Source organism: Paenibacillus lactis (assembly GCF_017873605.1).
Lineage (GTDB): Bacteria > Bacillota > Bacilli > Paenibacillales > Paenibacillaceae > Paenibacillus_AQ > Paenibacillus_AQ lactis.
In genome coordinates this window covers 115,053-172,723 of record NZ_JAGGKI010000003.1, presented here as the reverse complement: position 1 = coordinate 172,723, position 57,671 = coordinate 115,053, and the positions used below count along the sequence as shown (strand labels likewise).

The window sequence follows — 57,671 nt, the reverse complement described above, 5'->3', positions numbered from 1 at the left end:
GTCAAAATATTGATGGGGATCAGCAGCCATTTATTGCGCGAGCCGAACCAGTAGAATTCGAACAGGCCGGCTGCAACGGCGAGAATAAATCCCGGCCACATCGTGTCCCAGCTGTCGAATAAGGAAGCGATCTGGCTGACGACACCGGCTGTCAGCAGGATTCCTCCCGGGATGAGCAGGCCGATGCCTTGACGCCCGACCAGCGAGAAATACATCCAGTGGAAAAACAGCCCCAGCGGAATCACGAACAAGGTTGGCCAGAAGGTGGCAAAGATGGAGCCGGCGCCAACGGAGCCGCCTTGATTGAGCAGCAGGTAAGCACCGAGCAGAATGAGCAGGGGAGCGAGGATGGTACGTTTCAACATACGAGCTTACTTCCTTCCTATAAAGAAATAGTTAACTCAAGAATACCATGTTCTGGATGAGGATGTCCTCGGTCCCGAGTATCCCGCGGAACTGGACCAAAGTCTAGGATATTGCAATGAAGCAATTTGACATAAAGAAAACAGCTCTGCATGATGCTAACTGCACAGCAGAACTGTCTTTGAATAACCCACCATTTAAAGCCCTACTTAAAAAGTCGGGAACGACGAATTTTTAGAAAAACAGCCTCTTAAACGGCCGGTTTCTTGGTATACATCAGGCCGACGGTATGCGGTCCGCAATGGCTGCAGATGACGCATCCGGCCGTGGAGATGGCAACCTCCCGTGCACCGGTCTTCTCCTGCAGCTCCTTCTGCAGGAACCGGGCTTCCTCTTCCGCCATCGTATGTACAACAATGATCAAATCATTGTCCATGTCCTGGACCTGAGCGAGCGCATTTTGGATCATCTGGTCCAGTGCCTTTTCTTTCTTGCCGCGAACCTTGTAGGCAGGAATCATTCCGCCGTTGACGACTTTAATCACCGGACGGATCTTCAGCAAGCTGCCGATGATGTTCTGCATGCCGGAGCAGCGACCGCCTTTATGCAAATAATCCAGCGTATCGATAACGAATTCGCACTCCACTTCATTGACGGTTCGGCTGAGCAGCTCCACGATTTGAGGAATGGAGGCGCCTTGTTCGGCTGCACGCACGGCCTTCATCACGAGGAGTCCGATGCCGCAGGAGAGATTGCGGGAATCGAAGACGGTAACCCGGCCCTCAGGCAGCTCGCCGGCAGCGATCAGCGCGTTTTGATACGTCGAGGACAGCTCGGATGAAATGCTGAGAAACAGTATATCTTCGCCCTGCTCGATCGAAGGCGTGAAGGCGGCGATGAAGTCAGATGGGGAAGGAGCTGCTGTCTTTGGCAGATGGCCTACCTGGTCGACCTTGGCGTACAGCTGCTCAGGCGTAATATCCACGCCGTCACGCAGAGATTGCTCACCAAATACCACATAGAGAGGAATAATTCCGATATGATGCTTTTCTATCCATGCAGAGGGCAGATCGCAAGTACTATCAGCGAATATTTTAATTTTTCCAGACATGAACATCTCCCTTTATCAACTATTTTGCTCTGTACTACTAGCATACCTTGTTTGATAGTAAAAGTGAATGATATTGTCAGGCGGGCCGGGTGGCGGCAGGAAATATTAAGAAGAATTGGTAATCGGCCGCAACCTTCATCGGTCCTCCTTCGTCCGTAATGATAGGAGGTGGTTTTATGGGAAAGAGAGCAGCTCGGAACAAGCTGGTTGCACTCACAACTGCGGCTGTATTGCTTCTGGCCGTTACCGCGTGCAGCGGTGAACAACCGGCAGCAGAGCCCCCGGTCGATCCGAATCCGGTTGAAGAAGGAGTACAAGAACCGGTGCAGCCGGCGGAGCCCAATCCTGAAGAAGGCGAAACGCAAGAACCGGTAAAGCCGGGAGATCCGGAAGAGGGTCAGAGCACTGAAACGAAACAGGGGACCGGTACCTATGTGGGTCAAATTGATAATCATTCCGTAGAGATTGAAACCGAAGACGGACCGACCGCCTTCCGTCTCGGGGATCATATGAACGAAGCCATTGCCGGACTCCAGGGAAATGAAGAGGTTGCCTTCGAATATTTCGAGGAGCCGGTTGAAGGCGATGAAGGGCTGAAGCAATTGATTCTGACGAAAATAACGGTCAGGCAGTCCGGCAGCGGCTCGGATTCGGATACCTCGCAGCTTCCCGCCACGAAGGAAGTGGAGCTTGAGCTCGAAGGCATGAAGGAGACGAAGACCGCCAAGCTGGCTTCAGGAAACGGGTATTCCTTGTATATATTCGATATCTTCTCGTTTGACGCGAAGACCGGCAAGCTGACAATGAATGTGGATCCAGATTATTATGTAAAAATTACGAAGCTGCCCTCGGATTACAACGGGGACATGCTGAAGCAAGAGGCCGAGAAAGAATTGGCCGAAGTGGGTAAAGTCCTTGAGGCGAAGGAGAATGAAAGAAATCAGGCGCTGAAAAATGCCCCCGTGTACATGATTGCCCGAGGGGAGCAGCTGACCCGGGAATATATCGTAGCGGAAATCGATGGTCAAGGCTTTATCTTCCGTGTGAATATCCCGCATCGCGAGCCGACCGAGGGCTTTGTGCCACATGCGTTTGCATCGCTAGCTACGATCGTTAACCAATAACTCTCCACTTATTTAGATAAAAGAAACCGCCCGGCGTAAGGGGAATCGCGAGCCGACTCCTTGCCTCCCGGGCGGTTTTGTTATTCCCTCAATGCTGCGTGCTATTTAGAAGCTTCGAGATATCTCTGAATAAAGAGCTTTGCGTTGGCGTCCTTCTCCGTCCCCTCACGAATCCCTGCGTACATCTCGTTCTTGAGCACGGGAATTTCCTCGCCCAGCTTGCTTCCCATAATATCGACGGCATACACATGCTCGGTGCCGTCTTCCTCGTCGACCCCCTTCAGAAGCATCTCCGGTGTCACAAGCGCTTTCAGCTCGCCGTTCACTTCTGCTTCCAGCGGGCGTACCATGCCTTGATTGCCGACCCAGTCAAATGCATTCTTATCCATGATATAAAGGTCAGGCCTTTCGGTTGCCAGCACGAGCAGCGCTTTTTGCAGCATGGCGGCGTCCTGCGGATTGTTCGAGTCGAGCGCCGGCACATAATTAATGTTAACGGTTACGCGTTTCCACTCGGGAAACTGTGCCAAAATCGCGTCTTCAATCGGCTTGACATCCGTACCGCCGTCGGGGTTGAAATACGACCCCAGGAACATCACGGAGAGGTCTACCGGGGGCAGCTTTGCCAGCCGCTCTTTTTCCGCCTGATGGTTAAAGATGCTGATCGCGATATACACAAGAATGCCAAGAATGGCGATGCCCCCAAGCAGATGAAATTTATAATAACGGAAGAAATGGTCGGTTTTCTCGGCAGTTCCGGCCAGTTTTTTGTATTTTCCATACCGCTTCTGATTCAATTCCTCCAGAGACTTGCGGTTCTCTTCATCAAGAATGAATTTGTAGGCCTTGGTAATCTCGGCGAAGCGGGCTTCAATCTCTTCCGCCCGGTCCGGCTCACGCCTTTGCTGCGAACGGGTCTGACGCATGAGGAGGGTATACCTGTCATCAAGCTGTTCCCGGGTCGCATCCTCCGGCAAGCCCATTCGTTCGTAGGCTTCTTTCAATTGATCCATCCATGTCACCTCTTCTATACTGTGAGAGTTTCCTAGTTACCAGTATATAGTGAAGAGGCATACTTGCACAAACGTTTATAGACGGTGCAGGCGAGTCGGCATTAGGACGATAAAACCCAGCCGCAACGAAGAAGAGCCAGAAGCAAGCGGGGCGGATAAAGCTGGAGCGGTATGAAAAATATAGGGAATATGCCATTCAATAATTTGAAGGATTATGAATGTTTATGATTATTTTTGATTGTTTTTTGCGCGAAATATGATAGGATTAGATCTGGAGGGGATTCATTATGCTGACTGAAGAAAGATACCGCGTTATTTTAGAGCGCTTACAAGAGCGCGGGGTCGTCAAATTGCAGGAATTGGTCGAACTCCTGGAAGCATCGGAATCTACAGTGCGGCGTGATTTGATTGATCTTGAGGAACGCCGCTTATTAAAGCGTATTCACGGGGGAGCAGCGCTGCCGAGTCAAAAGGCCCCCGAGCCGGGAATGGAAGAGAAATCATTCAAAAACATTCAACAGAAAAATGCCGTTGCCAAGCTGGCTGCGCAGCAGGTACAGGATGGCGAGAGCATTTATCTGGATGCGGGAACGACCACATTGGCGATGATCCCGTTTATCGAAGCAAGCAACGTGACCGTTGTGACCAACGGCTTATCGCATATCGAAGCATTGGTAAGCAAACGCATCAACAGCTATCTTCTGGGCGGCATGATGAAGATTCGCACGAAAGCCGTAATCGGCAGCATAGCTCTTCAAAACATGGATAACTTCCGCTTTGACCGCTGCTTTCTCGGGACGAACGGCGTCGATATCGAGATGGGGTATACGACGCCGGATCCGGAAGAAGCCTTGATCAAACGGCGGGCCCATCAGCTGTCCGCTACCAGCTATGTTCTTGCGGACTCCAGCAAGATCGGAGAAGTCACGTTCGCTAAGCTGCTGGATTTAAGCGAAGCGACGTTGATTACCGAATCGCTGCCGGAAGCCTGGCGGAAGTCCATAGCACAGAAAACCAACATAATTGAGGGATCATGATGATATATACGGTAACTTTGAATCCTTCCATCGATTACATCGTGGAAGTGGAGCATATCGAGCTTGGAAGCTTGAACAGAATGGCCCGGGACTTGAAGTTCCCGGGGGGCAAAGGCATCAATGTCTCGCGGGTATTGAACCAGCTCGGCGCAGACAATACCGCGATCGGCTTTCTTGGTGGATTTACCGGGCGGTTTATCGACGAGACGCTGAGAAAGGAAGGGATCGTCACCGACTTCGTGAGGATTGAAGATGATACAAGAATCAACATCAAGCTTAAGCACGGGGACGAGACGGAGATTAACGGCCTCGGGCCGAGCATCCGGCAAGAGGAGGCCGATGAATTGGTCCATAAGCTGTCACGGCTTCAGCCGGGCGATATCGCGGTACTGTCCGGAAGCGTTCCGCCATCGCTTGGCTCAGGCTTCTACGACCTGTTAATTCAAGCGTGCAAGAAGAGCGGAGCCGAATTCGTGATCGATACGACGGGGAATGCGCTGATGAAGGCTTTGGCTCAGCAGCCGCTTGTCGTCAAGCCGAACCATCACGAGCTGGCCGAGTTATTCGGCGTCCCGATGGATTCGCGCGATAAGCTTGTCATGTACGGCCGCAAGCTGCTTGAGCAGGGTGCGCAGCATGCGATGATCTCCATGGCGGGAGAAGGAGCCCTGCTCATTACGGCTGATCAGGTTTATCACGCCAACGTTCCGGCGGGAACGGTCCGGAATTCGGTAGGCGCAGGCGATTCGATGATTGCCGGGTTTGTCGGCACGCTGTCTCTGGGGCACAGTCCGCTTGAGGCATTCCGGACCGGGGTTGCATCGGGAAGCGCAACGGCGTTCTCGGACGATCTGGCAGCCAGAGAAATGATCGATAAACTTCGTGAACAGGTCACGATCACGCCATTGTGAGGACATGCATGTTTGCAATGCGGCTGCGAAACGGCAGACATCTAAGGCAGAAATTAAGGGAGTGTTATCCATAATGAGAATAACGGAATTAATGATTCAGCAGACCATGATTATGGATCTGCAAGCGGTAACGAAGGAGGCGGCGATCGACGAGCTGATTGCCAGCCTGGCCGCAAGCGGACGAATCAATGATCCGGTCCTGTTCAAGGAAGCGATTCTGAAGCGGGAAGCGGAATCGAGCACGGGGATCGGCGGAGGCATTGCGATGCCCCATGCGAAGACCCGGGCGGTGAACGAGCCGACCGTCGTATTTGCCAAGAGCAGCAAGGGTGTGGATTTTGAGGCATTGGACGGCGAGCCGGCTTATGTGTTCTTCATGATTGCAGCGCCTGAGGGCGCGGGAAATACCCATTTGCGGACGCTTGCTGCACTTTCCAGGCTGCTGATTGATGCCGATTTCATCAGCCGGTTGATGGAGACGAAGACGCCTGAGGAAGTAACGGCGCTATTCGATGCCAAGCAGGCGGAAGAAGAAGCGGCAAAGGCCGAGAAGGAAGCTGCCAAGCAAAGGAAAGAAGCAGAGAAGCAATCGGACAAGCGTCCGGAGTCTGACAGCGCTATCGAAGCCGCACCCGTTCAGGACGGAGCAGCCTCCGGTGAGCAAGGCGCCTTCGTCGTTGCCGTAACGGCCTGTCCGACCGGGATCGCCCATACGTTTATGGCGGAGGACGCGCTCAAGAAGAAAGCCCAAGAGATGGGCGTCGAGATTCGGGTGGAAACGAACGGCTCGGAAGGGGCGCAGAACATTTTGACCGAGGAGGAAATTCGGCGCGCCGCCGGCGTCATCATTGCTGCCGATAAGCAGGTCGAGATGGCCCGCTTTAACGGCAAGCCGGTGCTGCAGCGCCCAGTCAGCGACGGCATCCGCAAATCGGAGGAGCTGATTCGAAAGGCAGCGAGCGGTGATGCGCCGATCTACCGCAGCGAAGGCGGCGGGACATCCGGAGAACAGCAGGGCGGACACAGCGGCATCGGCAGCAAAATTTACAAGGATCTGATGAACGGGATTTCGCATATGCTGCCATTCGTTGTCGGCGGAGGCATTCTGCTGGCCGTATCCTTCCTGATCGAGCAGCTTGCCGGTGAGAATCATCCGCTCTTTCAGCTGCTGCAGACGATTGGCGGAGGAGAAGGCGCTTTCCACTTCCTGATTCCGGTCCTTGCCGGATTCATTGCCTTAAGCATCGGTGATCGTCCGGCATTGATGCCCGGCATGGTCGGCGGCCTGATGGCGCTGAATTCGAATTCCGGGTTCCTCGGCGGTTTGGCTGCCGGCTTCCTTGCCGGATATGTCGTCATTCTGCTTCGCAAATGGTTTGCCGGCTTGCCGAAGGCACTGGACGGCTTGAAGCCGATATTGCTGTATCCAGTCGTTGGTTTGCTGATCACCGGTACCATCATGTTTTATCTGTTCGATCCGTTCTTCAGCTGGATCAATCTTGGCCTGACCGATATTCTGAACAATCTCGGAACGGGCAATGCCGTCATTCTTGGTCTGATTCTCGGCGGAATGATGTCGATTGACATGGGCGGCCCTTTCAATAAAGCGGCTTATGCATTCGCTATCGGCGTATTTACGTCGAGCGGCAATACGAACGGCGCGATGATGGCGGCGGTGATGGCCGGCGGCATGGTTCCTCCTCTGGCAATCGCCCTGGCTACGACGTTCTTCAAGCGCAAATTTACGGAACAGGAGCGCAAGTCCGGGGTTACGAACTATGTTATGGGTCTTTCCTTTATCACGGAAGGCGCGATCCCATTTGCCGCTGCCGACCCGCTGCGCGTACTGACATCGTGCATTCTCGGTTCGGCGGTTGCCGGCGGATTGACACAGCTGTGGAGCGTTAACGTTCCGGCCCCGCATGGAGGGATTTTCGTAGCGGCTTTGGCCAACCACGCGCTGCTGTTCCTGCTGGCCGTTATCATTGGCGCGGCGCTGTCAGGTGTACTGCTGGGTCTGTGGAAGCGGCCGGTTGAAAGCAAATAGAGCAGTGGATTTTAGCCCGATCTTACCGGCATTATCTCTTGAATGTTGCTGGTTTTAAAGCAAAAATATCTCCAAATACTTGATGCGAGTTGGAATAAGAGGCGGCAAGCCCCTTTCCAGCTCTTTTTTTACGTTGTCCCGTTTAACATAACACAATTCCTACGATGAAAAGCTCCCAGAAGATGCTGATTTAGGGTACAGTATGTACAGAGGCTGGTGAGTCGATGAATAAGCAGAAGCATCTGTGCTCACCGTTTATTGCAACATCAACCGAAGGGAGAGGGGACAAGTGAATGGACGTCATAACGGCCATGGACGAACACCGGAGCAGCTGATCGGGGAGATGAATCGAACATCCGCTCCGCACGGAATGGCTGCGGTTTGGTTTTTGGGACAGGAGAGCGTTGTAATTAAAGGCGGGGAGACCGTTATTTATATCGATCCTTATCTGTCCGACGAGCTGGAGCGGAAGAGCGACCTCCAGCGGGCTTTTCCAGCTCCGCTTAAGCCGCAGCATGTTACGAATGCCAATGTGGTGCTGATTACGCATGAGCACGATGATCATATGGACTTGGGGACGATCTCGGTTATCGCCAAGAATAACCCGGACACCCGCTTTGTCGCGCCGGCAATCTGTCATGAGGCGATGCGAGACGCAGGAGTTGCCGAAGACCGGCTGCTGGCTGCCGCGTGCGACCAATGGCAGGAGCTTGAGGGCTTCCGCTTGATGGCGGTGCCGGCGGCTCATGAAGTGCTTGAGGAGGATCGGATGCTGGGGCACCGGTATGTCGGGTATTTGATTGATATTTCGGGCGTGCTAATGTATCATGCTGGCGATACCGTCGTTTACCCGGGTCTTGTTGAGCGGCTGCGGAATCACGCGATTGACATCGGCATGGTGCCGATCAACGGGGGAGACGCCTTCCGTAGGCAGGATGGGATCGTGGGCAATATGGGCTTCCGTGAGGCGGCTGAGCTTGCTGCAGCAGCGGGCTTCGAGCTGACGATCCCACTCCACTATGACGTATTCCCGTGGAACGGGGAAAGACCGGGGCATTTTATCGATTACTGTTATGAGAACCATCCCTACATGAAGACCAAAGTGATGGCGCGAACGGAACGATTGATTTATGTCAAGGCGTAGCCCTTCGTACAGGTGGTTTTGCGCTTATAGAGTGGAATTTTTTTGAAATCAACAAGGATAAGGCCGCAATTTTTCGATTTGACGAGCATATAAATGAGACATGCCTTATAAATGGAGCTGTTGGATATGCTGTCATTTCGAAAACATGTCATCATCGTGATCGGAAGCTTCCTGATCGCGATGGGGACCAATTTCTTTCTTGTCCCGCAAAAAGTGCTGGATGGCGGCGTGATCGGTATTGCTCTCATTGCTAATTATGTGTTTGACCTACATATCGGCTTTGTCATCATCTTGTGCAGTGTCCCCATATTCATTGCGGCTTGGGTCCTTAATCGTGAAATATTTTACAACAGCTTATCAGGCATGCTGATCTCTTCGTTTGTCATCGATTTGCTGTCCCCGTATCAAGGGGATGTATTACGTGTGTTTGCCCCCGGCGCCATACCCAGCGCCATGATTGGCGGCGCTCTGATCGGGACAGGCCTTGGTCTGATGCTAAGAAATGACGCAAGTACGGGGGGAACGGACCTGCTGGCGCATTTTCTGTCCAAGTATGTGCCTCTGAATGTCGGAATCATCATTCTGCTGATGGATGCGGTGATCATCGGCATCGGAGGTGCTGTTCTCTCAGGCAATACGTTTGTTAACTCCATCTTCACGATCTTGTCTGGGGGCGTGGCAACCGGGCTTTGTACGCTAAAGCATGGTCATCGAAGAACGAGAAGGTTATGATCGGCGTGCTTCAACAAGCACTGCGGGAACGGCGCTTCTGAATGCACGCAGCAAGCCGTCGGCGGGGAAGAGAAGAGGGGACATCATCTAAAAAAGGACTGCCACAGCGAATGCGCGGCAGTCCTTTTGCATACGTACAAGTTAGGCCTTGGTCTTCTTGAATGCATCGATATATGCACGGGCCTTCTCCGAAATCAGATCAAGGTTGCCGCTCTTCATCGCATCCTTGGTTAAATCTGAACCGATTCCGACTGCAAATGCACCGGCCTTGATCCATTCATGGAGGTTATCGAGGTTCACCCCGCCGGTAGGCATAATGTTCGCCTGCGGGAGCGGGCCCTTAAGGGATGGGATCACGGATGGCGAGTACAGATTGCCCGGGAACAGCTTAATGACATCCACACCGAGCTCTAGGGAGGCGACAATGTCATGTACGGTGACGGCCCCCGGCATTACCGGAACGCGGTAGCGGTTGCAGAGCATGATGGTGTCCCGGTCAAAGCCAGGGGATACGACAAACTCCGCACCGGCCAGGATGGTCAGTCTTGCGGTTTCCGAGTCCAGCACGGTGCCGGCGCCAATGATGGCATAATTGTCGGCTTGCGGATCCTCCGAGGAATACATTTTTGCCAGCCGGGTGATTGCTTCGGTGGCGAACGGAACGGTCATCGTCACTTCGATCACTTTGATACCGCCTTCAATGGCACGCTGGGCGACCTCGACGACTTCTTCCGGCGAGTCCCCGCGAAGCACCGCCACGACGCCGGCATCATGAATTTGTTGGATCAGTCTGAGTTTCTTCATAGTAACACTCCTATCGGTTATTAAATGAATGGATCAAGGCCTAGCGTAAACACTGCTGGAGTGGAAAGACGTAAAACAGCCTATGCCTCTTAACGCTCGATGTGGGCGGCTTGTCCGCGGCGCTGCAGCACTTCGTCCCAAGTCGGAAGGGCTTCCCAGTCGCCTGGAGCCTGGATAACCATCGATCCGGTCAGACCGCCTAACGAGAGCGCTTCCTCCGGCGACCAGCCCTTAGCAACTCCGGCGAGGAAGCCGGCACAGAACCCGTCTCCAGCACCTACCGTATCGACGACCTGGCCCACTTTCTCAAACGGAAGGGAATACGTCTGTTCTCTGTGCACAATCACATTGCTTCCGTTGAAGCTTTTGATTATGCTCATCCCCGGCAGCTTCCGGAGCTGCTCGGTAATGACCTCTTCATCCTCGGTCTCAAACAACAGCTTGCATTCGTCATATCCAGGAAGGAAATAATCGCAGGAAGCCGCAAGCTCCAGCAAGACGGGACGAGCCTCCTCTATGCTCCACAGCTTGAGTCGCAGGTTCGGATCAAAGCTGATCCGGACGCCATGCTCCTTGCATAGGGATACCACATGCCGGATCGTTTCCAGGCAGCTGCCGCTTAGGGCAGCAGTGATGCCGGTGATATGAACGATCTTAGCTTGTGCTATGTATTCGGCATCCACATGCGCAGGGGTCATCCTGCTTGCCGCAGAGTCCTTGCGGTAGTAGTAAACGGAGGACTGTCCGCGAACGGTCTGCCGCAGCATAATTCCTGTCGGCGCTTCATCGGTCTGGGTAGCCCTTGAAACGTCGACCCCCTCTCCCCGAAGCGTTTTCAAAATGCCGGTGCCGACCGGATCGCGACCGAGTCTGCCGAACCAGCCTGCCGTGCACCCAAGCCGCGCAAGACCGATTGCAAGGTTGCTCTCCGCACCGCCGAAGGACTGGGCCATGCTTCCTCCTTGGCCGATGCCCCGGGGCCCTTCCGGATAAAATAATCCCATCGACTCGCCGAATGTGATGACATCCAGCTTTGGTGTGTCACTCGTCATACATGCTGCCCCCTTTATAAACAATACCATTATTTTAACACTTTACCTTGCCATGGGGGATAACTCAATATTAAAGTTCCCAACATAATAAACAACCCCCTGACCGTGAATGGTCCGGGGGTGAGCTTCGGCCAAGACGCCGAATCCTATTTAGATGTTTTGTTGATGCGGGAGATTTAGAAGCCTTTGTATTGAGGCTCCTCCTGTTCAAGCTGCTGCACGCGCTGAGCTACTTGGTCTACGATCTGCTGGGTTTGCTGAGCCGCTTGGGTGAACATGTTCTTAGCGTTCTCATCCTGTGTGGACAGAGCAAACTGCTCAAGGCTGGCTTGCGCGCTTTTCAAGGAAGAGAGGCAGGTTTTGACATCGGATGCTACGGTCATGGTTTGTTATCACTCCTTTCTTGAACTAATGTACACATTTCGGCCAGGAACATGCGTTTAAGACGGACAGGAAAATAGTGGCGTGATTTCATAGCGTACTTTTGTCCATAATTTATAAAGATGATATATCGCGACAACCCATCAAGGATTGGAGGGCACTCTTATGCCGCAATGGCTGGAAATTATCCTACGGACGCTGTGTGCTGTAATTGTTCTGTTTTTGCTGACCAAAGCCCTTGGTAAACGGCAGGTTACGCAGCTGTCCTTTTTCGAATACTTAACGGGAATTACGATCGGCAGCTTGGCTGCTTACATCTCGCTCGATTTGGAAGCCAATTGGTATCTTGGACTGATTGCCCTGGGAGTGTGGGTGCTCTGCTCTTTGCTGATTGAATACTCCCAAATGAAGAGCAAGAAGGTAAGGGATTTTATCGATTTTAAAGCTACGGTGCTCATCAAGGACGGCAAAGTTTTGGAAGACAATATGAAAAAAGAACGTTTGACATCCGATGATCTCATGCAGCAGCTGCGGAAGAAGGACATTTTCCAGATTGCTGACGTCGAATTTGCCATCATGGAGTCCAGCGGGGATATCACCGTGCTGCAGAAGCGTGATACGCTTCCGGTCACGCCGAAGGATTTGGGCGTTAAGATTGCCCCTGAAAAAATGCCGCAGGCGGTCATTATGGACGGTAAAATTTTGGATGAGCCGCTGCGCGTCATGGGGTTCAGCCAAAGCTGGCTTAAGGATGAACTGGACAAGCAGGGCGTCAAGCTCAAAGATGTGTACTTTGCACAAGTGGATACCTTTGGCGGATTGACCATTGATTTATATGACGACCAAATGCAGCAGCCCCAGAACCAGGAGAGAGCCTTACTGTTCGCGAATTTGAAGAAATGCCAGGCGGATCTGGAGCTGTTCAGCTTAAACACCAAGGACAAGGCGGCCAAGAAGATGTACGAGGAAAGCGCCAAAGAGATGGCCCGTATTCTGCAGGAGGTTAAGCCCATTCTGAATACTTGATAAAAAGATCTCCAGTCATAATGCCGCCGAAAACGGAATAGGATATTTTTGTGTATCACAAAACGGAGCCGGATGCCGCCGACTCCGGGGGTACAGCAGACACCGCTTACAGGGCGGCTGAATGCTTGCTCCTGCCCAGACACAAGAAATAGATTCATCTTCCTGAGGGATGGGTCTATTTCTTATTATGGAAAGCAAGGATCGAAACGACCAGAGTGGCGAACGAAATCATTAGAGCCAATGCTTCATTCACGCCCATGCCTATCACCTCCCGCTGCCACCCTTGTTTGCTGGTTCTACTGTACTATATAATATGCCAATTTCTTACAATAAAAGAACTATTTTCGGGAAGCGCTTTCATGAAAAATTCTAATTTTTGTTAAATTTTTCGGTACAACCAGCGGTAGATCAAGCGATTGATGGTAACATGCATTCATCCGCCGAGATTCATAGGGCTTGCCGTTTACAAAATGGAAGGGAGGTAGCATCCGCCTCCCACCTATCTATCTATTTTGTTTATCCGGGTGTTACTAACGACCAGCGGTCATAAGATCATGCTGCATTTCGCCGCTGTCGCCTTCCTCTGCGAAAAAGGGAGGCGATCCAATACAGGATCGGAATGCATTCGACGAGAAGGAAAAACGCAATCATCGAGGAAGAACTAAAATCCTGCTGGAACAGGACCGGGTTCTTGGAATATTGGAACGCCAGGATAGAGCCTGTTCCGCCGATCACCGCAATCAGCGTGGCGTCCATTTCCTTTAGCGCAAGCAGCTTGGCAAGGCACCGGACACTGATATGGATCAGGAATGCGCTATGCAGGAACATGGAACTGCTCCACAATCCGATCATGAACGGATCGGAATTGCCGAGGAACCCTTTTCCCGCCCGCAGCAATTCCACGAGCGGGTACTGCAGCTCCCGGCCGATATAGGGGCCGAAGCTTAGCAGGGAGGAGGCCCACTGGAGCAATACGCCAAGTGCAACCATTGCGCTTGCGGCCGCAAGGTTTCGGAATGCCTTCCGATCGATTTGAAGGTAAGGGGCGAGGAACAGAAACACGACCCATTCCGCGATATAGGCGAGGGTGGTCAGCGAATCCTTAAAGACGTCCCCGTAGTTATGATGTCTGTACATGGCGGGTACCATATTGAAGTCCGCATCTTGGAAAAAAAACATGTTCATGAGCAAAATCGTCAGCACAATGACAATGAACAGCCCGTCGGAGATATAAACTAGCGTCTCCATCCCCCAACGCGCGGTAAGGGTGACGACGAGGCCGACGATCAAGATGATGAACCATTGCGGCGTCTCCCGCATGTAATTGGTGTCGAAGAATAGGGTAAAGCCCTCGATATCGAGCCCGATATAATTGACGGACCAGAAGAGAATCAGCAAGATGATCGGATAGTGGATCCATTTTCCCAGCAGGTCCTGGCCGAAGTCGATCCAGGAGCGGTCGGGATCCCAGCGCCCAACCTTGACGGTGAACCATAGAAGGATCAAGTTGGCGCCCCATCCAATCAGGATGGCCATCCATCCCAAGTACGCCGAGCCCCACAGCAGAGGGGTAACTAAAAATCCTGTCGGGATCGCATTCAGGTATACGAAGGCGAATCGGAACAATTGCCAAGGGGTTTTATTCACCATCGCGAAAAGGGCTCCTTTCAAAGTTATTGGTCAAGCCAGCCAAAAGCAAAGCGAATCAGCTGGTTCGGGGTCGGCCATCCGTTCATCCAAAGCGCGAACGCGCTCCATATCGACATGACGACAATCAGAGCGAGCACCGTCCATTTCTCGCGGCCCGGCTTTTGCCTAGCAACGAACCATTCCAGTAGGGAATACGCTAAAAACACAAAGAATAACATCCCCTGATGCCTCCTTATTCAGGCTTGGATTTGAGCACGGAACCGAAATTACGGACCTTGACGTCCGCTACGATCTCGATTACAGCCTCGTTGGCATAAGCCTGGGACCAGTTACTTCGAACCTTCTCCCAATAATCGGGATAGTTCCAGTCAAGGAGCATGCCGAGCTGCAGGATGTCGGCGCGTTCCCTTTGAGAGGTGCGTATGGCCGTTGCCAGGTGCTCCTTGATCACCTCGTTCAATTCCCGTTCGATGGCATATTTGGCGGATAGCGAATCCGTCTGAATGCCGTTCCTCTTGAATATGACATCGCCGATTCCTTTTAGCTTGATCGTAAACACGGGACGGCCGTCCACCAACCTTACCGACTTCTTCGCCCGGTTTTGGATTAGATACACGCTCGCTTTTCCGGATTTATCCCAGCTCACCGTGTATAAAGAACCCCTTAGCTGATTTTCAGCCCAGCTGATCGTCAGCGAAGGCTCTAGCGGAAGGGTGGTACGAAGCCTGTGATCTTGAAATAGCGCGGTTCCATGAACGCCGACCCAAGGCTCCGGCTTGCCCTGATCGGCGATCATGGGCTTCATGCCGGCGCTCAAATAGGTCAGCGCATAGCCCTGGTTGGCCGATGCCGCGACGAGGCAATCCAGAAAAGTCGTGCCGATGACGTTATGCTGATCGCCTATCCGGGCCAGAACTTCGGAAGGCATTTGCTCGAAGACGGGGGTCAGGGAGGCTACTTGTGTCGCCTTTCCCGGTGCTACGAACAGGTAGGTATCGAGGTCCGTCGTCGGCTCCCGCTGAAACCAGTCCATCAGATCGTGCAAGCCGTCCTCTGCATAACGATGACCAACCACGACGGCTCGTGTATGGCTGAAGTCGAAGCGACGAGTCAAATCCCGCTGAATTAAACTCAGTGCATCCTGAACGGTAACGGAGCTTTTGGTAACCATCGCATACGGATCCCCGCTTGCTTGGCCCCCTGCCTGGGAACCTGAAGTCAGCCGGTTAGGCAGCGGGGCGCTGATCGTAACCTCGACGGTATTAGGCTGCTTCCCTTTGTCGATGTACATCGCAAACACGAAAGTCTGTTCGTTGATTTCGACTTTGGTCATCATGAATCCGCAGCCGGCAAGGGTGAAGAGCGGCGTTATGACCAGGAGAAGTAGGACTAACGCTCTCATGGCTTTTGTCTCCTTGTGTTGTTTCCAGAAGCATAGGTTTTCGGACGCTTCTTCATCATTTTGGAAGGAGCCCTGAAAAACGCGTCTTTCCAATCTGACCGGATCAGGGGAGCAATGGGCTGCAAATAGGGCGTTCCGAACGATTTCAGGGAAGCCAAATGGCCGTACACCAGAAATGCAGCTGCGAATACGCCGATGAGCCCGAGCGTTCCTCCCAGAATCAGGATCGGGAAGCGCAGAAGGCGGAAAGCCAGCCCGAGCTCAAAATTAGGAATGATGTAAGAAGCGATGCCCGTAATCGATACGACGATAACCATCGGGTTGGAGACGATGCCGGCCTCGACCGCCGCTTGTCCGATGACGATTGCTCCGATAATGGAGATCGTCTGGCCGACGGGTTTCGGAATGCGGGTGCCCGCCTCCCTAAGCGCTTCAAACGTCAGCTCCATAATGAGCGCTTCCGCCAGCGCCGTGAACGGAATATTCTCCCTTGACGCCGAGATCGTGATCAACAGATCGGTCGGAATGATGGAGGGCTGGAATGTCGTGATGGCCACATACAAGGAAGGCATCAGCAGGGACATGAGTCCGAACGCGAACCGGACAAGCCGAATCCAGCTTGAGGAGTAGAAGCTGTGGTAGTAATCCTCGGACGATTGCAGCAGCGACATCAAGGTTACCGGTACGATGAGAGCCGACGGCGTCCCGTCCTGCATGATGCCCACCCGGCCTTCGAGGAGCGATGCCGCTACCGAGTCGGGACGCTCCGTATATTGGAACTGGGGAAACGGAGACCGTACCCCTTCCTTCATCTGCTCAGATAAGGTGCTGATCCCGAATGTTCCGTCAATATCGATCGCAGCGAGATGCTGATTGACCTCCTGTACAACCTCCGGCTTGGCCAATCCTTCGATATAAACCATATACACGGCTTTTTTGGTATACCTTCCAATTTGGAATCGGATCGTCTTCAGGTCGGGGTGCCTGATTTTGTGGCGCAGCAGCGATAGATTGGTGCTGATATCCTCGATAAAGGCTTCCTGAGGGCCATTCACGACCAGCTCGTTCTGGGATTCGGATACGGCTCTTTTCTGATACAACACAATATCGAACAGGTAAGCTTCCGCGGTCTCCTCGATAAGAAGAACCGCGCTGCCCTCGACGATCGCGTTGGCAATATGCTCTGCTGAATCGGAGCGTTCGAATGGAATCGACAGCAAATCTCCCCGGTCCAGCCGGTCGATAAAATCATCGAAATGATGCTCAACCTTGGCCGATTCCTTAAGCAAAGGGGTGACGATATGCCCGTGCAAGGAGCTAAAGTCAATGATGGGCCCTATAAATATCAACGTGCAGTCAGACCCATGAAGCCTCAAGGACTGATAGCTTACATCCCCGCAGCCGGAAAGCCGGCTTTTGACATTCTCAAGCAGTTCGCTCTTTACATTGGCACTGGATCTCATCTATGCTCCCTCCCTTTCAGATTAGTAAGAGTAAAGAATGAGTGAATGATTGGGCATTGCCGCCGATTGAGGGCGATATCCGTGGATCATGGAGAGATTTGTTCTTAGGATGCCGTACTCTTAGCAACTTATACCTGAACTTCCAGAGAAGTTGACGCATGAAAAATGCACGTTTTGTTGATTGCGGTGTTAACCGGGCAGGCGGCTCTTGATGGAAGGGGCTTTTACCGCATTTTTCGTTTATAAGTAACTGCATCCGAAATTTGTGCAGGAAAACTTCAGCTTCCAGAGAACTTAGTTAGCGAGGTGGGCTGTGATGTCAAAATATGCGCTGGATGTACCCGCTCTTCAGGCCAAGCTGCATCAATACTGTCTGCATGTGACCGGGGAACGCTGGGAAGCTGAAGATCTTCTGCAGGAAACGATGATCAAAGTGATGCGGGCGGTTGAAATCAAGCCTGATCGGCCAATTACCAATGCCTATTTATATCGAATAGCAAGCAATGCATGGAAAGACCGATTGAGGAAAGAGAAATCCGTCAAGAGCGTTACGGATGAGGAGCTGAAGGACAGACCCGGCGAGGATGGCGGATTATCAACGAGGGAGCTTCTGGAGACATTAGCAGACCGGTTATCTCCACGCGCGATGGTCATTTTGCTGCTGATGGACGTGCTGGATTTCACAGCCGGGGAAACGGCTGATTTTCTCTCCATGTCGGAAGGGACGGTACAAGTGTCGCTCGGCCGTGCACGGGCCAGGCTGAGAAAGCTGCACCAGCTGCAGCAGGCAGGCATTGAAGCTAAGCCGGAAGTGAGGACCCATGCGGATGCAGCCGAAGGGCTGGATATGGACGCGCTCGTGGACGCTTTCCGGAGAAGGGATCCGAAAGCGATCTGTGCTTCATACCTCCAATTGACCAAGCTGCGCATCCGAATCAGCAGATTGAGACGGGTTCGCGGTTCTCTTGCATTTTATATGGAGGATCCGGACGGGAATGTGTGGATGATTACGGAGTAAGCAAGTTTTTTGGGGAGGATTGTTTGGTTCTAACGTGAAATATCGTTATTTAGGTGTTGGAACACAATCAAACTCGTAATGAGAGAGGAGACTGGAGATTGGCCAAACCCCAATTGTACGGCGTAGGTATCTTTGTGCCGGTGAGTAATTTGAGGCGTTCTGCGGCATGGTATGCCCAGATGCTGGGACTCGAGATCATTCATACGGATGAACCCGAAGCGATTGTCATGCGAATGAACGATGAGAAGGTGAGCTTTTGTCTGGTGCGTTCCGATGAGATAAAGCAGCCGGTGTTTCCTAAAAATAATTACGGTGTAGGACAGTATTTCAACATTCATGCCAAGGATGTTGAAGGAATGCATCGGCAGCTGAAGGCCAAGGGAGCGGATGTGGGCGATATTGAGGATTTTGAGGGGTTCAAAGGCTTCTCCCTGACGGACCCCGACGGCAACCGGTACGGCGTAACAGCTTAACCAAACGGAACGGCGGTGCATGCACAGACAGGAAAGCTGGCTCTGAATTTAAAAAGAAAAATACCGCTACAGCAACAAAACACCCGCTGCATTGCAAGGGACGGCTCCCCGTTTATAAGACAGGGATCCGAACACCTTCGCATGGACGGGTGTTTTTGTTATTGAATTATAAGGAATGCATGTTGGCGATATCCATCGCTAGTCCTGATCCCTGCAGTGCTCCTCGGCCGCCGAAGTAAACTCTTCCTCATTCTCGTTTGCCAGCTTATCGCCGTATTGGTCCAAACGTTCAGGACTGCTGGACGGACCGTCGTTCTTAGGTTTACTGTTTCTTCCTGTCATGCTGTACTCCTCCTTATGCGAAATATCCATCGAATTGCGGGCGCTTCGAATAAGCGAAACGATCGCAAACGTTTATGTTGTTCCAGTTTCGGTGCGGGATTATGCACGGGAAAGCTCCTTTTTCGTTCATGAAGTTTAAATGAATGCGTAAAGCTGCCTTGTCCCTTCCCGCCGAGTCATGATACCATTATAGAATTTAGTAGATTCATAGATTCAGCAAACGAAAAGATACGGATATCATGGAGGTTCCCAATATGAAGCTGGTGTCATGGAATGTGAACGGGCTGCGTGCCTGTGTGAATAAAGGCTTTCTCGATTATTTCAAGCAGACGGATGCGGATATATTTTGCGTGCAGGAAACGAAGCTTCAAGAAGGGCAGATCGGAGCTTGAGTTAGGCTCCGACTATCGCCAGTACTGGAACTACGCCCAGAAGAAGGGATACTCGGGAACGGCCGTGTTCACCCGATTGGAGCCTCTGTCCGTCCGTTACGGGATCGAGGAAGACGAGGAGCCGGAAGGAAGAATCATTACGCTGGAGTTTCAGCATTTCTACCTGGTGAACGTCTATACGCCGAACGCCAAGCGCGACCTGAGCCGGCTTTCGTACCGGCTGGAGTGGGAGGAACGGTTCCGCCGTTACTTGCAGCAGCTGGATGCGGTCAAGCCGGTCATCATTTGCGGCGATTTGAACGTCGCCCACCAGGAGATCGACCTGAAGAACGCGAAGTCCAATCTCGGCAATTCAGGCTTTACACTGGAGGAGCGCGGGAAGATGACCGATCTGCTCGCAGCAGGCTTTATCGATTCATTCCGATTCTTTTATCCGGACAGGACGGATGTATACAGCTGGTGGTCGTATATGGCCAAGGTCAGGGAACGGAACATCGGCTGGCGAATTGATTATTTCCTCGTATCGGCCCGATTGTCCGAGAAGCTGGTCGATGCCGAAATCGATTGTCATGTGCTGGGCAGCGATCATTGCCCGGTTCGGCTGACGGTCAGCAAGGAACTGAAGGCGTAAGCCCGGAAGAAGGAATAATAAGATTCGGCCAGGCTGCATAGCATGGTAGTAGTAATCAGCCAAGTACCTCTCTTTTAATGAATGGCGGGGGCAAATCCCCGATCGATTTTAGAAGGGGGGTATTTTATTTTTGCCGTCAAAAGGTTTCCTCTTTGAAAAAAACAGTTACAATAGAAAGGGACAATCGGGATACATACGTATCATTTGAAACGATAATGAGTGTAAAGAGAGGAACTAAATCATGATTATTAAACCTAGAACACGCGGATTTATTTGCACGACGTCGCACCCTGTCGGCTGCGCTGCGCAGGTTCAGGAGCAGATCGATTACGTGCTGAAACAGCCTGGCATACAAGGTCCCCGTAATGTACTTGTGATCGGGGCATCCACCGGATACGGATTGTCGGCGAGAATCGCCGCTGCGTTTGGTGCACGGGCAAACACGGTAGGAGTATATCGTCCGAGCCAGGGAACCGAGAAGCGCACCGCTTCGGCAGGCTGGTACAACTCGGCTGCTTTTGAGCAGGCAGCGGAGGCGGCGGGACTGAAGTCCTTCAGCGTAACCGGCGATGCATTCACGGAGGAGACCAAGGCGAAGACGGTCGAGCTGATCAAGAAGGAGCTTGGAGAGGTAGATCTGGTCGTTTACAGCGTGGCCTCCGCGCGCCGGACGCTGCCGCGGACCGGAGAGACGGTCAGCTCCGTCCTGAAGCCGATCGGCCAATCCTACACGAATAAAACGGTCAATTTCCATACGGGAGAAGTTACCGAAGTAACGATTGAGCCGGCTACCGAAGAGGAAGTTCGAAATACCGTCGAGGTCATGGGCGGCGAAGACTGGGAGCTGTGGATCCAGGCGCTGTCGGAAGGAGGCGTGCTGGCGGACAATGCCACCACGATTGCGTTCTCCTATATTGGCTCCGAGATTACGAAGGCGATCTACCGGGACGGGTCCATCGGTCAAGCGAAGGATCATCTGGAGGATACCGCACTGAAGCTAAACGAGGCGCTCGCGGGTCGCGGAGGCCGCGCTTACGTGACGGTCAGCAAAGCGCTGGTTACGCAGTCAAGCTCGGCGATTCCGATCGTGCCGTTGTATGTTTCCGCTTTGTACAAGGTGATGAAGGAGAAGGGGCTGCATGAAGGCTGCATCGAGCAGATTTATCGTCTCTTCACTGACCGTTTGTACGCTGGGAAGGATGTTCCGGTCGACGAGAAAGGCCGGATTCGCATTGACGACTGGGAGCTTCGCGAGGACGTCCAGCAGGAGGTTGCTGAGCTGTGGAGCAAGGTCGACAGCGATAACATTGAAGAGCTGACGGATTTGGCGGGGTACCGCCGCGAGTTTTTCCAGTTGTTCGGATTTGAGACCGACGGCGTCGATTACGATGCGGACGTGAATCCGATCGTGGAGAATCCCAAAGCGATCTAGGTTCGTCCATGAACAGGCAGGCAGGCTCCCCGGAAGGGGAACTGCCTGCTATCTTTTTATCGGGATAAACATCCGGATGACCGAAGCATCGGCGTCGTCCCGACGTTCCAAGGCATAGCATCCGGGATCCGGATTCATGTCGAGCTGCTTCATCCGCTGCAGGACATACGCATAAGATTGGTCGATATCCTCCCTGTCCGAGCGGCCTTCATGCGTATACATCGCGTATTCCTGAGCCGGTATCGCCAGACTCACCATCCCTTCGGGAAGACTCCCCAGCGCCGTCACTTCGATACCGGCGACGTAATGATAGATTTGCTGCCGATTCATAACCGCGGCGACATAGGAAGGCCGGGGCGTGGACCGGCGGTACGGGATTTCATGCAGGCGGCTGACGAGCTCCTGCCACAGCTTGGGTTTGAGGGTATGTGTCATATAGAAGGCGGTAAAGGGTGCTTTCATCTCCAAACCGACGATCAGGATTCCAGGCTTGACCACCCGCTTGACAGCTTCCGTGTCATGCTCTGCCAGCTCCCGCCGCTGGCGGGAAGTCAGGATGGAATAGCCGCCGTGCTTGCCCTCCGTTGCGTACAGCGGGACGCCCAGCTCGGACAGCTCATGGAGGTAGCGGAGCATGGTACGGTAGGAGACCGAAAACTCCTCGGCTATTTCGCCGACGGTGAAGCTCCGCTTCTCATAGACGCGCTGCATGACCTTGAGCATGCGTTCGGTTTTCGGCATGGAATCGATGCTCCTTTTTATTTCGTACTGTGACAAATTCTGTCATAGTTTCAGTATATAATGAATTTGTAAAAATGAAAGGAGGATATAGGATGAGCGCTCAGCAACGAAATGAGGCTGCGTTGACGACGAAGGAGGCATTTCAGGCGGTCGGCCTGAAATGGGAAGGAACCTTTGCGGATGCGGCCGCAGGAGGGATTCGCGCCGTTCATCGGCAGCTGCAGGAACGGCTTGAGGAAATTCCGCATGCCATACATAAGGACACGATGCTCGGTTTATCGTACCATGCGTTTCCTGGTGGAGAAGGCTTTATCCATTATGCGGCGGTTGAAGTGGAGAAGTTGGGCAAGGTTCCTGACGGCATGGTGAACGTGTCGGTTCCGACCCTGACCTATGCGGCTTGCCAGCACAGCAAGGAGCAGGCCATCGAGGCATCGTATACGAATATTTACAATTGGATTAAGGAACAAGGATATAAGGAATATAGTCCGGACCATTTAACCCATTTCGAGAAATATCCGATGAGCCAGGACCCGTACGACGATCATCCCGAATTTGTCATCATGATTCCGGTCGAGACGTAATCACCTCTGCCGTTCATCCTGATCCCGGTGTGCTGAGCATCTTGGTGCAGCAAAAACGAAAGGAGCAGCCGCAAGCGGGCTGCTCCTTTCGTGATATGCTCCTCACTTGCGGCCTTCCTTCGGCAAACGGATGGCCGCAATTATGCGTGCCGTGCTGCGGGCTGCAAGCTTAAGGATTACTGCTTACGGATGATCGGGACCCATAACTCGTTCTTGTCCTCATCTGGCGGGAGATAGCACTCGATGGCCGGCAGCGGGGCAAGCTCATAGGCTTGGGACGGAATCCATTCGGAATACAGGCGTTTCCACATCTCCGCGATTTGGCCAGGGTCGCCCCCCATTTCAAATACGGCCCATGCGGAATCGGGAAACGAACGCTGAATAAGAGGCTCCGGCGGCGTTTGCTCGGACACAACCGATAAAATATAGCAGAACGTATCCTGCCGTCCGTAATCGCCGTCGGCACAGACGCCGAGGAATCCGCGGATCGGATGATCATGCCTTTTAAATGGCCACAGCTTGTGGAAGACATCCTCCTCCGCCGCTTCCTGCCACAATCGGGGGACGACATCATACGCATTCTGAGTGCTTACCTCTTTGGAATAGCCGATAATCGAAAACGCCGGTATTTCTTCAATCCTGTAATTCATTTCTGCCGCTCCTTTCATGGAAACTTGAAAGAAGATGCGGGGATAGTCCTTCAGCTTCGTTCCGGCAAGCCGGGCTGCGGAGGGAGTGGTTCCGTGCATGTTCTGGAATGCTCGCGCAAATGCCTCCGGCGAGTCGTAGCCGTACTTCAGCGCGAGATCAACGATCTTGATGTCGCTGTTCTGAAGCTCATACGCCGCCAGCGTAAGTCTTCGCCTTCGTATGTATTCCGATAGCGTAACCTCCGCAATATACGGGAACATCCGCTGAAAATGATACACCGAGCAGCAGGCGATTCGTGCGGCTTCCGCGAAATTGATCTCTTCGGTGATATGCTCTTCCATATAACCGATCGCATCATTCATGCGCCGGACCCAATCCATCTGACCCATCTTCCTTTCATGATCCAATATAACGGAGTGTCGTCTCCGGCTGCCTAGCAGATGCTGCACCATATCGGCAAGCCTCGATGCGATCGATATCGTTGAACGCCTATTTCAACGGGACCTGCTTGGACAATGCTTCAAACTGTCCCAAGTGCGGAGCGATCTTCTTATAGATGCTCTGCAAATATTTGCGGTCAGCGTCGTTCTTCCGCTGCTCCGCTTCCGTGCCCAGCGGGAAGATCGTGTAGCTCTTGTTGACGGAACCATTCTTGTACTTGACGTCGAACAGGTTGCCTTTCTTCCAGGCTTGATGCAGGCCCTTATTCGTTCCCATGATCTCCAGCGTTTCCTTGCCATTCGTATAGGTGAAGCTGAAGTCAGGGTCAGCAACGGCTTGAATGACATCATATCCGTTTGTAAACACCCCATCCTTAAAGATCCCCTTTTGAATCTGGTGCCATCTTACGGTCCCGTCTGCTTGGGTCACCTTATGCGTAAGGACGCCTTTTCCATTCATCTGATCACCGGACCAGCTTCCCGTGTAAACGACTTTATGCTGCTCGCCGTCCTCGATGTATTGATTGATGTACTTCCCGCTTCCGGAGCGTTTGCCATTCACAAAATCGCCGGAATATTGCTTCTCCGTTCCCCATTTTATCGTTCCACGACCGTTAGGCTGCCCGTTTGAAACTTCGCCGTAGTAGGAGGTGCGCTCGGACATTTGTATCCGCTCTTTCGCCGCTGAAGCATCGGCAGAAGCCGCAGCCGGAATGAGCGAAGCGACGGTGAGTGAGGCCGCCAGCGCCGTTGTCAGGGTGATTGCCGTCATTTTTTTCATGTTAAAAAATTCTCCTTTTCTTAGATGATCCTCTATTACATTCGCGTAAAGCCGGCGATATTCCTTTTTAAGGGAATGAAAGCAGGGAGGAGCCTGCCGTTAACACGAGGATTGCGCCGTTAAGTTCAGGATGCCAGGCACCAAAATTGATTGCGTAATGCCAAAGGCGCTATACTAAAAATCATAGGTTTCTTTTTGGTTTAAGCAGGACGGCGGTTTTTTTGTGAATAAATCGTGAACATTATTGGTAAACACCATGGGCCTGCGAGCAAAAAAAGTTTAACATTCCTATGTAATGTCTTTATACTTTAAAGCAGTAGACTAACACATCAAGCCAACGAATAATAGGATTGGCAAAGGGAGGATCACGCTTGAACTCGAATATCAAAGTCGGAATCGTAGGTTATGGCAACTTAGGCAAAGGCGTCCAGAAGGCAATCGGACAAAACCCCGATCTGGAGCTGGTCGCAATCTTTACGCGCAGAGACCCGCAGCAGATGCCGGAGGTATCCGGTGTGCGCTTCGAGCATATCTCGGCAGCGGAACAGTATATCGGCAAAATTGACGTTATGATCCTGTGCGGAGGATCCGCAACGGATCTGCCTGAGCAGACTCCACAGATCGCTCGTCTGTTCAATACGGTAGACAGCTTCGACACCCATGCCAAAATCCCTGAGTTTTTCGAGCAGGTAAACGAGGCAGCACAGGCTGGCGGCCATGTCAGCGTCATCTCGACAGGCTGGGATCCGGGGCTGTTCTCCATGAATCGCTTGCTTGCCGAGTCGATTCTGCCGGAAGGCCATGATTACACATTCTGGGGCAAGGGCGTGAGCCAAGGTCACTCTGATGCGATCCGTCGTGTACCAGGCGTAAAGGCAGGCGTACAGTACACCATTCCGGTACAAGAGGTTATCGATGATATCCGTTCCGGCTCGACGCCTGAGCTGACGACCCGCGAGAAGCATATCAGAGCCTGCTACGTCGTTGCAGAGGAAGGGGCCGACCAGGAGCAAATCCGCCAGACCATCGTTTCGATGCCGAACTATTTCGCGGACTACGACACGACGGTTACCTTCATCACGCAAGAAGAGCTGGACGCCGAGCATTCGGGCATGCCGCATGGCGGCTTTGTCATCCGCAGCGGCGTTACCGGCAACGGCAGCAGACAGATCATCGAATTCGGTCTGAAGCTGGACAGCAATCCGGAGTTTACCGCCAGCGTGCTTGTAGCTTATGCGAGAGCAGCCTTCCGCTTGAGCGGGGAAGGGCAGAAAGGCGCCAAAACGGTGTTTGATATTCCGCTCGGATACTTGTCCCCTAAATCGGCCGAAGAGCTCCGTCGCGAGCTTCTATAAGCCGTAAGAGAAGGCCTTCCCGTAAGAACGTTCATCTTGCGGGGGGGCTTCTTTTTTTACATGTAGGGTTTGAAAAACATGAAAAGGCCGTCCCGCAGCAGAGAATTCCTGCTGGCGGGACGGCCCTGTTATTGGCGTATACCCTCTTTAGACGATGCCTTGGGCGATCATGGAATCGGCCACCTTCAGGAAGCCTGCAATGTTCGCGCCGGCCACCAAATTGCCGGGTACTCCGTATTGCTCTGCCGCATCTACGGCATTGTTATAAATGTTCTTCATGATTTGATGCAGCTTTGCATCGACTTCCTCAAAGGTCCAGGCCATGCGCATGCTGTTCTGGCTCATTTCCAGCGCGGATACGGCCACGCCGCCGGCATTTGCGGCTTTCGCCGGTCCAAACAGGACACCTGCCTCGAGGAACAGCTCGATTGCATCAAGCGTTGAAGGCATGTTAGCCCCTTCGGCAACCGCCTTGACGCCATTGTTGATCAGCGTCTTGGCAGATTCGGCATCCAGCTCGTTTTGCGTAGCGCATGGGAGTGCGATGTCACAAGGAACCGTCCAAATGCCGAAGCATCCTGGGTGATACTCCGCATGCGGATGGATGCGAACGTATTCGCTGATCCGGAGGCGGTCTCTCTCCTTGAGGAGCTTAACGGTTTCCAGCTGAATGCCCTCAGGATCATAAATATATCCGTCCGAATCACTGCAGGCTACGACGCGGGCGCCGAGCTGCTGGGCCTTCTCGATCGCATAGATAGAGACGTTACCGGAGCCGGATACGATCACGCGGCTGTCTTTGAAATCAAGCCCTTTGGAAGCAAGCATCTCTTGCGTGAAATAAACGCAGCCGTAACCTGTCGCCTCGGTCCGGACCAAGCTGCCTCCGTAGATGACGCCCTTCCCGGTCAGAACGCCGGATTCATGTCCACCGCGAATGCGCTTGTATTGACCGAACATGTAGCCGATCTCGCGAGCGCCTACCCCGATATCGCCTGCAGGCACGTCGGCATCAGGTCCGATATGGCGGTACAGCTCTGTCATAAAGCTTTGGGTGAAGCGCATGACTTCCTGGTCCGATTTGCCTTTCGGATCAAAGTCGGAACCACCCTTGCCTCCACCGATCGGCAGGCCGGTCAGGGAGTTTTTGAAGATTTGCTCAAAGCCGAGGAATTTCACGATGCCGGCATAGACCGAAGGATGGAACCGGATTCCGCCTTTGTATGGACCGAGGACGCTGTTGAATTGAACGCGGAAGCCGCGGTTCACTTGGATTTTACCCTGATCGTCCGTCCATGGGACACGGAAGGTAATCATTCGCTCCGGCTCGACAAGACGCTCGAGGATTCCATGCTCTTGATACTTCGGGTGTTCAGCCAGGACCGGCACGATGGAATCTACGAATTCCCGAACGGCTTGATGGAACTCGGTCTCATGCGGGTCTCGGGATACGACTTGGGAATAAATGGACTCAACATACGCTTGGGCAGCAGCAAGAGGTGAAGAAACAGAAATATTCGTAGTCACTTTTATGATGCACTCCTTCAAATCGTTAAAGTAGGTTGTCGTGAACGTCCGGCAGCAACAGGGTAGGACCATTGTCCAAATAATTTGCACTAAATCGATAAATCATTGTCACAACTGTATGTTAGGTTGATGAGAATTTTATAGAATTTCGGCGTCATTTTCCAATAAAATGTTTTTTATGGACCTATTAAATATTTCTATGCAGGTAACATTTTATGTGAGTTTAAGGCCGCGAAAGTGCCGAAAAATCAGGGGTTTTCCTGCTTTGGACGAACTTGAAACATCAGATGTTTCAAGCATCTGCACGGCTGTTTTCTCCGCTCCCGTCCGCATGTTTTCAACTTCAAAACGGATATGAAAAAAAAGATCGAAAAAAACCCCCTCGCAAGATTTTTCTCGATCTTTGTTTGATTTTAGTGTAAAATTAATAATTTAACTACTTGGATATATCTATGAAGCCTTCGCCGAATACGTCGCGAACGTCATGGATTGTAACAAATGCGTTTTTGTCCTCTGCGCGAACGATCTTCTTCAGCATCGATACCTCCTGCTTGCTGATCACGATGTACAATACATCCTTCGGCTGACCGGTATAATAGCCATATCCTCGCAAAACCGTTACTCCCCGGTCCATAACCTCCGTCACCCGTACCGCAATGCGGTCGTGGTGGGTGGAGATGATCGTGACGGCTTTTTTCGGATTCAGGCCTTCGATAATGAACTCCATAGCCTTGGTACCGATATAGAGAATAACTACCGTGAACATGACCTTCTCAATTCCGATGACGAAGATGGAGAGTCCCGCTACAATCAGGTCGAAGAACAGAAGGGCGTAGCTGATATTCCAGTCCCAATATTTGTTGGCGAGCCGTGCGAGTATGGCCGTACCCGCCGTCGTTCCGCCTACCCTGATGATGAGCCCGATGCCGACCCCGGCAAGGAGCCCGGCGAATATCGCATTAATGACCGGCTCGCTCGACGAAATTTCCCAATGCTCGGTCAGATGCAGGAACAGGGAATTGAAGCCGACAGCAATGATGGTGTAGACGGTCGTTTTCTTATCAAGCAGCTTATAGCCGATAATCAGCAAAATGCCGTTAATGACGATGCTGACGAGCGCGGGGGACCATTTAAGCAGGTAATATAAAATAATCGAAATCCCCGTTACGCCGCCTTCCCCGAAATCGTTCGGAATAATAAACAGGTTGACGGCAAGAGCGAACAGGAAAGCCCCTACCAGCAGCATAAGCATGTCGAAAAGTCTTTTTTTCATACGAATACCTCCACTGAATCTAAACTCACAAAAAAAGCGATTAAAGGAAAAATCATCCTTTAATCGCCTTATGCAAACGTAAGTTGCGCAGCTCTTTTGATACTTTTTATTATATAGGAACATGACATGACTTGTAAATCATTTTCGATCCGTGTCCTCTCTGAACGGACAGAATAGGAGCGCAACATTTCAAAACGGCCCCTATGGTACAACTGAAAGTGAAATCAGAGGAAAGGGATGATATACATGAGTAAGTTAAATGGAAAAGCAGCACTCGTCACGGGAGCCAGCCGGGGGATCGGAGGGGCGATAGCGAAACGCTTGGCTCAAGAAGGGGCCTTAACAGCCGTTCATTACGGCAAGAACCGGGAAGCTGCCGAGGAGGTTGTGCGCGAAATCGAGCGAAGCGGGGGAAGGGCATTCGCGATCGGGGCTGTGCTGGATACGGTCCAGAGCGTCGAATCGCTCTACGCTGCCCTGGATGAAGAATTACGGCAGCGGACAGGAGAGACGGGGCTCGACATTTTGGTCAACAACGCCGGGATCGGCCTGGCCGTGACCATTGATGAGACATCCGAGAAGGATTTCGACGAGGTGATGCGGGTCAACGTAAAAATGCCGTTTTTCCTGATACAGCAGGCGCTGCCGCGGCTGAGGGACGGAGGGCGCATCATTAATCTGTCGTCGGCAACGACTAGAATATCGCTGCCGGCCGTTCCGGCCTACAGCATGACCAAGGGAGCGATTAACACGCTTACGCTGTCGCTGGCTAATCAGCTTGGCGCGCGGGGGATTACGATCAACGCCATCCAGCCGGGGTTCATCGCAACCGAGATGAATGCCGCGATGCTGTAGGATCCGGCCTCCCGTCAATTCGGCGCGGAATACTCCATCTTTGGCAGGTGGGGGGAGCCGGCGGATATCGCCGATGTGGCCGCTTTCCTGGCATCCTCGGAAAGCCGCTGGATCACCGGACAGTGCATCGATGCAAGCGGCGGATCGCATCCATCTGTAACGGAATGCAATGTGCACAAGATTACACCCCGTACGCACAGGCTGTGCGCACGGGGTGTTTAGATTTTTTCCTTACTTTAACTTGGGAAGCTGGCAAACCTACGCCAATACCTCCACGGTGAAGCCCCCGGGAGCTTTCACATAGAAGGTCCAACCGTGGGCCCGCTTCGGAGACGACGCCTCGAAGCCGTCCTCCGTTAAACGCCGATACATCTCGTTCACCTTCTCCTCATTCTCCTGAATAAAGCCAATATGGAAGGTTTTCGGATAATGCGCTTCGGTTCCCTTCATCAGCGTCAGCACAAGCCCGTCATCGTCAAACAGCGCGGCAAAGGCTTCCCCGCGCTCTCCACCGATCTTCAACCCGAAGTAGGTTTGCAAGAAATTTTTCGCAGCGGATACATCCGTGACGGTCAGATTAACGTGATTCAATTTCATCTGCAACACTTCCTTTCAGAAATTGGAAATCTAAAACCAGCTTATCACATTCATGCAAATGCGAAGCTTACGGGTGAGAAGCATGGGTGTTGCGCAGGAAATCCGTCACTTGAGTTTAAGGTTATGGTGCAATGTCAAACGGAAATGCTGAAATAGTTAAACACCCTTAAAATTCCCATCGTTTGTCGAAAGAGAGTTTTGGATATCTATCTTAAGGGTTACTGCTTAACATAAGTGTATTATTTTGCTGCCAATATCAGCTGTTCCGCCATCGCATGCAGCTCCCATACATCACAGGTTTGATTGGCCAGAATGATGCTCGTCGTTTCAATTTTTGGATAGTACGCAAACATGACGGCTACTCCGGCATTAGAACCCTCTTTGTACATACGAACGAGATTTCCCTTAAGATCATAGGTGAAATGAAATCCGTACCCGTTTATGACCTTTCCCCATTCATACGCTCTTTCGATGTCGGTTTGCGGCTTCATGATTTCCCTGGTCATCTCAACGGACAGAAGCTTCCCGTCCGCCAAGGAACGCATGAATACATCAAGATCGCCGACTGTGGTATAGGCTCCTCCGTCAGCAGTACCGATTGGAGGGAAGGAGTAAATATTCTTTTTCCATATCATTTCATTGTCCTCGTTGAAGGCAGCGGCATATCCTTCAGCCACCGCCATATCGCCCTCATCCTTAGCGATAAAGGACGTGTGCTTCATTCCACAAGCTCGAAATATGTTCTGTGCCACATAATCACGGTAGTTTTGACCGGTTGCTTCTTCGATGGCAAGTCCAAGCAGCACAAAAGCACAGTTATTATAGCTGACATCCGTTCCCGCCTTGAACTTCGGCTCCTTATAGGCAAACTGCGGAATAAAATCAATGCAGTTTCTTATTGAATAGTTGGGCTTGCTGATAAACAACGCCTCGTAGCTCTCTCCCAATTCTTCGTCTGCGTCGTCTGCGATGCCCGAAGTATGCGTGAGTAGATGGGCAATTGTCACATCATCAGGAATTTTGGTGCCGGTCAGGTCAATAATGTCCGTTATACGGTCGTCAAGCCGAATCATTCCCCGATCAACAAGCTGCAAAATCGCCACTGCTGTAAACAGCTTCGTGACCGATGCGGTATCAAACCTTGTATGGATCGTATTCGGGACTTGGAAGCCGCGATGAGCCAGGCCGTATGCCCGTTCAAAAATCGTATCGCTGCCGTCTTTGATAAGAACCGCTCCTGCGAAATGATGCTCCTCGTAATATTTATTGAATAAGGAATCAAAATGATGACCCATTACGTTCCCCCCTTAAAATCGGCAACCTTATTTTACCAATCCACAATGGATATGTACCGATAAAAAACAACTATATCCATTCTTGCAGCTGCAATGAAAAGCACAGACAGGGCTGCAGCAGCCTGCCTCACGGCAAGCAGCCACAGCCCCTTCAACGTGTCCGGGCGCGGACCTTTATTATTCTTCTCCCGTGGAGATCGGGTTCCCCTCGTAGCTGATCCAATCGCTCCAGCTTCCGGCGTACAGCTTCACGTTCGTATATCCGGCCTCCTTCAAAGCGAGCACATTCGGGCATGCAGAGACGCCGGACCCGCAATAAACGATGACCTGGGCATCCTTTGAAATCCCTGAAAAATGCTCCTGGAGCGCTTGCGCATCCTTCCAATGCCCGGATGCATCCTGGACGCCTTTCCAGAAATAGTTGACCGCGCCCGGGATATGGCCGGCCTTCACGTCCAGCGGCTCCTCAATGCCGGCATAGCGGCGCGGATCGCGGGAATCGATAAGGATGTGCGAGCCGTCCTTGGAAGCGGCACGCACATCCTCCATTGAGGCGAGCATGGCCGGCTGAAGCGACGGCTCATACGTCGCCGGAATGACGACAGGCGTCTCGTCCGTGACCGGATAGGAAGCCTCCTTCCAGGCCGTAAAGCCTTCGTCCATCACGTAAGCCTGCTCATGTCCCGTGTATTTCAGCATCCACCACAGCCGGCTGGCCATCATGCCGCCTTGGTCATCATAGATAACGACACGCGCGTCCTGATGGATTCCGGCTTTGCCAAAGGCCGAGGCGAGCTGCTCCATGTCCGGAAGCGGATGACGGCCACCATGCTGGGCTGCAGGAGAGGAGAGGTCCTTCTCCAGGTCAAGATAAACGGCCCGCGGAATATGCGTCTCGTCATAAGCGGTACGGCCTTGATCCGGCTGGCCCAGGGTAAAACGACAATCCACGATGACGAGATCGGGCTCGTAGAGCCTTGCCAGCAGCCATTTCATCGATACGATATGGTTCATAGAGATTTTTAGCACCGCCTTTTCATTTTCATTCGAAATGATGAATTCGTAATCGAATTATATCATATTGCTTGCCGCGCTCACGTATATAAGTAAAAAGCCGGCCTGTCTCATAGAATAGGAGAGAGGGCCGGCGTATAGGCAAATCGCTTAGTAAATGAATGATAGCATATGCAGGATAAGTAAGATAAAACCTTATGTTACTTAAGAGCTTCCAGCAGCATGGAAGTATAAGCGGCTGCGCCTTCCGGCTCCAGATGAACGCCGTCCGAGCGGAAATATTCCGGATGGCCCTTGCTGGCCGAATACCAATCGATGAGCTTCACGTTCGGATACCGGTCTGCAGCGGCTGCCAGCATCTCATTGACGTTCTGCTCCCACTCCCGGGGTACCCGGGTATTGACGAGCAATATGCGCTGCGCGGGCTCGAGCGACTTTAACAGACTGTCCAGGTCCTTCTGCGCAAAGGCGCCGTTCGTCCCAAGCCCAATGATGACGGTGCCGCCTTGGATTCGGTTATTCGCCTGCAGCCCGGGCAGGAGATCCCTCGCCTGCCGCATTTGACGGCCGATAACCGCATCGACATGGATGCCGGGGATCGCCTTCTCCAGATAAGGGGAGACGCCTAGCATGACGGAATCGCCGATCGCTGATACGGCAGCGCCTGATATCGGCTCTTTAGTCTGAGTGCCCGGTTTCGGACTTGCCGGCTGCTTCGAGATGCCGCTGCTGCCGGAGTCGCTTTCCGACGGCTTTTCTTGGCCGGCCGGCTTCGAACCGGACGAATCCTTGGCGGTATTCCCGGATGGCGAAGGCGGCGCATCCGACTGCTTACCGCCTGTCTCAGAGCCTTCCTTCACAGCCGCATCCTTCCCTGCAGAGGGAGGCATGTCATCCCCTTGATCTTGAACTCCCCTATGGTCTTTCAAGCTGGAATTGGTATGGGACTGAGCTTCGTCTCCGGGATCGGCCGACTTGGCAGGCGTCGTTGGCTCCGGCGTCGGTTTCCCGTCAGTCTGGCCGGAACCTTCCAAGGGAGCTGGAGGATCGGCAGGGTCCTTCCCGGCTTTGTCCGGTTCGGTGATTGTTTCTTTCGCTGGCAGCTGCGTAATCGTTTCTTCCGGCGCTCCGGCGCGAGTTGGATCGGTTCCGTTCTGATCCAGGTCCGGTCCCGGAATATGAAGCATCGCTGCGATATCACCGGCCGTCTTCGCGTCCGAGACGCTGCTCATCATGCCGGTACAGAATATCCCGATCAGGATAAGCGAGCTGAACGAGACGATCCAGCCTTTCACGGAAATGGAGGCCGGGCGTTTCCGGAGCGAGCTCAAGCGCTCCCTCAGCTTCCGGAACCCGCCCCGGCGGATCGGCTGCTCGACATATTTCCAGGACAGGGCAGCCAGTACGATGCTCGCCGCCACCTGCAAGACGATCTGGGGCATGCTGAGCCCGCTGACGCCGGAAGATGGGGAAAACAATATCAACACAGGATAGTGCCACAGATAAATTCCATAAGACCGAACCCCGAGCCACAGCAGCGGCTTCCCGCTGAACAAGCGGGACAGTCCGGTTGCCGGGTGGGCCAATACGGCTACGAGCACGGCCGCTGCAATCGAGAAGAGAAACATCCCGCCCCGGTACAGGAACGGATCGTAACGGTCTACCTTCCACATCATGAGGAGCACAACGAGCAGGGCCAGCATGCCGATCAGGTTCAGCGTACGTCTGACGGCAGGCGACGCGGAAACGGGGAGCTTCCAGCTGGGCCAAACGATGGCGAGTCCGGCTCCGATGAGCAGGCCGAAGGCTCTTGTATCGGTCCCGTAATAGACACGGCTTGGATCCGTTCCAGGCTGATACAGCACACCCATGACCGCGGCCGACAGAAGGGCTCCCGCCGCGATGAACGCGAACAGCTGGCCTCTTCGCGGGAACAGCTTAAGGCCGGCCAGCATGATCAGCGGCCACAACAGATAGAACTGCTCCTCTACAGCCAGCGACCAGAAATGCCCAAGAGGCGAAGGGGGACCGAAGGATTCGAAATAGGATTGCTGCTCGAATATAAACTGCCAATTGCTTATGTACGTGATCGCCCCGAGCACGTCGCCCCTAAGGTTTGGCAGACGCTCGCGATCAAACAGGGTTACCCATGCAACGATGAGGAGGAGCATGATCATGATGGCCGGCAGCAGACGCCGAAACCTTCGGACCCAGAAGTCCTTCAAGTCGATTCGGCGGTGATGATGCCACTGCGATGTAAGGATGTCCGTGATTAGATATCCGGACAGCACGAAAAACAAGCTGACTCCGAGGAATCCGCCGCTTGCAAAGCCAAAGCCCCAGTGATACGCCATGACGCCGATGAGCGCCAGGGCGCGGAGCCCGTCAAGACCGGGCATATAACGCGAGTGCGACTTACCGGATCCGGGCACGGCCCACTCCCCCTTTCGAGCGGCATGGGCCTGCTCCGCCCTGCAACAGCTGCCGTGATAATATGTAGGACATATTCACAAACGTCTGGATGTCTAGATATGGATGTGTCATTTGGAACATGGTAAACCTTCCCTTTCATTTAGCAGAAGCTGCAGCTTATGTAATAATGGATCGAATTCTGCAAAATCCTGCAACAAGATGTCATAGCTAATACTATCATCTTCGGAGGAGTAGAAGGTGACAAAATAATGAACCTGAGGCTACAGCGAGATAACAATATGAAGACAGATTATTCATTTGATTTCGGTGCGGCTGTGCTTGCCGGCGTGCCGGCTCGCATTCGGCTTGTTAGCGGCAATGGGTAGAGGAATTGAGGCAAGGCGAGACGAGAGCAATCCCCATAAGAAAGAGGAGGCAGTACCTCCTCCGTTTGCGATGAATCCCATTTTCAAAAGGTTATTTTTCTCGCGGGGCGAACAGCTACACAGCAGCTCCTTCCCGCTTCCGGAAAAATGTCTTCAGCGCCTCGTACACCTCGCCCTTATCCTTAATGACATGATACATAAACTGGTCCAGCTTAATGTTCTTGTAAGCGGACATTAGCGTACTGCTTCGGTTGTATTGGTTGACCTCGCCGTATCCGAACATATTGCTTACCTTCAGCAGCTCGCCGATCAGCTTGACGCATCGTTCGTTATCGGAGGTGAGGTTGTCGCCGTCCGAGAAATGAAAAGGGTAGATGTTGTAGTTGGCAGGAGGATACCGGTTATGGATGATGTCGAGTGCCTTCTGGTAAGCCGATGAACAGATCGTGCCCCCGCTTTCGCCCCGGGTGAAGAACTCCTCCTCGGTCACTTCCTTCGCTTCGGTATGGTGGGCGATAAATACGATTTCCACCTTTTCGTACTGCCTGCGGAGAAAGCGGGTCATCCAGAAGAAGAAGCTTCGCGCGCAGTACTTCTCGAAGGAGCCCATACTGCCTGACGTATCCATCATGGCGATAATAACGGCATTTGATTCAGGGACAACCGTATCGTCCCATGTTTTGTAGCGGAGATCGTCGGGGCTGATGCCATGGATGCCGGGCTTGCCGTCTCTGGCGTTGCGCCGCAGATTTTCAAGAATGGTCCGCTTCTTGTCGATGTTGGACATGATGCCTTTCTTGCGGATATCGTTAAAGACGATGGATTGCGTCTCGATCTGCTCCTTGTCTTTGGGCTGAAGATGCGGGAGCTCGAGCTCCTCGAACAGCATGTTCTCCAATTCCTCCAAGCTGACCTCGGTTTCCACAATATCATAGCCCGCCTGATCGCCGGCCGATTCCCCTTTACCGGGCTGGGCAGAGGCAGGGTCGCGTCCGAGAACGTCACCGACCTTGCTGTCTCCGTCTCCTTGACCGACATGCTTCTGTTTCTGGTAATTATAGATGAACCGATATTCGTCAAGACTGCGGATCGGAACTTTAATGATCTGCTTGCCGTCGGACATAATAATATTTTCCTCGGTGATGAGGTCGGGCAGGTTGCGCTTGATCACTTCGCGGATTTTATGCTGGTGGCGCACCTGATCCTGGTAGCCTTTGCGGTGCAGCGACCAGTCTTCGCGGGATACGACGAACGAGTGTGCATCTTTGCTTTGCATGGACAGTCACCTCCCAAGTTGGCGTTGACACTGCTGCCTTCATTCGGCTGTAGTATTTCATTATATTCGGAAGAAAGAGCGATATGTGAGTGCGAATCGGTGCAAGCCATGAAAAAGACATCTTCCCGCCGATTCGGCGAACAAGATGTCTTCGCGATGGGTTAGGCATATGCGATTATCCGTTCAATACGAAGAGGAATAATGCTCCTATCGTTAGTACGACGACGCCGTTTACGATCGTAGCGATGACCGCAACGGTGCGCTTGCGGATTTTGGAGAAGCACCCAACGATCCCGAGAATGAGTCCGGCCAGATTGATGATCATGACGATGATGAATACTGCGGCCAGCGTAGTCATCGCCTCCACGGTTTCCTGGGTCGGCTGCAGCACGCCAGCCTCGGTGATATACGGCTCGACCATTGTCGTGCCGAGCGCGCCTAGAAAAATATAACCGAGCAGCGTTACGATCGACAGGATGAACGAAGCAATGCCGAAGCGGGAGTGCTTCCGATCCTCGGGAGGGATGAAGGTCGTTGTCGAATGGCTTGAAGCAGGCTTGTCTCCGGAAGGCGACGAGCTAGAACGTTGATCCATGAATACAAATCGCTCCTTACTTGGAATGACTTTCGATATACATGCCGTCCACAGGGAAGCTTGATTAGGCATCCTTATTAATTTTTCACAAAATGTACCTTAAATCAAGTCCAATCCTGCCGCCAACCGGTGGAAAAGCTTCGTATCATCCGGTAAACTTAAGGCATAGCGGGGCGGATAACGCCCGTATGAGAAGAAAGGATTGAAACCAATGCGTCGGACATTTATAGCTTGGGGCTCGGTCTTGATGGCGCTGTCCGTGGCGATCGGAGCTTTCGGAGCGCATATGCTGGAAGGAAAGATTTCGGCAGATGAGCTTGCCGTATATGAAACGGGTGTTCATTATCATATGATTCACGGGATTGCTGTCCTGATCGCGGGCATTCTGGCAGGTGCGCTTGGAGAGTCGCGCAAGCTGTACTGGGCGGGAACGCTGTTTATTGCAGGCGTGATCATTTTTTCAGGCAGCTTGTACGTGCTCAGCATCTCGGGTGCTAAGTGGCTTGGAGCCATTACGCCGATCGGCGGCGTATCGTTCATCGTCGGATGGATTATGCTGCTGTCGGCAGCGTTGTCCCGAAGCAAGGCATAAGAGCATGGCAGACAAGAAGAAACGGCTTCGTCCATCCCAAGGAAAGGGAGAGGGCGGGGCCGTTTCTTTATCTTTCTGCAACCCTATTACAGACGTTCAGCTGACGCTGAACTCGTCAATTTCATTGAGCTTGAACGTATATACCTGCTTCTCGTCGACATGATAGACGTTGACCAGGAAATTGCTCTCATCATAATTCAGAATACGGCACGGGAGGCTGGTTTGTTTGCCGTGGCGATTGGTCGTCAGGCGAACAAGGCGATTATCCTTGCTGTACATTTTAATCCACTCGAAAGGATCTGTTCCGGTTTCGGGAGCCGAAGCCGTGACGGGAGGTTTGCTGGCCGATCCGTTCTGCGCTGCAGGCGGGGATGCCGCTTGGGACGGTTTGGTCTTCTCGACAGGGAGAGAAGCGGGAGTCATCTTCTGTGAGGCTTTCGTGATGACGGAAGTTTTCTTGGCTTGGACCAATGTATTGATGATTTCACCAAGCTCCATGCCGGATTTGATCCGGAAATCGACGACTTCGGATTTGCCGTTCAGCATTTCAAGCAAATATTGTAAAGCCAGTGCGTTGGAGGGGCTTTTAACCAAAATATCAACGTTAAATAAAAAGCCGTGGTCCTCGATGTCAGGGTTTGTGTTCATAGCTTTTATCATTCACCAGCTTTCATATGTTTCTACTGAATCAAATATACCATAATTTTGAGATTTTCATAGTCCTAATGTCACACGCTCGTACATGATTATCTTCGCTTTAATAGACATTTGCACAAATGCCGCTGAGAGGAACGTCTCAGGCAGCGAAAGGGCCTTTCGCACCATGTCGGCAATAAAAGAATAAACATAATTCTAGACCTGATGTGAGAGGGGGTTAAGCCGATTGGTTACGCTGCTGCCGATTGACATTGAAGGACACACCGTCATGGGGGTCGAGGTTAAGCTGCCAAAGACGACGCTGCTGGCCGTCTATACTTCCCGCGGTTATATTATGTGCGGCGCGCTGGATGTCGGTCTGCTGAACGATAAGCTTGCGGACCGGAAGATCATTGCAGGGAGAGCCGTAGGCGTGCGAACATTGGAACAGCTTCTGGAGGCACCTCTGGAATCGGTGACGCTGGAGGCGGAGAAATGGGGCATCCATCCGGGACTGCAAGGCAAAGATGCAATTCTTCGGATGTTGTAATGGTGTTTTATGCAGCAAGGCGATTTCGTAAATGAAAGCTCTCCTTTCCCAGGGCATCGAGAGTGTCAGGATCGTAACATAAAAAACGGACACCGATCATCGTGGTGTCCGTTTTGTTAGTGATTAAGCTGCAGCTATTCGAACAGCTTCTTCAAATTTTCGTGATATGGCGCCTGTACAACGCCCTTCTCGGTAATGATCGCGGTGACGTATTCGTGCGGCGTTACGTCGAAGGCCGGGTTATACACCTTTACGCCTTGCGGAGCCGTGCGCTTGCCGAAGCCCTCGGTGATTTCCTCCGCCGGTCGCTCCTCGATCGGAATATCGGCGCCGGTAGGCGTCTCCAGATCAATCGTAGATAACGGGCAGGCTACATAGAACGGAATGCCGTGCGCCTTCGCCAGAACGGCTACGCCATAAGTGCCGATCTTGTTGGCGACATCGCCGTTCGCGGCGACGCGGTCCGTTCCGACGATAACCGCCTGCACCCAACCCTTGGACATGACCATGGCAGCCATGTTGTCCGCCAAGAGGGTTACGTCGATGCCGGCCTGCTGCAGCTCGAAGGCGGTCAGCCGCGCGCCTTGCAGCACGGGACGGGTCTCGTCCGCGAACACCTTGATCTTCATGCCCTGCTCATGGGCAAGGTACATCGGCGCCAGCGCGGTACCGTATTTGGCCGTTGCCAAGCCGCCTGCGTTGCAGTGCGTAAGGATGCCCATACCGTCTTTGAAGAACGGCAGCGCGTTCTCGCCGATTCGGCGGCAAACATCCTCGTCCTCCGCGCGAATGGCTTCTGCTTCTGCCAGGAATGCCGCATTCAGCCCGCTGATATCGAGGCCGTCCGCAGCGAGCTTGGCCGCGGCAAGCTTCATCCGGTCCAGCGCCCAGAATAGGTTGACGGCTGTCGGTCTGGAGGTGGCCAGGTATTCGCTCGTCTTGACAACCTGCTCGAGCCATCCGCCGGCATCGCTGCCTTCATAACGGAGTCCTCCAAGCACAGTTCCGAAGGCGGCCGCGATGCCGATCGCCGGCGCGCCCCGAACCTTCATGGAATGAATGCCTTCCCAGACTTCCTCGGGGGTATAGAGCTTCAGATAGACGATTTCTTCGGGCAGAAGCCGCTGGTCTAGCAATACCAGGTGGTCTCCGCCCCAATATACGGAGCTTAGCGGTTCATGGGTGGTGGAATTATCGGTGGTCATACCGCTCATATCGATACCTCATTTCCTTGGGATGCTTGTTCGACCAATGTTACGATATCATCAATGGATTGAATGGAGCGGTGGTGCCGCACCAGGCTCTTGCCGATTGCCAATGCTTTACGCTGAGCCGCTTCCCTGCCCTTGTCGCCCGGGATCGTGTCGATATCGGCCACGTGAGACAGGCCTACGATGCGCCGTATCATTTTGCAGCCGGCAAATCCGGCGGTATCCTTTAGAATCTGGGAAATGTAATAATCCTGATAGCCTGCCGTACGGGACATCTCGTCTTGCAGACCTTCATTCCAGAGCAGGCGGAAACCGCTCTCGAAATGCGTCCATACGCCCCGCGCCATCTCAATAAGTCTTGCTTCACGGGCAGCCCGTGTCTGCTCATCCGAGGACCATCCGATCTGCGACGCATAGTTGAGCAGCAGATTGCCGATGACCGCGCCGATATCGAATCCCATAGGCCCGAAGAAGGCGAATTCCGGGTCGATGACCTTGGTCGAATCCGGCTTGACGAAGATGCTTCCTGTATGAAGATCCCCGTGAAGCAGCGCCTGCGCCTGCGTCAAAAACTTATGGCGAAGCAGCGTGACTTCGAAGTGAAGCTCCGTATCGGAACGAAGCACCTCCGCCTCATCCTCGATCGCCTCGGAATAATTGTTGTTGTCCGATTTCCGGTAAGGATCCTCGAAGATCAGATCCTCGGTGATTTTGCATAAATCGGGATTCACGAACTGGCCGGCAAGCACCTTCTTCTCCTGCTGATTCATCCCGAGATCCGACGTGTAGAAGAGCGTTCTCGCCAAAAACTCCCCGATATGCTCGGCGAATTTCGGATAGGCTTGGCCTTCGATGAGCCCTCTGCGCATAATCGTATATTCGCTCAGATCCTCCATCACGGTATAGGCAAGCTCATCGGAATATCCGTAGACCTCAGGTACAAGTTCCGGGCAGATCTTATGCTCGGTTTCTAAGGCCAAACGCTCGATTCGCGCACGGTCCAGAGACAGCGGCCACGATTCGCCGACGACCTTTGCATAAGGAACGGCCTGCTTGATAATGATACTATCAGCCGTATTTTTGGCGGTGACGTGAAACACCAGATTCAGATTGCCGTCGCCGATTTCCCGGCACTCCAGCTCGGCATGCTCCGGGAACCGGCCCGGGATACTTCTTGCTAACTGTATAGCTTCCTCTGCGCTCAGCGGATGATATGCAGACATGGATGGTCACCCCCAAATATAATAGAAGAAAACTTAAAGCCAACTTTTTTGCTTGGTATTACCTAGTATAACGGTTTTTCGCGAATTTTGTATAATTTTTTGGACGGCTGCGGAATATGCGAAAGGAGTATGATTCGCATATCGGCTCAAGGGGTAAACTACAAATAGACGCCCAAGCGCAGATTTGTGCTCCTATATAATTGAAGGATTACGTGAAAGGCGGCATGCCTTGCAGCAGAAGGATGCCGACGGCTGACGGCCGTTCCTTTGCGTGTCACAGGGTGCATTATATATAGAAAAGGAAGGGATTAACCATGGCAAAAACATCGTCTAGCAAATCCGCAGGAAAAACGAAAAGCTCCTCGCTGGAGCAGCTGTTGAACCAGCAGGTTGCAAACTTTAACGTGCTCTATGTGAAGCTTCATAATTACCATTGGTACGTTACCGGGCAGCAGTTCTATTCCCTTCATGTGAAGTTTGAAGAACTGTATAATGAAATTACGCTGAAAATGGACGAGGTTGCAGAGCGGCTTCTTGCCCTCAAGGGCAAGCCGGCGGCAACCATGAAAGAATATCTGGACCTGGCAACCGTGCAGGAAGCATCCGGCAATGAGGATACGAAGGGCATGGTGCAGGCGCTGATCGAGGATTTTGCCACGGTTTCGGAAGAGCTTGCAGAAGGGATCGAAATGGCCGAGGAAGCAGGCGACGCCCCGACGGCGGATATGTTCACGGGCTTTAAGGCCGACCTTGAGAAGCATATGTGGATGCTGCGCTCTTTCTTGGGATAAAGAGGCTGTTTCATAGGATGAAGTTTAGTTCACCTGTTCTTCATGGCATAAAGAAGGATCGTATTCGATCGCCAATCGCATCACAAGCTTCATGCTGTTAGACTTGTACCGTCCGGCGACGAGCGTTTGTGAAAGCCGTCGCCGGGTGCTGTGGCGTTTAACGCATGCAGCATCTCGATGGCAGCTAGCCATGAACAGGGAACAACAAGCAGGTTTGACCGCCGATGGGTCAGGCCTGCTTTTTAATTGTTGATGGGAATTGCTGGTTATTGGTGCCCTTAGTTTCGGTTATGCTACAGGATAATCGGAGGTTATGACGATCAGGTGTTGTTTTGATGAAGGGGAAGTCTGCCGCTTAGCCGTAAAAGGCTTGTCCGGTTGAAATGCATCCTGTATTATTATAAAATGGCTTGAGAATCAGTGAGAATCAGTTTAGAATAATTATAAATAAATAATCACTTTTCTTTCTTGCTTCTTTTTATGAAATCAGGGCGTACAATCCTGTTATCATATAGGACCATAATACACTACCTATTCAACGGAGGGAATCTAATATGTCAACAAAGTTTGTCATTGAAGGATTGAAAGCACAAATCGAAGGGAAGGAAATTCTTAAGGGGATCAACCTTGAGATGAAAGGCGGCGAAGTTCACGCCATCATGGGACCTAACGGTACAGGTAAGAGTACCCTCGCTTCCGCTTTGATGGGTCACCCTAAATATGAAGTAACGGAAGGTACGGTTCTTCTGAACGATGAAGACCTGCTCGAGATGGAGGTTGACGAGCGTGCACGCGCCGGATTGTTCCTCGCCATGCAGTATCCAAGCGAAATTGCCGGAGTAACGAACTCCGACTTCCTGCGCAGCTCCATCAATGCACGCCGAGGCGAAGGCAATGAAATCTCGCTGATCAAGTTTATCCGTCAGATGGAAGGCAAGATGAAGGAGCTTGAGATGAACCCAGAGTTCGCTCACCGCTACTTGAACGAAGGCTTCTCCGGCGGCGAGAAGAAGCGTAATGAAATCCTGCAAATGATGATGCTCGAGCCGAAAATTGTCGTGCTTGACGAAATCGACTCCGGTCTCGATATCGATGCTTTGAGAATCGTGGCAAACGGCGTGAACGCCATGAAATCGGAAGAGCGCGGTTTCTTGATTATTACCCACTATCAGCGCTTGCTTAACTATATTACTCCTGATTACGTACACGTTATGATGCAAGGACGCATCGTGAAATCCGGCGGCCCTGAGCTGGCCGAGAAGCTGGAAGCCGAAGGTTACGACTGGATCAAGGAAGAGCTGGGAATTACCGATGAAACTGTAGGTCAAGACGCGTAAATTGACGGGAGGAGGAAACGATATGACTACACAAACCATTCTTCCGGTCAACGCTGAGGCTTTGAAGGCATTGTCCGAAAGTAAACAGGAACCGGCCTGGCTGACAGAGAGCCGTCTGGCTTCTCTGGAACTGGCCGGCCAGTTGGAATTGCCAAAGCTGGAGAAGCAGCGCATCGAGCGCTGGAACATCCAAAGCTATGGCGAATATAAAGAAAGCAGCAAGCTAGCTTCCTTTGAAGAATTGCCAGAGCATGTTGCGAAGCTTGTCGAAGGCTCCCGTGAGGGCGGCTTGATCATTCAGCGCAACTCCGGCACGGTCCATGTAAGCCTCGCTCCTGAGCTTGCAGCGAAAGGCGTGATTTTCACCGATCTGCAAACCGCGGTTAAAGAGCACGAGGATCTGGTGAAGCCTTACCTGCATCAAGCGGTTAAGCGGGATGAACACGCAATGGCGGCTTTGCATGCGGCGGTGTGGAACGGCGGGGTATTCCTGTATGTACCGAAAAATGTCGAAGTTGACGTTCCAATGCAGGCGGTGCTGCTGGCAGACGACGCCGGTGCAACCTTTGCTCCGCATATTCTCGTCGTTGCCGAAGCGAACAGCATGGTAACTTATGTCGATAACTACGTGTCCGATGCGTTGAACGCTTCTGTGACCCATAACGGAGCGGTGGAAGTGTTCGTTAAGAACGGCGCCAAGGTCCGCTATGCATCAGTGCATCAGCTGGCTGCTGAAGCAACGGACGTCACGTATCGCCGCGCGGTCGTCGAGAACGACGGCTCCATCGAATGGATTGTCGGAGAGATGAACGACGGGGATACGGCAAGCGATACGATGAGCGTTCTTAAGGGCAACGGTTCGACATCCGATGCGAAGGTCATCGCGGTCGGCTCCGGCTCCCAGAAGATCAATTACACCACCCAAGCGAAGCATTTCGGCAAGAGCTCGGCGTCCCAGATGATTACCCGCGCGGTCATGCGCGAAGAAGCGCAAGCGATCATTAACGGGATTACGAAGATCGAGAAGGGTGCAACGAAGGCTGACGGTCAGCAAACCGAACGGGTGCTGATGCTTAGCCCGAAAGCGCGCGGCGACGCCAACCCGATTCTGCTCATCGATGAGGATGACGTAACTGCAGGTCATGCTGCATCCGTCGGTCAAGTGAACCAGGAGCAGATTTACTACCTCATGTCCCGCGGAATTTCACGCACGGTGGCGGAATCGCTCATCATTTACGGTTTCCTCGCTCCGGTCGTCAGCGAAATCCCGCTGGAGGGACTTCGTGACCAGCTGCAGGGGCTCGTTGAAAGGAAGCTGGGACAATGATTGCCCGGATTCGAGAGCAATTTCCCATCCTCCATCAGGAGATCAACGGACATCCGCTGGTCTATCTCGACAATGCGGCGACTTCACAGAAGCCGCAGGTCGTAATAGACGCCGTCAAGCGGTATTATGAATGGGAGAACTCCAACGTCCACCGCGGGGTTCACACGCTCGGCAGCCGTGCGACGGACGCCTATGAAGGAGCACGGGAGAAGGTCGCCCGTTTCATTAATGCCGAAAGCTCCGAGCAAATTATTTTCACGCGCGGCACGACGACGGCGCTGAACCTGGTTGCCTCGTCTTATGCACGCTCCGTATGCGGTCCCGGCGATGAAATCGTCCTGACCGAAATGGAGCATCACAGCAATCTCATTCCGTGGCAGCAGGTGGCCATCGCCACCGGCGCTACGCTGAAATATATTCCGCTGCAGCCTGACGGCACGATTCGCGTCGAGGATGTCGAGGCGCTGGTCACAGACCGTACGAAGCTGGTAGCGATCGCTTATGTCTCCAATGTCATGGGCGTGATCCATCCTGTGAAGCAAATAGCCGAAATCGCTCACCGTCACGGTGCCGTCATCGTTGTAGACGGTGCGCAGAGCACTCCGCACATGAAGGTGGATGTTCAGGATATAGGCTGCGATTTCTATGCCTTGTCCGGACACAAGATGTGTGCTCCGACCGGCATCGGGGCGCTTTACGGCAAGAAGGCGCTGCTGGAGGCGATGGAGCCGATCGAGTTCGGCGGCGAAATGATCAACGATGTCGGCTTGTATGAGTCGACGTGGAAGGAGCTCCCTTGGAAGTTTGAAGGGGGAACGCCGATCATTGCCGGGGCTGTCGGTCTTGGTGCAGCCATCGATTTCCTTCAGGAGATCGGCATGGATGCCATCGAGCAGCATGAAGAGAAGCTCGCTGCTTATGCGATGAATCGTTTGTCCGAGCTTGAGGGCGTGACGATTTACGGCCCGCGCGAGCGCAAGGTCGGGATCGTTACCTTTAATCTCGGCGATATTCATCCGCATGATGTGGCAACCGTTCTTGATGCGCAGGGCATCGCGATCCGGGCAGGCCATCACTGCTGTCAACCGCTGATGCGCTGGCTGAAAGTATCTTCTACGGCACGCGCAAGCTTTTATCTGTATAATACAGAAGAGGACGTTGATCGGTTAGTTAGCGCCTTAATCCAGACAAAGGAGTATTTTGGCGATGCAACTTGATGATTTATACAGACGTGTCATCATGGATCATTATAAAAATCCCCGCAACCGCGGAAAGTTCGAGGACGACGCGGTAACGGTCGATTTGAACAACCCGACGTGCGGAGACCGAATCTCCTTGCAGCTGAAAGTTGAGAACGGGGTCGTGGCTGATGCCAAATATACGGGGGAAGGCTGCTCCATCAGCATGTCTTCCGCCTCGATGATGACGGACGCCGTAAAAGGCAAATCGCTCGAAGAGGCGCTGAGCCTGGCGGACCGGTTCTCCTCCCTCATGCAGGGCGAGGACGTTGAATTCGAAGAGTACGAGGATATTGAAGCCCTATCCGGTGTTAACAAGTTTCCTGCCCGCATTAAGTGTGCAACACTCGCGTGGAACGCACTCCGAAAAGGAATAGACGCGAAGTAAGCGAATGACAATAGATCGATAGGGAGGTAAGTCAAATGGCTAAAAAGGCACCCGAATTAGAAGAGTATAAATATGGTTTCCGTGACGAGCACAAAGCCGTTTTTCAAACTGGTAAAGGATTGACCCGCGAGGTCGTTACGGAAATTTCCAAAATCAAGAATGAGCCGGAGTGGATGCTGGAATTCCGCCTGAAGGCGCTGGAGCAGTTCGAGAAGATGCCGATGCCTCGTTGGGGCGGCGATCTCGATGAGCTGGATTTCAACGACATCCAGTACTATGTAAGACCGTCCGAGAAGCAAGGGAAGACTTGGGAGGAGGTTCCAGCCGAAATTAAGGAAACCTTCGACAAGCTCGGGATCCCGGAAGCGGAGCAGAAGTTCCTTGCAGGCGTATCGGCGCAGTACGAATCCGAAGTGGTATACCACAACATGCAGAAGGACCTTGAAGATCAAGGCGTTATCTTTATGGACACGGATACCGCTCTGAAAGAGCATCCGGAAATCTTTAGAGAATACTTCGCAACAGTCGTTCCGCCGGCAGATAATAAATTTGCCGCGCTGAACAGCGCGGTATGGTCCGGCGGAAGCTTCATCTATGTTCCGAAGGGCGTGCAATGTGAAATTCCGCTGCAGGCGTACTTCCGTATCAACTCCGAGAACATGGGTCAGTTCGAGCGTACGCTGATCATTGCCGACGAAGGCAGCTTCGTGCATTATGTCGAAGGCTGTACGGCTCCGATCTACAGCACGAACTCGCTTCATAGCGCAGTTGTCGAGATTATCTGCAAGAAGGATGCACGTGTTCGCTACACGACAATCCAGAACTGGGCGCCGAACATCTACAACCTGGTGACCAAGCGCGCGGTTGCGGAAGAGAATGCAACGATGGAATGGGTCGACGGCAACATCGGCTCCAAGCTGACCATGAAATACCCTGCCGTTGTCTTGAAAGGACGCGGCGCCAAAGGCATGGTGCTCTCCATCGCGGTTGCAGGCAAAGGCCAGCACCAGGATGCAGGTGCGAAGATGCTTCACTTGGCTCCGGACACCACTTCAACGATCGTATCGAAATCGATCAGTAAGCACGGCGGTAAAGTAACCTACCGCGGTCTGGCATCGTTCGGCCGCAACGCCGAAGGCGCGAAGGCGAATATCAAGTGCGATACGCTGATTCTCGATAATGAGTCGACATCCGATACGATTCCATACAACGAGATCAAGAACGACAACATTACGCTAGAGCATGAGGCGACGGTATCCAAGGTATCCGAGGATCAGCTGTTCTACCTTATGAGCCGTGGTCTTACCGAGGACGAAGCTACTCAGATGATCGTTATGGGCTTCATTGAGCCGTTCACGAAAGAACTGCCAATGGAGTATGCGGTCGAAATGAACCGCCTCATCAAGTTCGAAATGGAAGGCTCCATCGGTTAATAACTTCCAAGCAGGATTAGAATATAGGCTGACATCGAAGAATGGGCTGCCCGCGAGATCACAGATCTTGGGCAGCCCATCTTTCTGTTATTGCGAGGTATTCGCTGAGGCAAATATTTCTCATTTCGCGGTGGTTTCGAGTTTTTTCAGACATTGAATGTGCATCGTCGCTACTCGGACAATAAGCCTTACAAAAGAGCGGGGCTTCTCCAGGAATGCAAACCTACCAACATTCGAATAAACTGCGAGCTTGTTCCGTATATAACCGGGGAAGCCTGTGGGACGGCTTGCTTTACGATGTTTTGGCGGTAATCTGTTCTACAAATAAATTCCCCGGACGATTTGCTGTTTCAATCGCCGGGGAATTTTCGTTTATGTATATACGTAAGGCATGAGTTCATTTTAGAGCAAGATCTCCTGGATCTCGGTATCCGGTTCCTTGGACAGATCAATAAAGCGCTCTCCGGCTTGAACGAGGGGACGGAAGTAGTCCGACTGGTTATTCGCAACGATGATGCCTGATTCGCCGGTTGTCAGGACGACTTTTTTACCGATGAAATATGGAAGCATCTGCCGGATGAACGCATGAGTCGCCTTCCCGTTCAGCTTGCCGAAGCTGAGGCCGTAGAGCTCCCGCAGAACGGTCAGCAGCTGCTGCTTGGATTGATACACCCGGTTGGTCGTCATGGCGCTGTAGACATCGGCGACTGCGCAAATCTGCGCGTAGGGGTGGATCTGATCCTCGCCGATCGCTTTCGGATATCCGGAGCCGTCGCCCCGTTCATGATGCTGGAGGGCCACGGTTGCAGTGATTTTGTCCTGCGTTGATTCATAGATCATTTCGTAGCCGTAAATGGTGTGCAGCTTGACTTGCTCATATTCGTCCGGTGTCAGCTTGCCGGGTTTATCGAGTATTTCCCGGGGGATTCGGCACTTTCCGATATCATGGAGGAAGCCGGCTTTGCCGATGTCATACGCTTCCTGCTCAGAATAGCCCATCCATTCGGCGATATAATAGGACAGCATTCCAACTTGAATGGAGTGGCGGTAGGTGTAATCATCCTTGCCATTAAACAGAAGCAGGAGAGAAACCACGTCCTTCTGTTCGCTGAGCGAGTCGACGAGCGGATGAAAGGTGTCGTCGACGACGGATTCATTAAACTTTCCCGTCATTGCCGCTTCCTCGAACATGGATCTGCACCCGTCGAACGCGAGATTGAACTGCGGTTGAACCTGTCGGAACGATTCCGAGATATCGGATAGCAGCTCGATGGATTCTGCAAGCTGGCGGGGGGAAATATCGATATAATCGATGCCGTGCTGAAGGAGCTTGGATATGTCCTCCATGCGCAGAATCGTTCCTTTGCGAAGAACATGAACGCCGTTACTGTTGAATGCATCTTGTTGGATGTGATCGCCGGGTCTCAGGTCCGTGACATGTACTCTCAAATCATTGCACCTCTTGCCCTTATATAAATGAAAAGTTAAGACCATCTTAGCAAGAAAATTATGGTTTTACAATGATTGAATAAGTCTTATAGCCTAGCAGTCGGGTCCCATGGGCCAGTTTGCGGGCCTTTCCATTCGGAGCCGTCATCCCAGATTTCCTTTTTCCAGATCGGGACGGTTCGCTTCAGCTGCTCGATGGCATACCTGCTTGCTTCATAGCAGTCGTTTCGATGAGGCGAAGAGACGGCAATGACCACGCTGGTTTCACCAATATCGACTGTGCCAATGCGGTGGGAAATCGCGCATAAGGTGCCAGGCCACTGATTGGAAATGTCTCGACAAATTTGCTGCAATTCTTTTAGCGCCATGGGGATATAGGCATCATACTCTAGCGTAACCGTTCGTTGCTCTCCGGTCATCTCCCGGGTCGTGCCGATAAAAGAGAGCGTTGCGCCATGGTTGGCATCATGGACCTTCGCCACGGTCTCCTCGACCGAGAGCTTCTCGGACGTGATCAGACAAGTTCCATCGGGGGACTGAGCGCTTCTGCAGCGCTGCTCCCCGGCACCGTCTCCGCCGGATACAGGCGGAATCAGAGCAACCTCATCCCCTGACTGAATAAGCTGATCCTCCAACGCATATTCTTGATTGATTGCTACGAACGAAACCGCGATCTGCTGTGCGGCGTCCGGGTAAGCGTCGCTAAGCTTGTGCTTTAATTCTCCGGCTGTAATCGGAAGGGCGGGTACGGAAAACGCAAGCGAAGCGGAACCGATTCGATCGGCCAGCCCCGCGAATAATAGGATCGGAATAGTCGTCGACATTTTGCATCACCTCATAATTCTTCTGGGCTACAATATACCATATTCCTCGTCAAAATGTTATGCTTGAAAGACCGGAAAATCACGTGATACGAACATGGGAGGAGGCCGCCTGAATGCTGAAGAAGAGCCATGACCAGAAGCTTACAATCCTGTATACAAATGATATACATAGTCATTTTGAAATGATGAGTAGCGCGGCGGCTATTATTTCCCGGGAAAGAACGGCCGCGCAAGGCCCGGTGCTGGTGCTTGATATAGGCGACCATATGGACAGAGCCGCTGTCGAGACGGAAGGCTCGATGGGACAGGCGAACGTGGATATTATGAATTTGACAGGATACGACGCAATTACCATCGGCAACAATGAAGGGCTTACCTTTCCGGCGGATGTGCTGGAACATCTATACGCCGGTCTTCAATGTCCCGTCGTCTGCTGCAATATCCGCGAGACCACGAGTGGTGCCCCCCCACGCTGGATGAAGCCGAGCATCGTCGTTGAGAAGGAAGGCATCCGGGTGGGAATCACCGGTGCGACGGCTGCTTTCGCGGGGTTTTATCAGCTGCTGGGCTGGGAGGCTTCCGACCCGGATCAAGCGATCGCGGAGCAGGTACGGCTGCTGTCGGATCGATGCGATCTCGTCATTGTACTGTCGCACCTCGGTTTAACGACGGATAAACGATTGGCGGAAAACATTGAAGGCATCGATATTATTTTGGGCGGTCATACCCATCATGTGCTCGAGGACCCGCTTGTCATCGGTGGCACCGTCATATGCGGTGCCGGAAAATTCGGGAATTATGTCGGTCGGCTAGTCATGGAGCGGAGCAGTGAGAATGATCGATTTATGAGCAGGGAAGGGCTGCTGCTTTCCGTGGATCAAGCGCTGATTGAGCCGATTGTCGAGCAGGCGATTATGCGGCATCATGAACTGGCCGAGCAGCGGCTGCAGGAACAGGTAGCGGTCATTGACCGCAAGCTTCCGATCCATTACGAAGAGGAATCGCCATTTGCGAATCTGCTCGCCCAGGCGGTGCTGCACCATACGGGAGCCGAGTTTGCCATCGTTAATTCCGGGCAGCTGCTCGGACCGCTTCCGAAGGGTGAAATCAGCGCCGGCATGCTGCACAGTCTGTGCCCGTCCCCGATCAATCCCTGCGTCGTAACTCTGCGTGGAGAGCATATTTATCAGGCGCTGGAAGAGAGCCTGCTTCTGGAGTTTAACAACAAGAAGATTACGGGGTTCGGATTTCGCGGTTATATATTGGGCTGTTTGGCAGTGGACGGACTACAGGTTCATTATGATCCATCGGGATTGCCTTACCATAAAATCACAAGCATTACGCTGGGCGGACAGCCGCTCGAGCGTACACGGGAATACAGGGTAGGCACGCTGGACATGTTCACGTTCAAGATCGGCTATGAAACACTGGCTCTTGGTACGGACACGGCTTATATGCTTCCGGAATTTATCCGGGATTTGCTTAGGGAAGAGCTGTCAAGACCCGGATCGCTTGACGAGACGCTTGTTCCCCGCTGGATATCCTGAACATCTCCTTCGACTAACTTCCTTTGGCCGAGCATACATATGAGGAGGACAAAGGTTAAAGGAAGGGGATGGACATGGATTTTCTTACATCCATCATATTGGGAATTGTAGAGGGCTTCACCGAATTCATCCCGGTATCCTCTACGGGGCATATGATTTTAACGGCAAAGATGCTCGGATATGACGATCAGACGCCCATCATGAAGACGTTCGAGGTGGTCATCCAATTGGGAGCCATATTGGCGATCGCGATCGTCTACTGGAACCGTATCCTTACACTGCTTGGATGGAGCCGCAGCGAGCCGATTGCCAAGGCAGCGCCGAAGAGACTGAATCTGATCCACGTATTGTTGGGGATTGCCCCGGCGCTGCTTGTTGCCTATTTCGCAAGAGATTTCATCAAAAGCCTGTTCCATGCGCAGACCGTTTTGTTTGCGCTTGTCGCAGGGGGCATTTTTATGATTTTCGCGGAGTGGTACAATAAACATAAAGCTCGATTGACCGCTGAAAATGTGGATGATATGACGTACAAACAGGCGTTTTTGATCGGTTTGTATCAGATTATATCCGTATTGTGGCCGGGGTTTTCCAGGTCGGGCTCCACCATCGCCGGAGGCATGATCAGCGGTGTCAGCTACAAGGCTTCGGCTGACTTTTCGTTTCTGATTGCAATTCCGATTATGTGTGCCGCGTCCGGCTATGAGCTGCTGGATTCTTACCGAAACTTTACGTCGGACACGATCGGCGTATTTATTGCAGGTTTTATTGTTTCGTTTGTTGTCGCTTATTTTGTTGTCTTGGCCTTTATGAAGCTTATACAGAAGATCCGGCTTACGCATTTTGCGATTTACCGTTTTGTTCTGGCTGCCGTATTCTGGCTGTTTATTATGCACTAATATACAGAATAAAGAACAGGTTAAGCCTGAACCATCCGGTTTTTACGTACAGCACCCTGTAAAGGCCAGGCGCATAAATCCCATACGTGTGACGAATAGCAGAGGAAGTGACGGATTGCGTCTAATACCTATTGATGCGTTGAAGCCGGGAATGGTAATTGGTAAAAAAATATATAACAGTGACGGTCTGGTGCTGCTGTCCGAAGGTGTGGAGTTGACGGATCGCCTGATCCGCCGTCTTGGCGGGCTGGAGATCAGTTATGTGTATATCCAGGATGCGATGACAGAGGATATCGTGGTACAGGAGCTGCTGTCGGAAGAAACACGGCTCAGGGCCATTCAGTCAATCCGGAGCAATTTCAAAAAATTGGAGAGTCGTCCGGATCTGGGAGGAAGCTTTCTCCATCTGGGAAAGGCCTTTTCCGGCGTCATGGAAGCGATCATGGATGAACTGTCGGAGCACGAGGAATGTATGGTGCTGCTGACCGATATGAACACCAATGATTACAATTTGTATCGCCATTCATTAAACGTATGCTTGTATACGACGGTGCTGGGCTTATCCTTCGGTTACAGCCGTGAGGAGCTCCGGGTGCTGAGTCTCGGGGCACTCCTCCATGATATAGGCAAGACCAGAATATCCCAGTCGCTGCTGCAGCGGCCGGGACGTCTGAGTTTGGAGGAGTTTCGTGAAGTACAGAGACATACGGAGCTCGGTTATCAGATTCTAAAGAACGAGCCCAACATTCCGCTAATGGCGGCGCACTGCGCGCTCTCCCACCATGAACGCCTGGACGGCAGCGGCTACCCCCGCGGGTTGAAGGGACCGGAAATTCACGATTATGCCAAGTGGGTTGCAATCGCCGATTCCTATGATGCCATGACGACACAGCGGGTATACAAGCCCGCGCTGCTGCCGCATCATGCGGCAGAAGTGATGTATACCGGGTCGGGGACGCTGTATGAACAGAAATTTCTCGAAGTGTTCCGGGATCGGGTCGCGATATACCCACCCGGGATCACCGTGAAGCTCCACACAGGGGAGAGCGGGGTTGTCTCCAAGGTTCATCCCCATGTACCGCACCGTCCGGTCGTTCGGGTGCTAACGGATGCAGAAGGGGTGCCGCTAGCCGCGCCTTATGAAGTGGATTTGTCCAAAACACTGGCCGTCATGATTGCCGGTATCGGACAAGCTAACGTGGACTGATTATTGTTAACTAGGAGGTAGACTCGTGAGACAGGATAGCCACCCGACACCGCTGTATAGATGGGGGCAGCAGATTTACCGCTGCCGTAAAGCCATTGTTCTTGCCTGGTTGGCCTTGTTTTGCGTGCTGCTTCCGTTTGCGCTCAAGCTCCCTTCCATACTGGAGCATAACGGTTTTACGCCGAAGGACAGCCCTTCACAGGTCGGGCTCGAGAAGCTTGAAGAGGGGCTCGGACTGTCTGCGGCGTCCCTCGATATTGTAGTGGTAAGCAGGACGAAAGAGAATTTGACGGCCGGGACGGCGCAGAAGCGAATTTTGGAGGAGCTGGCGCCGCTGCGGTCACTTCCGTATGTTAGGGATATCTATATGAATACGTCCTCACGCCAAACCGGCGAGGACCATATCGTTGCGGTGAAGGTGCTTCTGAATCTGGACGCGTCGGAAGCGCTCCGGCGATTTGGGGAGATCCGCAGTAACGTGCCCGACATTGTCGGTGCAAACGCTTATATTACCGGGAATACCGCCGTATTCGCCGATATGAATGAGGCCGTGAAGAGCGATATTATCCGGGCGGAAATCATCGGCATTCCTGCTGCGCTGCTAATCCTTCTAGTGGTCTTTGGCACATGGACGGCTGCAGTTCTCCCGCTGATCGCCGGGCTGGTGAGCGTCGCGACCACGATGGGAGCTTTGTATTTCCTGGCGCTGGCGGACGGGTCGATCAGCAATTTTCTGCCGAATGCCGTTACGATGCTGGGATTGGCCGTGGGCATTGATTATGCATTGCTTATTGTTAGCCGTTTCAAGGAAGAGCTCAGGAACGGGGACGTGGAGAAGGCCCTGGCGATTACCTGCGCGACAGCCGGAAAAGCGGTGATGTTCTCCGGGGGAGCCGTTCTGATCGGATTTGCGGCGATGAGCTTTATTGATCTGCCGATTTTCCGCTCCTTCAGCATCGGAGGCATTACGGTCGTGGTCGTATCGGTTCTTGCCGGTAATACGCTCCTGCCGGCGCTGCTCGGTATTCTGGGAGTACGAATCCACGCCCTGCCCCTCCTTCCAAAAAGATATAGATCGCGCCGTGAAGTTGTCCGTCCGTCCGGGTTCTGGCGAAATGTCTCCCGATTTGTGATGGCACATCCTGTCATCATCTCCGTAGCTGTTATCGCGCTGCTGTTGGCAGCCATTTATCCGGTAAGAAACATGAATATCGCCATTCCGGCTGCCGAGGTGCTGCCGCCGAAATATGAATCCCGATACGGCAATGATTTAATGACGCGCGCATACGATGTACGCGAGTTGAACTCCATTGTGGTTGCAGCTGAGCTTCCGGCCGCCTATGACGATCCCCAAAGCATCCGCGCGTTAAAGGCTTATACGGACGAAGTGCGGATGATGCCCGGTGTTAAACAGGTTGGCAGCTATCTGAGCATCGGCCGGGGATCGGAAGAGGAAGTGGCGAAATATTTGTCCCGTGCGGATATCCGGGAGCAGCTGGAGCAGTACCGGCTGGTTCGTGATAAGATGGCGGTTGTAGCCGTAGTCCCGGAATACGGGGAGGCGCATGCATTGACGGCTCAGCTTGTCCGGGATCTGAGAATGATGGATACGCCGGGTCTGGAGACGCATGTTACCGGAAGCCCGGCTTATAAGCTTGATATTATGGACAAGATGCAGGAGCACATTGTGCTTGTGCTGGGCTTTGTATTTGCCGTGACGTATGTGATTCTGCTGATCGCATTTCGCTCCGTGCTGCTCCCTCTAAAGGCGAGCCTGATGAATATGCTCAGCCTTGGGGCAGGGCTTGGGGTTGTGGTGTGGGTGTTCCAGGAGGGAATCGGTGCGGATTGGCTCGGGGTATCTTACACGGGAACGATTTTCGCCCTGCTGCCGATTCTGATCTTTTGCGTAGTCTTCGGCATCTCCATGGATTACGAGGTCATGATGATCTCCCGCATTATGGAGAATTATGAGCGCACGGGGGATAACGAATACAGCACAGCCGAAGGCCTTGAGAGCACGGGAGGATTGATTACGAGCGCGGCCCTGATTCTTGCCGTGGTCGTGGGCGCATTTATTTTTACGGACAATGAAGTTATGAAAGCGATCGGGCTCGGGCTGACGGTTGCGGTGCTTCTGGACGCAACCATCATTCGGGTGCTGCTCGTACCGGCGTTTATGAAGCTGCTCGGGAAGGCCAACTGGTGGAGCCCGCGTTGGCTGCTGCCGAGGAGGATGGCAGTGACGACTGCGGAGGACCCGCTGGAGCCGGGGCCGGAACAGAAACCAGCCCAATAACGATACAGGTACATGCAGAGACCTTCTATACAGATATGCTATAATCATATAATGAACCATGAACTGTCAGCCGTCCGGGTACATAAAGACGTTGTATCTGATTGAACCGGTAATTCAAAGAAATAAGGTGAGTAAACCATGAGTAATACAGCACAGCCAACACCACCGGCCCTAAGGCCGATTTCGCCGAGTTATGATCCGTGGGATCCCATTACATCCTTGCGTCAGCATGGCAAGCATGTGCTGACCAGCGTGGAAATGACCGTAACCCATCTATGCAATATGCGGTGCGAGCACTGTGCCGTGGGGGATATGCTGGTGATGAAGGAAGCGCCGATGCTGCCGCTCGATATGATGCTAAAGCGGCTGGATGAGGTGGAGCATCTGCAGACGATCAGCCTGACAGGCGGCGAACCGGCTTTTCTTGGCAAAACGGTGGATGATGTGATCGTGCCGCTCCTTAAATATGCGAGAGAACGGGGGATCCGAACGCAGATCAACTCCAATCTGACGCTGGATATCAGCAGATATGAAAAAATGCTGCCCTATCTGGATGTCATGCATATCTCCTTCAACTACTTAAACGGAGATGATTTCTACGAAGTCGGTTTTGCAAACAGCGCTCGTCCGGTCTCCAAGGAGACAGCATATCGTATGTATGATACGATGCTTCTTAATTCGGAGAAGCTGAGTGATGCGGGGATGTATATATCCGCCGAATCGATGATTAACTATCGAACCCATCAGAAGCTGGGCGGAATTCACAAGCTGATCAAGGAGATGGGCTGCAAGCGGCATGAGGTGCATCCGATGTATGCTTCGAATTTTGCATCCTCGCTCCCGGTCTTGTCGCTGGCCGATACGAAGGCAGCCATACACGGCTTGCTGGACGCGCGCGATCCCGACATTTGGATGCTGTTCGGAACGCTGCCGTTCTTTGCTTGCAGCTCGGATGAGGATGATCAGGCATTGCTTCGACGTCTCCGCACGGAGCGCAATGTTACGGTCCGGAACGATCCGGACGGGCGCAACCGGGTAAACGTGAATTTATTCTCAGGTGACGTATACGTGACGGATTTTGCTGATATTCCGGCTTTTGGTAATATTAAAGGACAGAGGCTTGATGACATCTTTGAAGCATGGTCGACGGGGCACCCGCTGAATCAGACCGTAAACTGCCATTGCGATGCGGTAAGCTGCTGCGGGCCGAACCTGCTGGTGGCGGACATGTATTACCGGGGTGTCGACTTCAAGTCCAGAAAAGCAAAGACTAACTAGAATCCGGAAAGAAGGCGTATCATCATGACAGAGGGATTTGAGGTCGGGAAACTGATTTTGAATTTGCTCTTGGTATTACTGCTAGTACTGCTGAACGGCGTGTTCGTGGCTGCCG

The 57,671-nt window shown here is 52.7% G+C and carries 54 protein-coding genes and 2 pseudogenes (2 of these 56 cut by a window edge); 28 read left to right on the top strand and 28 right to left on the bottom strand.

The genetic code is table 11. From position 1 onward, the window contains the following. Together J2Z18_RS06435 and J2Z18_RS06430 are read right to left on the bottom strand one after the other, a co-directional pair. Window positions 1–365: the 5' portion of a hypothetical protein gene (locus J2Z18_RS06435; RefSeq protein WP_007127319.1), read on the bottom strand. The gene continues 139 nt to the left of window position 1, outside the view; only the first 365 of its 504 coding nucleotides appear in the window; the start codon lies at window positions 363–365; the stop codon falls past the left edge of the window. A 248-nt stretch (window positions 366–613) separates the two neighbouring features. Then, window positions 614–1,474, bottom strand: a complete 861-nt coding sequence (locus tag J2Z18_RS06430; RefSeq protein ID WP_210094398.1) for a DegV family protein — start codon at window positions 1,472–1,474, stop codon at window positions 614–616. Window positions 1,475–1,650: 176 nt separating this feature from the next. Here J2Z18_RS06430 and J2Z18_RS06425 point away from each other — a divergent pair, with 176 nt between their 5' ends. Continuing rightward, window positions 1,651–2,598, top strand: coding sequence for a DUF8580 domain-containing lipoprotein (locus J2Z18_RS06425; protein WP_210094397.1), 948 nt, complete (start codon window positions 1,651–1,653; stop codon window positions 2,596–2,598). 101 nt (window positions 2,599–2,699) lie between these two features. Here J2Z18_RS06425 and J2Z18_RS06420 read toward each other — a convergent pair whose 3' ends face one another. Then, window positions 2,700–3,611: a J domain-containing protein gene (locus tag J2Z18_RS06420; RefSeq protein WP_007127322.1), complete on the bottom strand. Its 912-nt coding sequence runs from the start codon at window positions 3,609–3,611 to the stop codon at window positions 2,700–2,702. A 287-nt stretch (window positions 3,612–3,898) separates the two neighbouring features. Between J2Z18_RS06420 and J2Z18_RS06415 the strand changes: the two genes are divergently transcribed. The 5 genes from J2Z18_RS06415 to J2Z18_RS06395 all read left to right on the top strand — a co-directional run bounded on the left by J2Z18_RS06415 (window position 3,899) and on the right by J2Z18_RS06395 (window position 9,482). Then, entirely contained in the window at window positions 3,899–4,648 is a 750-nt protein-coding gene (locus tag J2Z18_RS06415; protein WP_007127323.1) for a DeoR/GlpR family DNA-binding transcription regulator, read from the top strand. Beyond that, complete coding sequence (gene pfkB, locus J2Z18_RS06410; protein WP_007127324.1) at window positions 4,648–5,559, top strand: 1-phosphofructokinase; 912 nt, start codon at window positions 4,648–4,650, stop codon at window positions 5,557–5,559. The genes J2Z18_RS06415 and pfkB overlap by 1 nt, the downstream gene beginning before the upstream one ends. 73 nt (window positions 5,560–5,632) lie before the next feature. Then, entirely contained in the window at window positions 5,633–7,606 is a 1,974-nt protein-coding gene (locus J2Z18_RS06405) for a PTS fructose transporter subunit IIABC (RefSeq protein ID WP_210094396.1), read from the top strand. A 289-nt stretch (window positions 7,607–7,895) separates the two neighbouring features. Next, on the top strand, window positions 7,896–8,750 hold the full coding sequence (locus J2Z18_RS06400) for an MBL fold metallo-hydrolase (RefSeq protein WP_276825252.1): 855 nt from the start codon (window positions 7,896–7,898) through the stop codon (window positions 8,748–8,750). Window positions 8,751–8,876: 126 nt separating this feature from the next. Next, complete coding sequence (locus J2Z18_RS06395; RefSeq protein WP_210094395.1) at window positions 8,877–9,482, top strand: YitT family protein; 606 nt, start codon at window positions 8,877–8,879, stop codon at window positions 9,480–9,482. Window positions 9,483–9,623: 141 nt separating this feature from the next. Here J2Z18_RS06395 and J2Z18_RS06390 read toward each other — a convergent pair whose 3' ends face one another. The 3 genes from J2Z18_RS06390 to J2Z18_RS06380 form a co-directional block, all read right to left on the bottom strand. After that, the gene (locus tag J2Z18_RS06390; RefSeq protein WP_007127328.1) at window positions 9,624–10,286 is read right to left on the bottom strand and encodes a bifunctional 2-keto-4-hydroxyglutarate aldolase/2-keto-3-deoxy-6-phosphogluconate aldolase; all 663 of its coding nucleotides are present in this window, start codon (window positions 10,284–10,286) and stop codon (window positions 9,624–9,626) included. Window positions 10,287–10,375: 89 nt separating this feature from the next. Next, entirely contained in the window at window positions 10,376–11,338 is a 963-nt protein-coding gene (locus J2Z18_RS06385; RefSeq protein WP_144877822.1) for a sugar kinase, read from the bottom strand. 176 nt (window positions 11,339–11,514) lie between these two features. Further along, the gene (locus tag J2Z18_RS06380; protein ID WP_007127330.1) at window positions 11,515–11,721 is read right to left on the bottom strand and encodes a DUF1657 domain-containing protein; all 207 of its coding nucleotides are present in this window, start codon (window positions 11,719–11,721) and stop codon (window positions 11,515–11,517) included. Between the two features lie 163 nt (window positions 11,722–11,884). Between J2Z18_RS06380 and J2Z18_RS06375 the strand changes: the two genes are divergently transcribed. Further along, window positions 11,885–12,745, top strand: coding sequence for a DUF421 domain-containing protein (locus J2Z18_RS06375; RefSeq protein WP_007127331.1), 861 nt, complete (start codon window positions 11,885–11,887; stop codon window positions 12,743–12,745). Between the two features lie 175 nt (window positions 12,746–12,920). On the opposite strand, the gene J2Z18_RS30995 is transcribed toward J2Z18_RS06375, so the two are convergent. The 5 genes from J2Z18_RS30995 to J2Z18_RS06355 form a co-directional block, all read right to left on the bottom strand. Continuing rightward, window positions 12,921–13,004 carry a putative holin-like toxin gene (locus J2Z18_RS30995; protein WP_223260591.1) on the bottom strand — a complete coding sequence of 28 codons (84 nt, stop codon included), beginning with the start codon at window positions 13,002–13,004 and terminating at the stop codon, window positions 12,921–12,923. Between the two features lie 293 nt (window positions 13,005–13,297). Beyond that, entirely contained in the window at window positions 13,298–14,395 is a 1,098-nt protein-coding gene (locus J2Z18_RS06370; RefSeq protein WP_210094394.1) for a GerAB/ArcD/ProY family transporter, read from the bottom strand. A 23-nt stretch (window positions 14,396–14,418) separates the two neighbouring features. Beyond that, a complete protein-coding gene (locus tag J2Z18_RS06365) occupies window positions 14,419–14,613 on the bottom strand; it encodes a hypothetical protein (RefSeq protein WP_007127333.1) in 195 nt (64 codons plus the stop codon). A 14-nt stretch (window positions 14,614–14,627) separates the two neighbouring features. Next, complete coding sequence (locus tag J2Z18_RS06360) at window positions 14,628–15,797, bottom strand: Ger(x)C family spore germination protein (protein WP_007127334.1); 1,170 nt, start codon at window positions 15,795–15,797, stop codon at window positions 14,628–14,630. Next, window positions 15,794–17,260: a spore germination protein gene (locus J2Z18_RS06355; RefSeq protein ID WP_210094393.1), complete on the bottom strand. Its 1,467-nt coding sequence runs from the start codon at window positions 17,258–17,260 to the stop codon at window positions 15,794–15,796. The genes J2Z18_RS06360 and J2Z18_RS06355 overlap by 4 nt, the downstream gene beginning before the upstream one ends. Window positions 17,261–17,576: 316 nt before the next feature. Between J2Z18_RS06355 and J2Z18_RS06350 the strand changes: the two genes are divergently transcribed. After that, window positions 17,577–18,278 (top strand): RNA polymerase sigma factor, encoded by a 702-nt coding sequence (locus J2Z18_RS06350; RefSeq protein ID WP_007127336.1) that lies wholly within the window; start codon window positions 17,577–17,579, stop codon window positions 18,276–18,278. A gap of 98 nt (window positions 18,279–18,376) precedes the next feature. Next, complete coding sequence (locus tag J2Z18_RS06345) at window positions 18,377–18,751, top strand: VOC family protein (RefSeq protein ID WP_007127337.1); 375 nt, start codon at window positions 18,377–18,379, stop codon at window positions 18,749–18,751. 198 nt (window positions 18,752–18,949) lie between these two features. Here J2Z18_RS06345 and J2Z18_RS06340 read toward each other — a convergent pair whose 3' ends face one another. Beyond that, the gene (locus J2Z18_RS06340; RefSeq protein ID WP_007127338.1) at window positions 18,950–19,093 is read right to left on the bottom strand and encodes a hypothetical protein; all 144 of its coding nucleotides are present in this window, start codon (window positions 19,091–19,093) and stop codon (window positions 18,950–18,952) included. Between the two features lie 254 nt (window positions 19,094–19,347). Between J2Z18_RS06340 and J2Z18_RS06335 the strand changes: the two are divergent. Together J2Z18_RS06335 and fabV are read left to right on the top strand one after the other, a co-directional pair. Then, a pseudogene (locus J2Z18_RS06335) lies at window positions 19,348–20,116 on the top strand (exodeoxyribonuclease III). A 241-nt stretch (window positions 20,117–20,357) separates the two neighbouring features. After that, window positions 20,358–21,548: an enoyl-ACP reductase FabV gene (gene fabV / locus J2Z18_RS06330; RefSeq protein WP_007127340.1), complete on the top strand. Its 1,191-nt coding sequence runs from the start codon at window positions 20,358–20,360 to the stop codon at window positions 21,546–21,548. Between the two features lie 48 nt (window positions 21,549–21,596). On the opposite strand, the gene J2Z18_RS06325 is transcribed toward fabV, so the two are convergent. Beyond that, complete coding sequence (locus J2Z18_RS06325; protein WP_210094392.1) at window positions 21,597–22,289, bottom strand: effector binding domain-containing protein; 693 nt, start codon at window positions 22,287–22,289, stop codon at window positions 21,597–21,599. 92 nt (window positions 22,290–22,381) lie between these two features. Between J2Z18_RS06325 and J2Z18_RS06320 the strand changes: the two genes are divergently transcribed. Continuing rightward, a complete protein-coding gene (locus J2Z18_RS06320; RefSeq protein ID WP_210094391.1) occupies window positions 22,382–22,873 on the top strand; it encodes a GyrI-like domain-containing protein in 492 nt (163 codons plus the stop codon). Window positions 22,874–23,049: 176 nt separating this feature from the next. Here the strand turns inward: J2Z18_RS06320 and J2Z18_RS06315 are convergent, their stop codons facing one another. Together J2Z18_RS06315 and J2Z18_RS06310 are read right to left on the bottom strand one after the other, a co-directional pair. After that, window positions 23,050–23,904 carry an AraC family transcriptional regulator gene (locus J2Z18_RS06315; RefSeq protein WP_210094390.1) on the bottom strand — a complete coding sequence of 285 codons (855 nt, stop codon included), beginning with the start codon at window positions 23,902–23,904 and terminating at the stop codon, window positions 23,050–23,052. 109 nt (window positions 23,905–24,013) lie between these two features. Continuing rightward, window positions 24,014–24,745 (bottom strand): MORN repeat-containing protein, encoded by a 732-nt coding sequence (locus J2Z18_RS06310; protein ID WP_210094389.1) that lies wholly within the window; start codon window positions 24,743–24,745, stop codon window positions 24,014–24,016. Between the two features lie 371 nt (window positions 24,746–25,116). Here J2Z18_RS06310 and J2Z18_RS06305 point away from each other — a divergent pair, with 371 nt between their 5' ends. After that, window positions 25,117–26,100 carry a diaminopimelate dehydrogenase gene (locus J2Z18_RS06305; RefSeq protein WP_007127345.1) on the top strand — a complete coding sequence of 328 codons (984 nt, stop codon included), beginning with the start codon at window positions 25,117–25,119 and terminating at the stop codon, window positions 26,098–26,100. A gap of 147 nt (window positions 26,101–26,247) precedes the next feature. Here the strand turns inward: J2Z18_RS06305 and gdhA are convergent, their stop codons facing one another. After that, entirely contained in the window at window positions 26,248–27,627 is a 1,380-nt protein-coding gene (gene gdhA, locus J2Z18_RS06300; protein ID WP_007127346.1) for an NADP-specific glutamate dehydrogenase, read from the bottom strand. Between the two features lie 436 nt (window positions 27,628–28,063). Next, a complete protein-coding gene (locus J2Z18_RS06295; protein WP_028403835.1) occupies window positions 28,064–28,900 on the bottom strand; it encodes a YitT family protein in 837 nt (278 codons plus the stop codon). Window positions 28,901–29,146: 246 nt separating this feature from the next. Here J2Z18_RS06295 and J2Z18_RS06290 point away from each other — a divergent pair. Beyond that, window positions 29,147–29,902 (top strand): annotated as a pseudogene (locus J2Z18_RS06290) (SDR family oxidoreductase); the annotation flags it as partial. Between the two features lie 111 nt (window positions 29,903–30,013). On the opposite strand, the gene J2Z18_RS06285 reads toward J2Z18_RS06290, so the two are convergent. The 6 genes from J2Z18_RS06285 to J2Z18_RS06260 all read right to left on the bottom strand — a co-directional run bounded on the left by J2Z18_RS06285 (window position 30,014) and on the right by J2Z18_RS06260 (window position 37,330). Then, on the bottom strand, window positions 30,014–30,352 hold the full coding sequence (locus J2Z18_RS06285) for a VOC family protein (RefSeq protein ID WP_007127349.1): 339 nt from the start codon (window positions 30,350–30,352) through the stop codon (window positions 30,014–30,016). Between the two features lie 239 nt (window positions 30,353–30,591). Further along, window positions 30,592–31,647 carry a serine hydrolase domain-containing protein gene (locus J2Z18_RS06280; RefSeq protein ID WP_210094388.1) on the bottom strand — a complete coding sequence of 352 codons (1,056 nt, stop codon included), beginning with the start codon at window positions 31,645–31,647 and terminating at the stop codon, window positions 30,592–30,594. A gap of 177 nt (window positions 31,648–31,824) precedes the next feature. Then, window positions 31,825–32,661 (bottom strand): sulfurtransferase, encoded by an 837-nt coding sequence (locus J2Z18_RS06275; protein WP_210094387.1) that lies wholly within the window; start codon window positions 32,659–32,661, stop codon window positions 31,825–31,827. 200 nt (window positions 32,662–32,861) lie between these two features. Next, entirely contained in the window at window positions 32,862–35,093 is a 2,232-nt protein-coding gene (locus J2Z18_RS06270) for an acyltransferase family protein (RefSeq protein ID WP_210094386.1), read from the bottom strand. Window positions 35,094–35,574: 481 nt separating this feature from the next. Next, window positions 35,575–36,735: a sporulation protein YhbH gene (gene yhbH, locus J2Z18_RS06265; RefSeq protein WP_028403840.1), complete on the bottom strand. Its 1,161-nt coding sequence runs from the start codon at window positions 36,733–36,735 to the stop codon at window positions 35,575–35,577. A 175-nt stretch (window positions 36,736–36,910) separates the two neighbouring features. After that, window positions 36,911–37,330, bottom strand: a complete 420-nt coding sequence (locus J2Z18_RS06260) for a hypothetical protein (protein ID WP_210094385.1) — start codon at window positions 37,328–37,330, stop codon at window positions 36,911–36,913. A gap of 211 nt (window positions 37,331–37,541) precedes the next feature. Here J2Z18_RS06260 and J2Z18_RS06255 point away from each other — a divergent pair, with 211 nt between their 5' ends. Further along, window positions 37,542–37,922 carry a DUF423 domain-containing protein gene (locus J2Z18_RS06255; protein ID WP_028403842.1) on the top strand — a complete coding sequence of 127 codons (381 nt, stop codon included), beginning with the start codon at window positions 37,542–37,544 and terminating at the stop codon, window positions 37,920–37,922. Between the two features lie 96 nt (window positions 37,923–38,018). Here the strand turns inward: J2Z18_RS06255 and J2Z18_RS06250 are convergent, their stop codons facing one another. Continuing rightward, window positions 38,019–38,570: a hypothetical protein gene (locus J2Z18_RS06250; RefSeq protein ID WP_245255877.1), complete on the bottom strand. Its 552-nt coding sequence runs from the start codon at window positions 38,568–38,570 to the stop codon at window positions 38,019–38,021. 235 nt (window positions 38,571–38,805) lie between these two features. On the opposite strand from J2Z18_RS06250, the gene J2Z18_RS06245 reads away from it, so the two are divergent. Then, window positions 38,806–39,108, top strand: a complete 303-nt coding sequence (locus J2Z18_RS06245; RefSeq protein WP_028403844.1) for a YunC family protein — start codon at window positions 38,806–38,808, stop codon at window positions 39,106–39,108. Window positions 39,109–39,242: 134 nt separating this feature from the next. On the opposite strand, the gene mtnA is transcribed toward J2Z18_RS06245, so the two are convergent. Both mtnA and mtnK read right to left on the bottom strand, forming a co-directional pair. Further along, a complete protein-coding gene (gene mtnA, locus J2Z18_RS06240) occupies window positions 39,243–40,322 on the bottom strand; it encodes an S-methyl-5-thioribose-1-phosphate isomerase (RefSeq protein ID WP_028403845.1) in 1,080 nt (359 codons plus the stop codon). Continuing rightward, window positions 40,319–41,542 (bottom strand): S-methyl-5-thioribose kinase, encoded by a 1,224-nt coding sequence (gene mtnK, locus J2Z18_RS06235; RefSeq protein WP_028403846.1) that lies wholly within the window; start codon window positions 41,540–41,542, stop codon window positions 40,319–40,321. The genes mtnA and mtnK overlap by 4 nt, the downstream gene beginning before the upstream one ends. A gap of 314 nt (window positions 41,543–41,856) precedes the next feature. Between mtnK and J2Z18_RS06230 the strand changes: the two genes are divergently transcribed. From J2Z18_RS06230 to sufB, 6 genes are all read left to right on the top strand, one after another. Next, window positions 41,857–42,333, top strand: a complete 477-nt coding sequence (locus J2Z18_RS06230; RefSeq protein ID WP_007127361.1) for a Dps family protein — start codon at window positions 41,857–41,859, stop codon at window positions 42,331–42,333. 554 nt (window positions 42,334–42,887) lie between these two features. Beyond that, window positions 42,888–43,670 carry a Fe-S cluster assembly ATPase SufC gene (sufC, locus tag J2Z18_RS06225; RefSeq protein ID WP_007127362.1) on the top strand — a complete coding sequence of 261 codons (783 nt, stop codon included), beginning with the start codon at window positions 42,888–42,890 and terminating at the stop codon, window positions 43,668–43,670. A gap of 22 nt (window positions 43,671–43,692) precedes the next feature. Continuing rightward, window positions 43,693–44,997, top strand: coding sequence for a Fe-S cluster assembly protein SufD (sufD, locus tag J2Z18_RS06220; RefSeq protein ID WP_144868274.1), 1,305 nt, complete (start codon window positions 43,693–43,695; stop codon window positions 44,995–44,997). Next, on the top strand, window positions 44,994–46,214 hold the full coding sequence (locus tag J2Z18_RS06215) for a cysteine desulfurase (RefSeq protein WP_210094383.1): 1,221 nt from the start codon (window positions 44,994–44,996) through the stop codon (window positions 46,212–46,214). Before sufD ends, J2Z18_RS06215 begins: the two co-directional genes overlap by 4 nt. After that, the gene (gene sufU / locus J2Z18_RS06210) at window positions 46,204–46,623 is read left to right on the top strand and encodes a Fe-S cluster assembly sulfur transfer protein SufU (RefSeq protein WP_007127365.1); all 420 of its coding nucleotides are present in this window, start codon (window positions 46,204–46,206) and stop codon (window positions 46,621–46,623) included. Before J2Z18_RS06215 ends, sufU begins: the two co-directional genes overlap by 11 nt. Window positions 46,624–46,658: 35 nt before the next feature. Beyond that, the gene (gene sufB, locus J2Z18_RS06205) at window positions 46,659–48,056 is read left to right on the top strand and encodes a Fe-S cluster assembly protein SufB (RefSeq protein WP_077567779.1); all 1,398 of its coding nucleotides are present in this window, start codon (window positions 46,659–46,661) and stop codon (window positions 48,054–48,056) included. Between the two features lie 402 nt (window positions 48,057–48,458). On the opposite strand, the gene J2Z18_RS06200 is transcribed toward sufB, so the two are convergent. After that, on the bottom strand, window positions 48,459–49,505 hold the full coding sequence (locus J2Z18_RS06200) for an HD-GYP domain-containing protein (RefSeq protein WP_144868270.1): 1,047 nt from the start codon (window positions 49,503–49,505) through the stop codon (window positions 48,459–48,461). Window positions 49,506–49,591: 86 nt separating this feature from the next. Further along, entirely contained in the window at window positions 49,592–50,329 is a 738-nt protein-coding gene (locus tag J2Z18_RS06195; protein ID WP_144868268.1) for a molybdenum cofactor biosynthesis protein, read from the bottom strand. Window positions 50,330–50,442: 113 nt separating this feature from the next. On the opposite strand from J2Z18_RS06195, the gene J2Z18_RS06190 reads away from it, so the two are divergent. The 6 genes from J2Z18_RS06190 to J2Z18_RS06165 form a co-directional block, all read left to right on the top strand. Continuing rightward, on the top strand, window positions 50,443–51,876 hold the full coding sequence (locus J2Z18_RS06190) for a bifunctional metallophosphatase/5'-nucleotidase (protein WP_210094382.1): 1,434 nt from the start codon (window positions 50,443–50,445) through the stop codon (window positions 51,874–51,876). A gap of 74 nt (window positions 51,877–51,950) precedes the next feature. Then, a complete protein-coding gene (locus tag J2Z18_RS06185) occupies window positions 51,951–52,772 on the top strand; it encodes an undecaprenyl-diphosphate phosphatase (RefSeq protein ID WP_028403853.1) in 822 nt (273 codons plus the stop codon). Window positions 52,773–52,887: 115 nt separating this feature from the next. After that, on the top strand, window positions 52,888–53,979 hold the full coding sequence (locus tag J2Z18_RS06180; RefSeq protein WP_144868264.1) for an HD-GYP domain-containing protein: 1,092 nt from the start codon (window positions 52,888–52,890) through the stop codon (window positions 53,977–53,979). 25 nt (window positions 53,980–54,004) lie between these two features. Then, on the top strand, window positions 54,005–56,278 hold the full coding sequence (locus J2Z18_RS06175; RefSeq protein ID WP_144868262.1) for an MMPL family transporter: 2,274 nt from the start codon (window positions 54,005–54,007) through the stop codon (window positions 56,276–56,278). Window positions 56,279–56,416: 138 nt separating this feature from the next. Then, entirely contained in the window at window positions 56,417–57,556 is a 1,140-nt protein-coding gene (yfkAB, locus tag J2Z18_RS06170; RefSeq protein WP_007127373.1) for a radical SAM/CxCxxxxC motif protein YfkAB, read from the top strand. A 24-nt stretch (window positions 57,557–57,580) separates the two neighbouring features. Beyond that, window positions 57,581–57,671 carry the 5' end (the start) of a hemolysin family protein gene (locus tag J2Z18_RS06165; protein WP_028403857.1) on the top strand. Its footprint extends 1,232 nt past the window's final position, so only the first 91 of its 1,323 coding nucleotides appear in the window; the start codon lies at window positions 57,581–57,583; its stop codon lies off the right edge, out of view.

Excerpts from the sequence above, each read along its gene's own strand:
- J2Z18_RS06430 (WP_210094398.1), bottom strand. The coding sequence starts at position 1,474 with ATGTCTGGAAAAATTAAAATATTCGCTGATAGTACTTGCGATCTGCCC.
- J2Z18_RS06425 (WP_210094397.1), top strand. The coding sequence starts at position 1,651 with ATGGGAAAGAGAGCAGCTCGGAACAAGCTGGTTGCACTCACAACTGCG.
- J2Z18_RS06420 (WP_007127322.1), bottom strand. The coding sequence starts at position 3,611 with ATGGATCAATTGAAAGAAGCCTACGAACGAATGGGCTTGCCGGAGGAT.
- J2Z18_RS06415 (WP_007127323.1), top strand. The coding sequence starts at position 3,899 with ATGCTGACTGAAGAAAGATACCGCGTTATTTTAGAGCGCTTACAAGAG.
- pfkB (WP_007127324.1), top strand. The coding sequence starts at position 4,648 with ATGATATATACGGTAACTTTGAATCCTTCCATCGATTACATCGTGGAA.
- J2Z18_RS06405 (WP_210094396.1), top strand. The coding sequence starts at position 5,633 with ATGAGAATAACGGAATTAATGATTCAGCAGACCATGATTATGGATCTG.
- J2Z18_RS06395 (WP_210094395.1), top strand. The coding sequence starts at position 8,877 with ATGCTGTCATTTCGAAAACATGTCATCATCGTGATCGGAAGCTTCCTG.
- J2Z18_RS06390 (WP_007127328.1), bottom strand. The coding sequence starts at position 10,286 with ATGAAGAAACTCAGACTGATCCAACAAATTCATGATGCCGGCGTCGTG.
- J2Z18_RS06385 (WP_144877822.1), bottom strand. The coding sequence starts at position 11,338 with ATGACGAGTGACACACCAAAGCTGGATGTCATCACATTCGGCGAGTCG.
- J2Z18_RS06380 (WP_007127330.1), bottom strand. The coding sequence starts at position 11,721 with ATGACCGTAGCATCCGATGTCAAAACCTGCCTCTCTTCCTTGAAAAGC.
- J2Z18_RS06375 (WP_007127331.1), top strand. The coding sequence starts at position 11,885 with ATGCCGCAATGGCTGGAAATTATCCTACGGACGCTGTGTGCTGTAATT.
- J2Z18_RS30995 (WP_223260591.1), bottom strand. The coding sequence starts at position 13,004 with ATGGGCGTGAATGAAGCATTGGCTCTAATGATTTCGTTCGCCACTCTG.
- J2Z18_RS06370 (WP_210094394.1), bottom strand. The coding sequence starts at position 14,395 with ATGGTGAATAAAACCCCTTGGCAATTGTTCCGATTCGCCTTCGTATAC.
- J2Z18_RS06365 (WP_007127333.1), bottom strand. The coding sequence starts at position 14,613 with ATGTTATTCTTTGTGTTTTTAGCGTATTCCCTACTGGAATGGTTCGTT.
- J2Z18_RS06360 (WP_007127334.1), bottom strand. The coding sequence starts at position 15,797 with ATGAGAGCGTTAGTCCTACTTCTCCTGGTCATAACGCCGCTCTTCACC.
- J2Z18_RS06355 (WP_210094393.1), bottom strand. The coding sequence starts at position 17,260 with ATGAGATCCAGTGCCAATGTAAAGAGCGAACTGCTTGAGAATGTCAAA.
- J2Z18_RS06350 (WP_007127336.1), top strand. The coding sequence starts at position 17,577 with ATGTCAAAATATGCGCTGGATGTACCCGCTCTTCAGGCCAAGCTGCAT.
- J2Z18_RS06340 (WP_007127338.1), bottom strand. The coding sequence starts at position 19,093 with ATGACAGGAAGAAACAGTAAACCTAAGAACGACGGTCCGTCCAGCAGT.
- fabV (WP_007127340.1), top strand. The coding sequence starts at position 20,358 with ATGATTATTAAACCTAGAACACGCGGATTTATTTGCACGACGTCGCAC.
- J2Z18_RS06325 (WP_210094392.1), bottom strand. The coding sequence starts at position 22,289 with ATGCCGAAAACCGAACGCATGCTCAAGGTCATGCAGCGCGTCTATGAG.
- J2Z18_RS06320 (WP_210094391.1), top strand. The coding sequence starts at position 22,382 with ATGAGCGCTCAGCAACGAAATGAGGCTGCGTTGACGACGAAGGAGGCA.
- J2Z18_RS06315 (WP_210094390.1), bottom strand. The coding sequence starts at position 23,904 with ATGGATTGGGTCCGGCGCATGAATGATGCGATCGGTTATATGGAAGAG.
- J2Z18_RS06310 (WP_210094389.1), bottom strand. The coding sequence starts at position 24,745 with ATGAAAAAAATGACGGCAATCACCCTGACAACGGCGCTGGCGGCCTCA.
- J2Z18_RS06295 (WP_028403835.1), bottom strand. The coding sequence starts at position 28,900 with ATGAAAAAAAGACTTTTCGACATGCTTATGCTGCTGGTAGGGGCTTTC.
- J2Z18_RS06285 (WP_007127349.1), bottom strand. The coding sequence starts at position 30,352 with ATGAAATTGAATCACGTTAATCTGACCGTCACGGATGTATCCGCTGCG.
- J2Z18_RS06280 (WP_210094388.1), bottom strand. The coding sequence starts at position 31,647 with ATGGGTCATCATTTTGATTCCTTATTCAATAAATATTACGAGGAGCAT.
- J2Z18_RS06275 (WP_210094387.1), bottom strand. The coding sequence starts at position 32,661 with ATGAACCATATCGTATCGATGAAATGGCTGCTGGCAAGGCTCTACGAG.
- yhbH (WP_028403840.1), bottom strand. The coding sequence starts at position 36,735 with ATGCAAAGCAAAGATGCACACTCGTTCGTCGTATCCCGCGAAGACTGG.
- J2Z18_RS06260 (WP_210094385.1), bottom strand. The coding sequence starts at position 37,330 with ATGGATCAACGTTCTAGCTCGTCGCCTTCCGGAGACAAGCCTGCTTCA.
- J2Z18_RS06255 (WP_028403842.1), top strand. The coding sequence starts at position 37,542 with ATGCGTCGGACATTTATAGCTTGGGGCTCGGTCTTGATGGCGCTGTCC.
- J2Z18_RS06250 (WP_245255877.1), bottom strand. The coding sequence starts at position 38,570 with ATGAACACAAACCCTGACATCGAGGACCACGGCTTTTTATTTAACGTT.
- mtnA (WP_028403845.1), bottom strand. The coding sequence starts at position 40,322 with ATGAGCGGTATGACCACCGATAATTCCACCACCCATGAACCGCTAAGC.
- mtnK (WP_028403846.1), bottom strand. The coding sequence starts at position 41,542 with ATGTCTGCATATCATCCGCTGAGCGCAGAGGAAGCTATACAGTTAGCA.
- J2Z18_RS06230 (WP_007127361.1), top strand. The coding sequence starts at position 41,857 with ATGGCAAAAACATCGTCTAGCAAATCCGCAGGAAAAACGAAAAGCTCC.
- sufC (WP_007127362.1), top strand. The coding sequence starts at position 42,888 with ATGTCAACAAAGTTTGTCATTGAAGGATTGAAAGCACAAATCGAAGGG.
- sufD (WP_144868274.1), top strand. The coding sequence starts at position 43,693 with ATGACTACACAAACCATTCTTCCGGTCAACGCTGAGGCTTTGAAGGCA.
- J2Z18_RS06215 (WP_210094383.1), top strand. The coding sequence starts at position 44,994 with ATGATTGCCCGGATTCGAGAGCAATTTCCCATCCTCCATCAGGAGATC.
- sufU (WP_007127365.1), top strand. The coding sequence starts at position 46,204 with ATGCAACTTGATGATTTATACAGACGTGTCATCATGGATCATTATAAA.
- sufB (WP_077567779.1), top strand. The coding sequence starts at position 46,659 with ATGGCTAAAAAGGCACCCGAATTAGAAGAGTATAAATATGGTTTCCGT.
- J2Z18_RS06195 (WP_144868268.1), bottom strand. The coding sequence starts at position 50,329 with ATGTCGACGACTATTCCGATCCTATTATTCGCGGGGCTGGCCGATCGA.
- J2Z18_RS06190 (WP_210094382.1), top strand. The coding sequence starts at position 50,443 with ATGCTGAAGAAGAGCCATGACCAGAAGCTTACAATCCTGTATACAAAT.
- J2Z18_RS06185 (WP_028403853.1), top strand. The coding sequence starts at position 51,951 with ATGGATTTTCTTACATCCATCATATTGGGAATTGTAGAGGGCTTCACC.
- yfkAB (WP_007127373.1), top strand. The coding sequence starts at position 56,417 with ATGAGTAATACAGCACAGCCAACACCACCGGCCCTAAGGCCGATTTCG.